53 protein-coding genes, 1 tRNA gene, 1 pseudogene and 2 riboswitches (2 of these 57 only partly in view) are annotated in these 56101 nt (G+C 70.3%); of the genes and pseudogenes, 29 read left to right on the top strand and 26 right to left on the bottom strand.

Annotated features, from left to right (window positions below; genetic code table 11):
- The 7 genes from thrC to MFF06_RS00225 all read right to left on the bottom strand — a co-directional run.
- Positions 1–865: the 5' portion of a threonine synthase gene (thrC, locus tag MFF06_RS00195; protein ID WP_238200957.1), read on the bottom strand. The gene continues 548 nt to the left of window position 1, outside the view; only the first 865 of its 1413 coding nucleotides appear in the window; it begins with the start codon at positions 863–865; its stop codon lies off the left edge, out of view.
- A gap of 74 nt (positions 866–939) precedes the next feature.
- Positions 940–1362, bottom strand: a complete 423-nt coding sequence (locus MFF06_RS00200; protein ID WP_370876728.1) for a DUF4864 domain-containing protein — start codon at positions 1360–1362, stop codon at positions 940–942.
- Positions 1363–1454: 92 nt separating this feature from the next.
- Complete coding sequence (locus MFF06_RS00205; protein ID WP_238200958.1) at positions 1455–2891, bottom strand: DUF2142 domain-containing protein; 1437 nt, start codon at positions 2889–2891, stop codon at positions 1455–1457.
- Positions 2888–3610 carry a TVP38/TMEM64 family protein gene (locus MFF06_RS00210; protein ID WP_238200959.1) on the bottom strand — a complete coding sequence of 241 codons (723 nt, stop codon included), beginning with the start codon at positions 3608–3610 and terminating at the stop codon, positions 2888–2890. Before MFF06_RS00210 ends, MFF06_RS00205 begins: the two co-directional genes overlap by 4 nt.
- Positions 3607–4374 (bottom strand): glycosyltransferase family 2 protein, encoded by a 768-nt coding sequence (locus MFF06_RS00215; protein ID WP_238200960.1) that lies wholly within the window; start codon positions 4372–4374, stop codon positions 3607–3609. Before MFF06_RS00215 ends, MFF06_RS00210 begins: the two co-directional genes overlap by 4 nt.
- A 20-nt stretch (positions 4375–4394) precedes the next feature.
- Positions 4395–5387 (bottom strand): glycosyltransferase family 2 protein, encoded by a 993-nt coding sequence (locus MFF06_RS00220; protein WP_238200961.1) that lies wholly within the window; start codon positions 5385–5387, stop codon positions 4395–4397.
- Complete coding sequence (locus tag MFF06_RS00225) at positions 5387–6325, bottom strand: glycosyltransferase family protein (RefSeq protein ID WP_238200962.1); 939 nt, start codon at positions 6323–6325, stop codon at positions 5387–5389. The genes MFF06_RS00220 and MFF06_RS00225 overlap by 1 nt, the downstream gene beginning before the upstream one ends.
- 359 nt (positions 6326–6684) lie before the next feature.
- On the opposite strand from MFF06_RS00225, the gene ggt reads away from it, so the two are divergent.
- Complete coding sequence (gene ggt, locus MFF06_RS00230) at positions 6685–8451, top strand: gamma-glutamyltransferase (RefSeq protein WP_238200963.1); 1767 nt, start codon at positions 6685–6687, stop codon at positions 8449–8451.
- Between the two features lie 44 nt (positions 8452–8495).
- On the opposite strand, the gene MFF06_RS00235 is transcribed toward ggt, so the two are convergent.
- The 3 genes from MFF06_RS00235 to MFF06_RS00245 form a co-directional block, all read right to left on the bottom strand.
- Positions 8496–8744 (bottom strand): hypothetical protein, encoded by a 249-nt coding sequence (locus tag MFF06_RS00235; RefSeq protein ID WP_238200964.1) that lies wholly within the window; start codon positions 8742–8744, stop codon positions 8496–8498.
- Between the two features lie 158 nt (positions 8745–8902).
- A complete protein-coding gene (locus MFF06_RS00240; RefSeq protein ID WP_238200965.1) occupies positions 8903–9196 on the bottom strand; it encodes a hypothetical protein in 294 nt (97 codons plus the stop codon).
- An 11-nt stretch (positions 9197–9207) separates the two neighbouring features.
- Positions 9208–9852, bottom strand: coding sequence for a L,D-transpeptidase (locus tag MFF06_RS00245; protein WP_238200966.1), 645 nt, complete (start codon positions 9850–9852; stop codon positions 9208–9210).
- Between the two features lie 253 nt (positions 9853–10105).
- Between MFF06_RS00245 and MFF06_RS00250 the strand changes: the two genes are divergently transcribed.
- Both MFF06_RS00250 and MFF06_RS22605 read left to right on the top strand, forming a co-directional pair.
- Positions 10106–10714, top strand: a complete 609-nt coding sequence (locus MFF06_RS00250; protein ID WP_238200967.1) for a glutathione S-transferase — start codon at positions 10106–10108, stop codon at positions 10712–10714.
- 577 nt (positions 10715–11291) lie between these two features.
- Positions 11292–12518, top strand: a complete 1227-nt coding sequence (locus tag MFF06_RS22605) for a family 16 glycosylhydrolase (RefSeq protein WP_283207224.1) — start codon at positions 11292–11294, stop codon at positions 12516–12518.
- 46 nt (positions 12519–12564) lie between these two features.
- Here MFF06_RS22605 and MFF06_RS00265 read toward each other — a convergent pair whose 3' ends face one another.
- Entirely contained in the window at positions 12565–13035 is a 471-nt protein-coding gene (locus MFF06_RS00265) for a DoxX family membrane protein (protein WP_238200968.1), read from the bottom strand.
- A 176-nt stretch (positions 13036–13211) separates the two neighbouring features.
- Positions 13212–13314, top strand: a riboswitch (glycine riboswitch).
- 3 nt (positions 13315–13317) lie between these two features.
- Positions 13318–13428, top strand: a riboswitch (glycine riboswitch).
- Between the two features lie 67 nt (positions 13429–13495).
- On the opposite strand from MFF06_RS00265, the gene MFF06_RS00270 reads away from it, so the two are divergent.
- The 5 genes and pseudogenes from MFF06_RS00270 (at position 13496) to MFF06_RS00290 (ending at position 19871) form a co-directional block, all read left to right on the top strand.
- On the top strand, positions 13496–14758 hold the full coding sequence (locus MFF06_RS00270) for a D-amino acid dehydrogenase (RefSeq protein ID WP_238200969.1): 1263 nt from the start codon (positions 13496–13498) through the stop codon (positions 14756–14758).
- A gap of 192 nt (positions 14759–14950) precedes the next feature.
- Positions 14951–16090: a pyridoxal-phosphate dependent enzyme gene (locus MFF06_RS00275; RefSeq protein ID WP_238200970.1), complete on the top strand. Its 1140-nt coding sequence runs from the start codon at positions 14951–14953 to the stop codon at positions 16088–16090.
- Between the two features lie 23 nt (positions 16091–16113).
- A complete protein-coding gene (locus tag MFF06_RS00280) occupies positions 16114–17235 on the top strand; it encodes a DSD1 family PLP-dependent enzyme (protein WP_238200971.1) in 1122 nt (373 codons plus the stop codon).
- An 84-nt stretch (positions 17236–17319) separates the two neighbouring features.
- Positions 17320–18075, top strand: a pseudogene (cobF, locus tag MFF06_RS00285) (precorrin-6A synthase (deacetylating)); the annotation flags it as partial.
- Positions 18076–18209: 134 nt separating this feature from the next.
- On the top strand, positions 18210–19871 hold the full coding sequence (locus tag MFF06_RS00290) for a DEAD/DEAH box helicase (protein WP_238200972.1): 1662 nt from the start codon (positions 18210–18212) through the stop codon (positions 19869–19871).
- 802 nt (positions 19872–20673) lie between these two features.
- Here the strand turns inward: MFF06_RS00290 and MFF06_RS00295 are convergent.
- Positions 20674–21150 (bottom strand): hypothetical protein, encoded by a 477-nt coding sequence (locus tag MFF06_RS00295; protein WP_238200973.1) that lies wholly within the window; start codon positions 21148–21150, stop codon positions 20674–20676.
- 292 nt (positions 21151–21442) lie between these two features.
- Complete coding sequence (locus tag MFF06_RS00300) at positions 21443–22699, bottom strand: sensor histidine kinase (protein ID WP_238200974.1); 1257 nt, start codon at positions 22697–22699, stop codon at positions 21443–21445.
- A 150-nt stretch (positions 22700–22849) separates the two neighbouring features.
- Between MFF06_RS00300 and MFF06_RS00305 the strand changes: the two genes are divergently transcribed.
- From MFF06_RS00305 to MFF06_RS00320, 4 genes are all read left to right on the top strand, one after another.
- Positions 22850–23110, top strand: a complete 261-nt coding sequence (locus MFF06_RS00305; protein ID WP_238200975.1) for a hypothetical protein — start codon at positions 22850–22852, stop codon at positions 23108–23110.
- Between the two features lie 173 nt (positions 23111–23283).
- Positions 23284–23775: a (2Fe-2S)-binding protein gene (locus tag MFF06_RS00310; RefSeq protein ID WP_238200976.1), complete on the top strand. Its 492-nt coding sequence runs from the start codon at positions 23284–23286 to the stop codon at positions 23773–23775.
- Entirely contained in the window at positions 23772–24812 is a 1041-nt protein-coding gene (locus MFF06_RS00315; RefSeq protein ID WP_238200977.1) for an FAD binding domain-containing protein, read from the top strand. Before MFF06_RS00310 ends, MFF06_RS00315 begins: the two co-directional genes overlap by 4 nt.
- A 146-nt stretch (positions 24813–24958) precedes the next feature.
- Positions 24959–27199, top strand: a complete 2241-nt coding sequence (locus MFF06_RS00320; RefSeq protein ID WP_238200978.1) for a xanthine dehydrogenase family protein molybdopterin-binding subunit — start codon at positions 24959–24961, stop codon at positions 27197–27199.
- A 160-nt stretch (positions 27200–27359) separates the two neighbouring features.
- Here the strand turns inward: MFF06_RS00320 and MFF06_RS00325 are convergent, their stop codons facing one another.
- Complete coding sequence (locus tag MFF06_RS00325) at positions 27360–28631, bottom strand: efflux RND transporter periplasmic adaptor subunit (protein WP_238200979.1); 1272 nt, start codon at positions 28629–28631, stop codon at positions 27360–27362.
- 297 nt (positions 28632–28928) lie between these two features.
- Between MFF06_RS00325 and MFF06_RS00330 the strand changes: the two genes are divergently transcribed.
- The 4 genes from MFF06_RS00330 to MFF06_RS00345 all read left to right on the top strand — a co-directional run bounded on the left by MFF06_RS00330 (position 28929) and on the right by MFF06_RS00345 (position 33740).
- Entirely contained in the window at positions 28929–30164 is a 1236-nt protein-coding gene (locus MFF06_RS00330; RefSeq protein ID WP_238200980.1) for an oxalate decarboxylase family bicupin, read from the top strand.
- Between the two features lie 71 nt (positions 30165–30235).
- Positions 30236–30574, top strand: a complete 339-nt coding sequence (locus tag MFF06_RS00335; protein ID WP_238200981.1) for a hypothetical protein — start codon at positions 30236–30238, stop codon at positions 30572–30574.
- A 141-nt stretch (positions 30575–30715) separates the two neighbouring features.
- Positions 30716–32017, top strand: a complete 1302-nt coding sequence (purD, locus tag MFF06_RS00340; RefSeq protein ID WP_238200982.1) for a phosphoribosylamine--glycine ligase — start codon at positions 30716–30718, stop codon at positions 32015–32017.
- Between the two features lie 340 nt (positions 32018–32357).
- Positions 32358–33740 carry an MDR family MFS transporter gene (locus tag MFF06_RS00345; RefSeq protein ID WP_465263229.1) on the top strand — a complete coding sequence of 461 codons (1383 nt, stop codon included), beginning with the start codon at positions 32358–32360 and terminating at the stop codon, positions 33738–33740.
- Positions 33741–33845: 105 nt separating this feature from the next.
- Here the strand turns inward: MFF06_RS00345 and MFF06_RS00350 are convergent, their stop codons facing one another.
- Complete coding sequence (locus tag MFF06_RS00350) at positions 33846–35207, bottom strand: RsmB/NOP family class I SAM-dependent RNA methyltransferase (protein ID WP_283207225.1); 1362 nt, start codon at positions 35205–35207, stop codon at positions 33846–33848.
- A 54-nt stretch (positions 35208–35261) separates the two neighbouring features.
- On the opposite strand from MFF06_RS00350, the gene MFF06_RS00355 reads away from it, so the two are divergent.
- On the top strand, positions 35262–35501 hold the full coding sequence (locus tag MFF06_RS00355) for a DUF1674 domain-containing protein (protein ID WP_238200983.1): 240 nt from the start codon (positions 35262–35264) through the stop codon (positions 35499–35501).
- Between the two features lie 67 nt (positions 35502–35568).
- Positions 35569–35877 carry a cupin domain-containing protein gene (locus MFF06_RS00360; protein ID WP_238200984.1) on the top strand — a complete coding sequence of 103 codons (309 nt, stop codon included), beginning with the start codon at positions 35569–35571 and terminating at the stop codon, positions 35875–35877.
- A gap of 113 nt (positions 35878–35990) precedes the next feature.
- Here the strand turns inward: MFF06_RS00360 and MFF06_RS00365 are convergent, their stop codons facing one another.
- Together MFF06_RS00365 and bluB are read right to left on the bottom strand one after the other, a co-directional pair.
- The gene (locus tag MFF06_RS00365; protein ID WP_238200985.1) at positions 35991–36488 is read right to left on the bottom strand and encodes a L,D-transpeptidase; all 498 of its coding nucleotides are present in this window, start codon (positions 36486–36488) and stop codon (positions 35991–35993) included.
- Between the two features lie 169 nt (positions 36489–36657).
- Positions 36658–37296, bottom strand: coding sequence for a 5,6-dimethylbenzimidazole synthase (gene bluB, locus MFF06_RS00370; RefSeq protein WP_238200986.1), 639 nt, complete (start codon positions 37294–37296; stop codon positions 36658–36660).
- 466 nt (positions 37297–37762) lie between these two features.
- On the opposite strand from bluB, the gene MFF06_RS00375 reads away from it, so the two are divergent.
- The gene (locus tag MFF06_RS00375) at positions 37763–38131 is read left to right on the top strand and encodes a DUF2794 domain-containing protein (protein WP_238200987.1); all 369 of its coding nucleotides are present in this window, start codon (positions 37763–37765) and stop codon (positions 38129–38131) included.
- A gap of 118 nt (positions 38132–38249) precedes the next feature.
- On the opposite strand, the gene MFF06_RS00380 is transcribed toward MFF06_RS00375, so the two are convergent.
- The 4 genes from MFF06_RS00380 to MFF06_RS00395 all read right to left on the bottom strand — a co-directional run bounded on the left by MFF06_RS00380 (position 38250) and on the right by MFF06_RS00395 (position 43620).
- The gene (locus MFF06_RS00380; RefSeq protein WP_238200988.1) at positions 38250–39143 is read right to left on the bottom strand and encodes a dihydrodipicolinate synthase family protein; all 894 of its coding nucleotides are present in this window, start codon (positions 39141–39143) and stop codon (positions 38250–38252) included.
- Between the two features lie 107 nt (positions 39144–39250).
- Positions 39251–40024 carry a Bax inhibitor-1/YccA family protein gene (locus MFF06_RS00385; RefSeq protein ID WP_238200989.1) on the bottom strand — a complete coding sequence of 258 codons (774 nt, stop codon included), beginning with the start codon at positions 40022–40024 and terminating at the stop codon, positions 39251–39253.
- 247 nt (positions 40025–40271) lie between these two features.
- Complete coding sequence (locus MFF06_RS00390; protein ID WP_238200990.1) at positions 40272–42839, bottom strand: ABC transporter permease; 2568 nt, start codon at positions 42837–42839, stop codon at positions 40272–40274.
- A 79-nt stretch (positions 42840–42918) separates the two neighbouring features.
- A complete protein-coding gene (locus tag MFF06_RS00395) occupies positions 42919–43620 on the bottom strand; it encodes an ABC transporter ATP-binding protein (protein ID WP_238200991.1) in 702 nt (233 codons plus the stop codon).
- A 144-nt stretch (positions 43621–43764) separates the two neighbouring features.
- Between MFF06_RS00395 and MFF06_RS00400 the strand changes: the two genes are divergently transcribed.
- Both MFF06_RS00400 and thpR read left to right on the top strand, forming a co-directional pair.
- Positions 43765–44370 (top strand): arylesterase, encoded by a 606-nt coding sequence (locus tag MFF06_RS00400; RefSeq protein WP_238200992.1) that lies wholly within the window; start codon positions 43765–43767, stop codon positions 44368–44370.
- A gap of 129 nt (positions 44371–44499) precedes the next feature.
- The gene (gene thpR, locus MFF06_RS00405; RefSeq protein WP_238200993.1) at positions 44500–45039 is read left to right on the top strand and encodes an RNA 2',3'-cyclic phosphodiesterase; all 540 of its coding nucleotides are present in this window, start codon (positions 44500–44502) and stop codon (positions 45037–45039) included.
- Between the two features lie 7 nt (positions 45040–45046).
- Here the strand turns inward: thpR and MFF06_RS00410 are convergent, their stop codons facing one another.
- Positions 45047–46507 carry a methyl-accepting chemotaxis protein gene (locus MFF06_RS00410; RefSeq protein WP_238200994.1) on the bottom strand — a complete coding sequence of 487 codons (1461 nt, stop codon included), beginning with the start codon at positions 46505–46507 and terminating at the stop codon, positions 45047–45049.
- A 332-nt stretch (positions 46508–46839) separates the two neighbouring features.
- Here MFF06_RS00410 and MFF06_RS00415 point away from each other — a divergent pair, with 332 nt between their 5' ends.
- The 3 genes from MFF06_RS00415 (at position 46840) to MFF06_RS00425 (ending at position 48450) form a co-directional block, all read left to right on the top strand.
- Positions 46840–46995, top strand: coding sequence for a hypothetical protein (locus tag MFF06_RS00415; RefSeq protein WP_238200995.1), 156 nt, complete (start codon positions 46840–46842; stop codon positions 46993–46995).
- Between the two features lie 139 nt (positions 46996–47134).
- Positions 47135–47938, top strand: coding sequence for an ABC transporter permease (locus MFF06_RS00420; RefSeq protein WP_238200996.1), 804 nt, complete (start codon positions 47135–47137; stop codon positions 47936–47938).
- Between the two features lie 131 nt (positions 47939–48069).
- A complete protein-coding gene (locus tag MFF06_RS00425) occupies positions 48070–48450 on the top strand; it encodes a phage holin family protein (RefSeq protein WP_238200997.1) in 381 nt (126 codons plus the stop codon).
- A gap of 20 nt (positions 48451–48470) precedes the next feature.
- Here MFF06_RS00425 and MFF06_RS00430 read toward each other — a convergent pair whose 3' ends face one another.
- Positions 48471–48692, bottom strand: a complete 222-nt coding sequence (locus MFF06_RS00430; protein ID WP_238200998.1) for a hypothetical protein — start codon at positions 48690–48692, stop codon at positions 48471–48473.
- A gap of 178 nt (positions 48693–48870) precedes the next feature.
- Between MFF06_RS00430 and MFF06_RS00435 the strand changes: the two genes are divergently transcribed.
- The 4 genes from MFF06_RS00435 (at position 48871) to MFF06_RS00450 (ending at position 52531) form a co-directional block, all read left to right on the top strand.
- Complete coding sequence (locus MFF06_RS00435; protein WP_238200999.1) at positions 48871–49599, top strand: SDR family NAD(P)-dependent oxidoreductase; 729 nt, start codon at positions 48871–48873, stop codon at positions 49597–49599.
- 75 nt (positions 49600–49674) lie between these two features.
- A tRNA-Gln gene (locus MFF06_RS00440) sits at positions 49675–49749 on the top strand.
- Between the two features lie 120 nt (positions 49750–49869).
- Positions 49870–51756: a DUF6538 domain-containing protein gene (locus MFF06_RS00445; RefSeq protein ID WP_306421636.1), complete on the top strand. Its 1887-nt coding sequence runs from the start codon at positions 49870–49872 to the stop codon at positions 51754–51756.
- A 451-nt stretch (positions 51757–52207) separates the two neighbouring features.
- Positions 52208–52531, top strand: coding sequence for a VOC family protein (locus MFF06_RS00450; protein WP_238201001.1), 324 nt, complete (start codon positions 52208–52210; stop codon positions 52529–52531).
- Positions 52532–52751: 220 nt separating this feature from the next.
- Here MFF06_RS00450 and MFF06_RS00455 read toward each other — a convergent pair whose 3' ends face one another.
- The 3 genes from MFF06_RS00455 to MFF06_RS00465 form a co-directional block, all read right to left on the bottom strand.
- Positions 52752–53279, bottom strand: a complete 528-nt coding sequence (locus MFF06_RS00455; RefSeq protein WP_238201002.1) for a hypothetical protein — start codon at positions 53277–53279, stop codon at positions 52752–52754.
- A 111-nt stretch (positions 53280–53390) separates the two neighbouring features.
- Positions 53391–54026, bottom strand: a complete 636-nt coding sequence (locus MFF06_RS00460) for a hypothetical protein (protein WP_238201003.1) — start codon at positions 54024–54026, stop codon at positions 53391–53393.
- A complete protein-coding gene (locus MFF06_RS00465; protein ID WP_238201004.1) occupies positions 53993–55705 on the bottom strand; it encodes a caspase family protein in 1713 nt (570 codons plus the stop codon). Before MFF06_RS00465 ends, MFF06_RS00460 begins: the two co-directional genes overlap by 34 nt.
- Before the next feature lie 145 nt (positions 55706–55850).
- Here MFF06_RS00465 and MFF06_RS00470 point away from each other — a divergent pair, with 145 nt between their 5' ends.
- On the top strand, positions 55851–56101 hold the beginning of the coding sequence (locus MFF06_RS00470) for a C1 family peptidase (RefSeq protein WP_238201005.1). The gene runs 1384 nt beyond the window's last position; 251 of the gene's 1635 nt are visible here — the first part of the coding sequence; its start codon is at positions 55851–55853; its stop codon lies beyond the right edge, outside the window.

Below are 56101 nucleotides of genomic sequence, written 5' to 3' on the forward strand. Positions count from 1 at the left end.
TGCGGACGAGGATGTCGTTGGCGTTGGTGCCGATCATCAGGCGCCGGATCGGCAGGCCCATCTTCTTGGCGACCCAGCCGGCGAGGATGTCGCCGAAATTGCCGGTCGGCACCGCGAAGGAGACCTCCCGGTGCGGGGCGCCCAGCGCCACGGCGCTGGTGAAGTAGTAGACCACCTGCGCCGCGACCCGCGCCCAGTTGATCGAATTCACGCCCGAGAGGCGGACCTCGTCGGCGAAATCCCCGTGCTGGAACAACGCCTTGACGATGTTCTGGCAATCGTCGAACGTGCCGTCAAGGGCCAGCGCGTGGACGTTGGGGGCATCGACCGAGGTCATCTGCCGCCGCTGCACCTCCGAGACCCGCCCGTGCGGGTAGAGGATGAACACGTCCACCTGATCGAGCCCCCGGAACGCCTCCACGGCGGCCGAGCCGGTATCGCCCGAGGTGGCGCCGACGATCGTCGCCCGGGTGCCGCGCTGGCGCAGGACATGGTCCATCAGCCGCCCGAGCAGCTGCATCGCCACGTCCTTGAAGGCGAGCGTCGGGCCGTGGAAGAGCTCCAGCAGGAACAGGTTGTCGTCGAGCTGGGTGAGGGGGCAGATCGCCGGGTGCCGGAAGGTGGCGTAGGCGTCGTCGATCATCCGGTCGAGGGCGGCGTCGGCGATCTCGCCGTCCACCAGGGGGCGCAGCACGCGCTTGGCGGCCTCGGCGTACGGCTTGCCGGCGAGCGCGGCGATCTCCTCGCGACCGATTCGCGGCCAGGTCTGGGGCACGTAGAGCCCGCCGTCGCGGGCGAGCCCCGCCAGAAGGGCATCCGAGAACGAGAGCGGCGCGGCCTCGCCGCGGGTCGAGACGTGGAGCACAGGGGCCTCCGTGGGAAGGCGGTCCGTCTACACGATGCGGCCGTGCGTGTCGAAGTCGGATCGGTCTGGAAACCTCACGCGCTGATCCCCGGGGCCTTGGTCAGGCGGCAGCCGGTGATGCGCCATGTGCCGTCGGCCTGCCGTTCCAGGGTGTATTCGGCGGTCCAGTCGGTGCCGCCCTCGTCCTGGATCGCCACGCTCTGGCTCACCGTGGTCTCGCCGAGGTCGCGGGCTTGGCCGAAGACGAAGCTGCGGTGGCGGTACACCGGCTGGTACTGGCTGCGCACCATCCCGAGGAACAGGTCGGCGTTGGGGAAGATCTCGCGGATCGCCGGGGCGGCCTGGGCGTAGGCGGTGGGGGCGTCGTCCCGGCCGAGCGCCTCCGTCTGCAGGACGATCACCGCCCGGGCGGCCGCCTGCTCGGGCTCCCCGGCCACCGCCGGGAAGGGGGCGGCGCCCATCGTGGCGAGGAGGGCGAGGGCGAACCTGACGCGCATCGGCAGTCACTCCATGGGAGCAACTTCCGATTGTAGGCGCCGGGCAAGGCCCGGCAAGCGCCGCAGCGCCCTTTTCCGCCGGCCGTCCCGGCTCAGCCCGGCACGCCCATCGCGAAGGCCGCCACCGGCACGGCGACGAGATCGACGGCGGCGGCGGCCACCGGCATCAGCGCGGGCCAGCGGCGCGTGGGCCCCGCCTGCGGGCGCAACCGGGCGAAGGCCAGGATCAGCATCGGCGCCAGCGGCAGGAGGTAGCGGCCCTGCGGCCCGATGATCCGGATCTCGCCGACATTCGTCCAAGTGACGTACTGCGACAGGATCACCAGCCAGAGGCAGGCGAGCGCCGCCGCCGTCAGGACCAGGCGCTCGGCCGCCGGGGGCAAGGGATTTCGGCGGTCGGCCAGGAGGATCGGGCCGACGAGGGCCACGGCCCAGAGGAGATAGAGGGGGACGGGCAGGGGCCGGTCGAGCCAGCCGAAGATGCCGATGGCGCCCTCGGCGAGGATCGTCAGGCGCTTGGCCGTGCCGAGGAAGCGCCCCGGCAGGGTCAGGAGGCGCGAGGGGTCCTCGAGGAGGACGCGGGCCTGGGCCTGCGGATCGGTGGCGGTGAAGGGGGCCGGACGCGGACCCGACCAGAGCGGACCCGCCTCGTAGGCGTGGCGCGGCACCGGCGTCGCCACGGTGGCGGTGGCGGCCACCGTCCAGATCGCGGCGGGCAGGACGGCGAGCACGGCCGCCGCGAGGCGACGCCCCATCCCGAGCCCGCCCCTTCCGCCGGGGAAGGGCACGAGCAGCATCGCCGCCAGCGCCGCGTAGGGGGGCTTGGCCAGGGCCACGAGGGCGATGCACAGGATCGCCCCCGAGAGCCGCGGGCCGGTGCCGCCCCCGGCGAAGGGCCGGGGCGAGAGCAGGGCGGCCGCGAGGGCGGCGAGGGCGACGATCAGCCCGTCCTGGTTGAACGAGGCCGCCAGCGACAGGGACATCGGCAGGGCGAGCACCGCGAACAGGGCGGGGCGCCCCCGCCGCGCCACGGCCAGCGCCAGGAGGCCGGCCACCAGGGTGGCCGTCGCGTTGGCGAGCCGCCCGAGATAGACGCAGGTCTCCGGCGGGAGCCCGAGCAGCCGCCCGGCCGCGAGGCCGGAGGCCGAAGGCAGGTACAGGAAGGGCGGATAGGTCGCGACCGTGTAGAGGGGCACGAACACCCGCCCCTGGGCGTCCGGCTCCCCCTCCACGGCATCGAGGATTCCGCCGAAGCTCTTCGGCCGCGAGCGGGTCACCTCGTCCCAGGCGGGGTCGATCCGCACGCCCGCCGCGACGTGGGTGGAGCCGTCCGCGTAGCGCAGGGTCTCCCGGTGGCCGACGAATTCACCGTTCATCAGCGCGGCGGCGCGGGCGAGGTGGGCCCCCTCGTCGGCCACCTCGCCCGGCGGCACGATCAGCGCGAGGGCGATGCAGACCGGGCCGCACAGGGCCAGGAAGGCGAGGCACCAGAAGGTCGCGCCCGTGGCGGCGGCGAGGAGGCGGGTCACGCGGGAAGGTTCCGCTCGGACAGGCCGGGCACGGCCTCCCCCGGCGCCCGGCGGGCGAGGATGCGGCGCAGGCGCAGCATCAGCAGCACCGTGGCGAGCGCCCCGGCCGCCAGCACCGCGAGCCGCAGCCCTTCGGCCCGCCCCACCCCGGCGGCGAGGTGGCCCCCGCCCTGGCCGAGCGCCCCGAGGGCGACGTAGGCGAAGAGCGCGGGCAGGGCCGCCAGGGTGCCGATGGCGTAGTCCCGCAGCGCCACGGCGCTGGCCCCCAGCGCGAGGCTCGTCGGCGCGAAGGGCATGATCGGCGAGAGGCGGATCAGGCAGACGAGGCGCCAGCCCTCCGTCGCGAGGGCGCCGTCGAGAGCGGCGAGGCGCGATCCGCCGAACCGGGCCAGCGCCCGCGCCCCGATGACCGAGCGGGCAAGGGCGAAGGAGAGGAGGGCGCCGGCCATCGTTCCCGCCGCCGCGACGGCGAAGCCCAGGACGGGACCGAGGAGGGCCCCCGCCGCGATGCCGATCGCCGAGGCCGGCAGGACGCCGGAGGCCGCCACCAGGGCCTGGATCGCCAGCAGCATCGCCGGCCCGGCCGGGCCGAGCTCCGCGACCCGGGCCGCGAGGTCCCGGGCCGCGTCGGGCGCGAGGATTCCCGCGGCGAGCGGCGCCGCGGCCAGCCCCGCGAGGAGGCCGAGGCCCGCGAGGCGGGTGAGCGGCGGGAGCGTCACGGGCGCGCTCCGAGCGGCGTCTCCTCGTCGGCGAAGAGCGGGTCCGAGCGCAGGCCCGAGAGGTGCAGGCGGTAGGCGAGGCTCGTGCGCAGCACGCCGAGCCCGTAGAGGCAGGAGCGCCGGAAGTCGATCGAGGAGGCGTCGTCGAAATACCGGGTCGGGCAGGAGATCTCGCCGATCCCGAAGCCCTGCGCGAACGCCTGCGCCAGCATCTGGTTGTCGAACACGAAGTCGTTCGAGCAGCGGTCCAGCGGCAGGGTCTCCAGCACCGCCCGGCTCCAGGCGCGGTAGCCGGAATGGTACTCGGAGAGCTTCTGGCCCATCAGGAGGTTCTGCACCAGGGTGAGCGCGCGGTTGGCAACGTACTTGTAGACCGGCATCCCGCCCTTGAGCGCCCCGTTGCCGAGGATGCGCGAGGCCAGCACCGCGTCGTACTCGCCCGAGACGATCATCGAGGCCATCGCCGTCACGAGGCGGGGAGCGTACTGGTAGTCCGGGTGGAGCATCACCACCACGTCGGCCCCGCGCTCCAGCGCCGTGCGGTAGCAGGTCTTCTGGTTGCCGCCGTAGCCGAGGTTTTGCGCGTGGCGCACCGTGTGGATGCCGAGGCGCCGGGCCACCGCCACCGTCTCGTCCCGGCTGGCGTCGTCGATGAGGATCACGTCATCGACGATGTCGAAGGGGATCTCCCGGTGGGTGCGCTCCAGGGTCGCCGCCGCGTTGTAGGCGGGCAGGACGACGGCGATGCGTTTTCCGTGAAGCATGGGCAGGTCTTCGTCGGCGCTCAGGCGCTCGCGCCGGGGCGCGGGCGCGCCGGGGCGGCGGGGGAGGGAAGGGGGTTTGACCGGAGGTCCGCGCGGATCGCCGGGAGGGCGGCGGCGAGCAGGCGGGCGGCCCGGAGCACCTCGCGCGCCTCGGCCCCGGAGCGGCGGGCCCCTGCCTGGGCGAGGCGCAGGGGGATCTGGCCGCAGAAGGCGGCCGCCGCGAGGGCGAGCGCCCAGGCCCGGCCGTGATGCTTGCCCGCGTAGAGGATCTCGCTGCGCAGGATGTAGAACAGGCGGTGCGCCTTGGCCTGCCGGGTGGTGCCCTGGCCGAGATGGCGGGCGGTGGGGCCGGCGAGGTGGCGCACGGACCGGCCCGTGTCCCAGGCCCGGCGGCACAGGTCCACGTCCTCGTAATAGACGAAGAACCGCTCGTCGAAGCCCCCGAGCGCGGCGAAGAGGTCCCGGCGGATCATCAGGAAGGCGCCCATCACCTGATCGACCTCCCGGTCGGTTCCGTGGTCGAACTCGCGCAGGAAGTGCGGCGGGACGAGGCGCAGGCGGTCGAGGGCGAAGGCCCGGCCGAGCATCGCCCCCGGCGCCGGGGCGCGGGCACAGGAGCGGGCGGTCGTCCCGTCCGCCTCCAGCAGGCGGGCACCGACGATGCCCGTGCCGGGATCGGCGAGGAGGGCGGCGAGGGCGCGGACCGGCGCGTCGGGGGCGACCTGGGCATCGGGGTTGAGGAAGAGGATCGCCGGGGCCTCGCCCCAAGCATCGCCCACGTCGAACGCACCCTGGTTGCAGGCCCGGCCGAAGCCGCGGTTCTCGCCGTTGCGGATCAGCCGGAACGGGCCGGGGAGGGCGGGCAGGCCCTCGAGGGAGCGGTCGCTGGAGGCGTTGTCGACCACCGTCACCGCGATGCGCTCCGCGCCCTCGGCACAGGCCAGCGCGGCGAGGCACTGCCGCAGCAGGTCCCCGCCGTTCCAGTTGACGATCACGACGTCGAGGTCGGCCATCAGTCGAAGCTCCTCGGCGGTCCGAGGCGGCCCAGGAGGCCGTCCCGCGCGGCGGCGGCGAGGCGGGCGAGCACGGCGGGGCGGCAGCCGGAATCGGCCCAGTACAGGGCCGCCTGGGCGGGCAGGTAGAGCCCCTGCCTCAGCTTCCATGCCAGGGGCAGGTGGGGCAGGCGCCACGCGTAGACGCTGTTCCTCAGGTAGGTCGCCATGCGGAACAGGGGCTGGCGCGGCATGGCGATGCCGAAGGCGCGGATCGTCCCTCCCCCGACCCGGTGCGGGAGGGAGACGGCCGGATCGCAATAGCAGCCGTGGCCGAGGCTCCAAGCGCGAAAACACCATTCGAGCTCGACGGCGTCGATGAAGAAATCCGTCCGAAAGAGGCCGACCCGTGCGGCGGCGGGGAGGTCGATCAGCGAGCCGGAGGTCGCCAGGAACTGCACCGGGCGAAGGGCCTCCGCCGCGTCGGCGCCGGGACGGAACGGGTAGGCGGGGACCTTGTGGCCGGGCGCCGCCGCCGGGGCCGGGCCGACCACGGCCGGGGACAGGCCCCGCGCCGCCAAGCGGTCGCGCCCCGCCAGGAGCGCCTCCGGCAGGCCGGGATCGGCCGCCGCGTCCTGATCGAGGCAGTACAACGCCTCCAGCCCCGCCTCCCGCGCCGCCGCAACGAGGCGGTTCAGGGCCTCGGCGATGCCGAGGTTGGCGCCGGGGCGGACGGGATCGGTGAGCACCGTGATGCCCGCCCGCGCCAGCGCCTCGGCCTCCGCCGGGGCGAGCGGCGAGTTGGCGAAGGCGAAGCGGCGCCCGAGCCCGGCGGGCAGGCGCTGCGGCAGGGCCGCGATCTGGGCCTCCGTCGGACGGAACAGGGTGATCCCGGCGGCGATACGGCCGAGCCCCCCGGCGGGGACGGCAACCGCCGGCTCCGGGGAAGGGGACGGCATGGAGGAACGGATCCGGCTCTCGGCTTTCGACGCTTGCGTGGTGAAGGGCGCAATGCGGTTTTCATGAGGCCGAGGGGGCGTGTGGGGGGCTTGGCCCGTGCGGAACGGGGGGGTGCCCCCCCCTCGTCGGGGGCGAAGCGAGGCGGCAGCCGACGGTGAGGGGGCGTGCCGAACGAGATACCTCCGGAAGACCCCCTCGCCGCCGCTTCCCCCCGGACACGACATGGTGTCCGGGGGGCCTCTCCCAGCAGGCGGGGAGAGGGAGAACCCGCGCCGACGGCCCCGCCCCCTTCTCCAACACCACCACCACCCCTAGAGTCCCCCGGCAATGGCGGCTCTCGCCACCGGAAGGGGCAGGGATGGCCGCTCGTCTGTGGATTGCACTCGCCGCCGTTCTGCTCGCCGGGACGGGCGCGGCCTGGGCCGCCTCCGCCCCCGCCGTCGAAGCCGAGAACGGGATGGTGGTCTCCTCGCAAGCCCTCGCCTCGCGGGTGGGGGCCGATATCCTCGCGGCGGGGGGCAACGCCGTCGATGCGGCGGTGGCCGTGGCCTTCGCGGAGGCCGTGGTGAACCCCTGCTGCGGCAACCTCGGCGGCGGCGGCTTCCTGCTGCTCCACACCGCCGACGGGCAGAGCCGCTTCGTCAATTTCCGTGAAAAGGCCCCCGAAGCGGCCTCACAGGACATGTATCTCGACGGGGCCGGCAACGTGGTGAAGGGGGCGAGCCTGCGCGGCTGGAAGGCCGCCGGCGTGCCCGGCACGGTGCTCGGCCTCACGACCGCCCTCGCCCGCTACGGCACCCTGCCGCTGGCCCGCGTCGTCGCCCCGGCGGTGGGGCTCGCCCGCGACGGTTTCGTTCTCACCCGGGGCGACACCGACATCCTCGCCACCGGCACCCGCCGCTTCGCGAGGGATCCCGCCATCGCCCGGATCTTCCTGCGGCCGGACGGGACGCCGTTCCAGCCCGGCGACCGGCTGGTGCAGGCGGACCTCGCGGGGACGCTGGAGGCCATCGCGAAGGGCGGGGCGGACGCGTTCTACAAGGGCGACATTCCCCGCGCGGTCGAGGCGGCCTCCCGCGCGGGCGGCGGCCTCCTCACGGCGGCGGACTTTTCCGCCTACACCGTCACGGAGGAGGCGCCGCTCACCTGCACCTATCGCGGGGCGACGATCCTCGCCGCGCCGCCACCCTCCTCGGGAGGGACGACCCTGTGCGAGATGCTGACGATCCTCGACGGCTACGACATCGCCGGGGCGGGGTTCAACTCGGCCCGCAGCGTCCACCTCATGGTCGAGGCGATGCGGCGCGCCTATGCCGACCGCAACGCCACGCTCGGCGACCCGGCCTTCGTGAAGAACCCGGTCGCGACGCTGATCTCGCCGGACTACGCGGCCCGGATGCGCGCCACGATCCGCCCCGACCGGGCGACGCCCTCCGCCGAGGTGCGGCCGGACCCGTCCCTGCTGCCGGAGGAGAAGCGGGAGACCACCCACATCTCCGTCCTCGACAAGGCGGGCAACGCGGTCTCGCTCACCTACACGATCAACGGGTATTTCGGCGCCGGGGTGATGGCGCCGGGCACCGGGTTCTTCCTCAACAACGAGATGGACGACTTCACCGTCAAGGTCGGCACGCCCAACCTGTTCGGGCTGGTGCAGGGCACCGCCAACGCCATCGCGCCGGGCAAGCGCCCCCTCTCGTCCATGGCCCCGACCCTGGTCCTGCGCGAGGGCAAGCCGGTGATGGTGGTCGGCTCGCCGGGGGGCTCGCGGATCATCACGATCAACGCGCAGACCATCATGAACATGCTGGATTTCGGGATGCAGCCGCAGGAAGCGGTGGACGCCCCGCGCATCCACCACCAATGGCTCCCGGACACGGTCTACGCCGAACCCTTCGCCCTCTCGGCGGACACGCTGGCGATCCTGAAGGGCATGGGCCACGCCGTCCAGGTCCAGACGCCCTGGGGCGCGCAGGAGCTGATCGCGGTGAGGGGCGCGGCGCCGACGGGGGAGGGGCCGGATTCCTCCGGCAACGATTCCTCACGCACCGAGGGGATGCGCCCCGGCCTGATCTACGGCGCGAACGACAACCGCCGCCCGGCGGGCGCGGCGATCGGGCATTAGGCGGAATGCCGGAACCGGTGCGCCCGGCGGGGGTGGGGCTGCGATCAGTTGATCACGCAGAACCCGGCGCCGGTGCCGATCTTGCGCTCGGGCGGGCAGGGGGGGCGGGCGGCGGCGGCCGTCGTGGGCCCCTCGATCGAGCCGGTGGTACCGGGCTCCAGGCCGCGCAGCCACGGCTTCGCCGGCTGCACCGGCGGCGCGCGGAAGGACTCGGCGCGGCTCGCTTGCGCCGGGGCGGCGAGCATGAGCCCAGTGGCGGACAACGTGGCAGCGAACGCAGCGAACCGCTTCATCGAATCGTCCCCTTCCCACTGCCCTCGCACCCTGGATGGGCGAGGCGCCGCGGGAAGTGTCCTCGACAGGCGTTAAGGCCGCGCGAAGAAGGGTGGTTAAAGGAATCTCGGATCGTCTCACGCCGAAACGGATGTGGCTCACCCGATCGGCCACGGCGTCAGAACCCCGGCCACGCTCCGGGGACCGTGCCGCCATAGCCCCAGCCCGTGAAGGGCGGCGCCGCGACCCGCTCCCGGGTCGCCGGGGCGAGGCGGCTCTCCGGGGGACGCCCGTCCTCCCAGGCGGGCCAGAGGGCGGACCGGTCGCGCAGCGCCATCCGGGCGAGGCCGCGCTCCGAATCGGTGGCCGTCCCGGCGTGGCGGGGATGGCGCGGGCGCGCCTCCGCCGGACAGGCGGCCGTCACGAGCAGCGCGGCCGCCAGCAGACCCGTCGCCGTCCGGGAGGCGTTCACGGCCGCCCCCCTCAGAAGCCGAGGTCGTCGCCGAAGGCGGGGCCGTAGCCGTCGATCCCGGCCGGGACGTCGTAGTAGCGGGGGCCGTAGCCGCGGGCGCCGGTGCTCCGGGCGGGGACGGCGTAGGTGACGCCGCGCATGCCCATCTGGTCGTCGTCGTAGGAGGCGGCTCCGGCGCCGCGTCGGGCGCTGCGTACCCGCTCCCGGCCCTCGGCGACGTAGGGCGAGGCGCCCTCGATCCGCACCTGCGTGCGCCCCATGCCCTGCGCCTTCACGAGGCCGAACAGGGTCGCCGCGTTGCGCACCGAGAGGCGGACGCAGCCATGGGAGGCGGGCCGCCCGAGGCTGCGGACATGGTTCGTGCCGTGGATGGCGTGGCCCTGGTTCGTGAAGAACATGGCGTAGGGCATCGGGGCGTCGTCCCACTCCTTCGAGAAGTGGGTGCGCTCCATGCGGAAGGGGCGGAAGCTGCCGGAGGGCGTGTCGTAGCTCCCGGCCCCGGTGGAGACCGGCCAGGAGTAGCGCGGCACGCCATCGACCGCGACGCTCATGCGCTGCGTGTCCTTGTCGACGGTGATCGCCACGTCGGCGCGGGCCGCCGGGGCGGCGAGGGCGAGGAGGAGGACGGACAGGAGAGTCGCGGATCGGGCACGCATCTGGGGGTCCCCCAAGGACTCGGTGGCAAGGGATTCGTGAGCGGAACGTCGAGGGCGAAGCGGGCAGGGGCTGGGCGCTCGCCCGAGTGACGGACGACCCTTCGCGAGCTACGCCGTAGGACCCCATCGGTTCCCGGTCCACCGGGTCACGATGCGGAGCCGGGCGCGGGCGGGACTCGCGTTCGCTCCGGGACTGGATTACCGCAGCACCTCCCTGCGTGGTCTGACCCCGCCCCCAACCCCGGACCGGCCGATGAAGCTGCTCTATTCCCCCGCCTCGCCCTACGCCCGCAAGGTGCTGGTGCTCGCCCACGAGACCGGTCAGGCCGACGCGATCACGGTGCAGGGCGCCACCCCGTCGCCCACCGCCGGCGCCCCGGACGTCACCGCCCACAACCCCCTCGGCAAGGTCCCGGCCCTGATCCTCGACGACGGCAGCTGCCTGTACGACAGCCGGGTGATCTGCGAATTCCTCGACGCCCGGTCGAAGGGTCCGCGCCTGTTTCCCGAGGGGGAGGCGCGCTGGGACGCCCTGGTCCGGCAGGCCCTGGCCGACGGCCTGCTCGATGCCGCCCTCATCACCCGCTACGAGCGGGTGCTCCGCCCGGAGGGCCTGCGCTGGGACGCCTGGGACGCGGGCCAGATCGGCAAGATCGAGGCCGCCCTCGACCGGATCGAGGCCGTCGTCGCCGACATGCCGGTCCTCGACATCGGCACGGTCGCGATCGCCTGCGCCCTCGGCTACCTCGACTACCGCTACCCCGACCTCGCCTGGCGCGAGGGGCGGCCCGCCACCGCCGCGTGGTACGCGGTGTTCGAGGGCCGGCCCTCGATGACGGCCACCGAGCCGCCCAAGGGGTAAGGCGAGGGCCGGGCGGGATCCGGTCCCGCCCCCCCCCGAGGGCCGTGCGGACCGCGCCGGGAAGCCGGTCGCGCCCGACGGCGCCATTGCCGAATACCGATGATGATGTCCGGTGGCGCGCACCGATGCTTCGCACGCGAGGCATCGGTGCGTCGTTCCGCCAATTCGATTGCGCGGGCATCGCACGAATTCAGATCAGAACAGTCCATCGGCGCGCCGTGGCACGCTCGATGCTTACACCCTGCCGCATCGAGGCCGTGTCGTGGCCTCGCCTCCGGTCAACCCGGCAGCAAGCCGACCGCCCGGGGCGAGGCTCGGCAGGGCGCCGATGCGCGCCACTCGACAGTATTCGAAGATCAGGATCGGTGTTCGACGCCGCGATTCCGGGGATTGCGGTCCCGTCCATGATGATTTCCACCGGATCTCGCCGGTGACGGGCATTTACTGGCCATTAAGCTGGTTGCACGTTGCTTATCACCTCACGCCGAGCTTGTGGTAGGAGTCAAGTATTCAGGCGGATGCATAAAATTTGCATCAATATTGCCGAATTTTTGTGCCGATCAGAGGATAAACGACCGTGATCGACCTGACTGGCTACAAGCTGACGTTTTCCGACGAATTCAACGCGCGCAGCATCTCGCAGACCGGCGCCGGCACGACCTGGGCGGACATCCGTTCCGAATGGCGCTACGACGCCCATTCCGACATCGGGTTCGGCAAGTCCTCCTTCGTCGATCCCGCCTCGGGCTACGATCCCTTCAAGGTCGCGGGCGGCGCCCTGGCGATCACCGCCGTCCCCGACCGGACGCCCTCGGGCTATCCGGGCAGCTGGGAATCGGGGCTGATCACCACGCAGGGCCATTTCTCGCAGACCTACGGGTATTTCGAGATCCGGGCGGATTTCTCCGACGCCAAGGGCGGATGGGACGCCTTCTGGCTCCTGCCGGACAAGCCGGCGCCGAACCCCAACCAGCGTCCGGGCTGGCAGGAACTCGACGTGGTCGAGCATTACGGCGTCAACGACAAGGGCGTCTACAGCACGATCCATACGACGGATCAGACGCCGAACATCCCATGGCAGGTGAACCGGCAGGTCTACAGCGAACTCGGCCAGGCCGGCGGGTATCACACCTACGGCATGGACTGGCAGAAGGATAAGATCAGCTTCTACGTGGACGGCCAGTTCGTCGGCGCCCAGGCGACCCCGAGCGACATGACCGGGCCGATGTACCTCCTGGCCGATCTCGCGACGCAGGACGATGCCGACCCCGCCGGCGGGCCGATCACGATGAAGATCGACTACATCCGCGCCTATTCCAAGGATCCCCACGCGGTGGCGGTCAACCTCGACACCGTCTCGCCGCCCGACGGGAAGGATCCCGGCCTCTACGGCGCCACCAGCGCCAACTCCCCCGCCCCCGTTCCGGCCGGGTCTTCCTCCCCGGCGAGCCTCGGCACCGGGCCGGACACCCTGGTCCTCAAGATCAGCCAGGACGCCTACAAGGGCGACGCCCAGTACACCGTCTCCGTCGACGGGAAGCAGGTCGGCGGCACCTACACGGCCCATGCCGCCCACGGCGCCAACCAGTTCGACACCCTGACCCTGCACGGCGACTGGGCTCCGGGCGACCACAGGGTCTCCCTGACCTTCCTCAACGACGCCTACGACGGCACCCCCGCCACCGACCGGAACCTCTACCTCGACGGCGCCACCTACAACGGGGCCGAGGTTGCCGGGAGCCACCTGACCTTCCTCAGCGCGGGAACGCAGTCCCTCGCCGTCCACGACTGGCTCCTGGCCTGACGTCCCGCGCCCGGGCGGGGGCCCGCTCCGGCCCGGGCCCGGGACCTCAGCGCGGCGCTACGGCGTAGGGATGCGACGAGGCGAGCGGGTCGGCGAAGAAGCCCTCGACCGTGGCCGCTCCGGTGCCGAAGGTGATGAGCAGGAAGCCGCCGGCCAGCGCGATGTTCTTCAAAAAATCCCAGAACAGCTCCCGGCCCCGCCCGCCGGTCCAGAAGTCGCCGGGCGCCCAGAACCGCTTCCAGAGGAGCGCCGTGACGCCGCAATAGCCGGCCATCACGAAGGCGGCGGCCCGGTCGCAGATCCCCGTCAGAATGCAGGCCGACATCCCGATCTCGACGCACAGGCCGAGCAGGATCAGGACCACGGCGGGGCCGGTGGCATGCACCGCCTGCTTCGCCTGGCCCACGGCGCCGCGGAAGTTCAGGATCTTGTCCAGGGCGCTGAAGGGCAGGAACAGCAGCACGAGGAGCAGGCGGACGAGGAAGGCGATTCCGACGCCGAGGCTGAGGCTGGTCATCCGGGCTGTCGTCTCCGATCCGGCCGGGGCAGGCTGCCGACGAAAGCCGCGAGGACGCCGAAGGTTTCTCGCCGCCGTCCCGTGACAGGGGCGGCGGATTGATAGGAAACCCCGCCGAAGGCCCCCCGGACGCGCTTTCGAGCGGAGCCGTTCGGGACTAGTCTGCCTCCGCCCATCACGACGATGCGGGAGAGACCGGGACCGTCCGCGTAGAGACGGCCCGGCGCCGACGGAGCAACCGCCCCGGAAACTCTCAGGCACCAGAACCGTGTCGTCTGGGCGATCTGGAGAGCGGTGCGGCGGTCATCCCGCTGGCACCCGCCGAAGGGGACGTCCGGCCACACCGCCCCGCCAAGGCGGCGCCGGATCAAGCTCTCAGGCACCGGGACAGATGGGGCGCAACCGGCCGGCTTCACACGACGCCGGCGCTCTGCGTCCTCTGGTTCGGAGTGCCACTCCCATGACCCATCTCGCCGTGATCGGCGCCGGCATCACCGGCGTGACCACCGCCCACGCCCTCAACGCCCGGGGCTACCGAGTCACCGTCCTCGACCGCAACCGCTACGCCGCGATGGAGACCTCCTTCGCCAATGGCGGCCAGCTCTCGGCCTGCAACGCGGAGGTCTGGAACAAGGTCTCGACCGTCATCCAGGGCCTGCGCTGGATGACGCGGCGGGACGCGCCGCTGCTGATGAACCCCACCCCCTCCTGGCACAAGCTGTCGTGGATGGCCGAGTTCGTCCGCGAGATCGCCCATTACCGCGAGAACACCCTGGAGACGGTGCGCCTCGCGATCCGCGCCCGGGAGACGCTGTTCGCCATGGCCCGGGAGGAGGGGATCGACTTCGACCTCAAGACCCGCGGGATCCTGCACTTCTACCGGGACGAGGCGGCCTTCCGGAAGGCGCACGGCGTCAACGCCCTGCTGACCCAGGGCGGGCTCGACCGCTACGCCGTCACGCCGGAGGAGATCCGGGCCATCGAGCCGACCCTCTCGGGCTCGTATTTCGGCGGGTTCTTCACCCCCTCCGACGCCACGGGCGACATCCACAAGTTCACCCGCGGGCTGGCCGCCGCCTGCGCCCGCAAGGGCGTTCGCTTCGTGCAGGATGCCGCCGTCGAGGCGATCCTGCCGGAGGAGGGCGGGCACGTGGTGCGCTGGCGCCCGGCCGGGCGGGGGGAGGCCGCGCCGCAGGCCGAGCGCTTCGACGCGGTGGTGATCTGCGCCGGCACGGCGAGCCGCGAGTTCGCGGCGATGCTCGGCGACCGGGTGAACGTCTACCCCGTGAAGGGCTACTCGATCACCGTGAACCTCCACAGCCCGCGGGCGCAGGCCGCCGCGCCCCAGGTCAGCATCCTCGACGAGGCGACGAAGATCGTCACGAGCCGCCTCGGGGACGACCGCTTCCGGGTGGCCGGCACCGCCGAGTTCAACGGCTTCAACCGCGACATCCGCCACGACCGGATCCAGCCCCTGGTGGACTGGACCCGCGAGCAGTTCCCCGGCATCGACACCGATCGGGTGGTGGCCTGGAGCGGCCTGCGGCCGATGCTGCCGTCCATGCTGCCGAAGGTCGGGCGCGGGCGCCGGCCGGGGGTGTTCTACAACACCGGCCACGGCCATCTCGGCTGGACCCTCTCGGGCGCCACCGCCGGCCTCGTCGCGGAGGCCGTGGGGGCGGAGCTGGCGCCGGAGGCGGCGGGGGTGAGGCTCGCGGCGTAGGGGAGGGAGTCTCTTCTCTGGGTCACGGCGTCATCGCGAGCAAAGCGAAGCGACCCAGGCACGCGCCGGCATCGCAAGCGGCCCGCTACCGTGCGTTGCTTTGCTGCGCTCGCGCTGACGCCAAGGGCCCGAAGCACACTCGCAATTTTGAATAATGAATGCGCGGCGCTACGATCGCCGCCGGAAGGCGCGATGATGACCGAACCCGCCTACATCGACCCCGTCGACGGATCGACCTACCCGATCGACACGCCGCGCTGGCGCTCGGAGGCCGGGCGGCCCCTGATGGTCACCGACCTGCCGGGCATCGGGCGGGAGGGGATCGACACGGGCTCGCGCTCCCTCTGGCGCTACGCCGGGGCCTTCCCCGTGGCGGTCTCCGACCCGATCACCCTGGGCGAGGGCTGCACGCCCCTCGTGCGGCGCCCCTGGGACGGCGGCCACGCCCATTTCAAGCTCGAATGGTTCTCGCCCTCCGGCAGCTTCAAGGACCGGGGCGCCGCGGTGATGCTCTCGATCCTGCGGCAGCAGGGAATCGGGGCGGTGCTGGAGGATTCCTCCGGCAACGGCGGGGCGGCGGTGGCGACCTACGCGGCGGCCGCCGGGATGCGCGCCAAGATCCTCGTGCCCGCCTCGACCTCGCCCGCCAAGACCGTGCAGATGCGGGCCGCCGGCGCCGAGATCGAGCTCGTCCCCGGCACCCGCCAGGACACCGCCGACGCCGCCGTGGCGCAGGCCGAGTCGATCTTCTACGCCAGCCACAACTGGCAGGCGCATTTCCTCCAGGGCACCAAGACGCTCGCCTACGAATTGTGGGAGGATCTGGGCTTCCGCGCGCCGGATGCGGTGATCATCCCCTGCGGCGCGGGCAGCAACGTCCTCGGCTGCGACATCGGCTTCCGCGAGTTGCTCGCCCGGGGCGAGATCGCCCGGCTGCCGCGCCTCTACGCCGTCCAGCCGGCCCATTGCGCGCCCCTCCATGCCGGCTTCGCGGCGGGGGCGGAGGCGGCCCTGCCGATCACGCCCCGGCCGACGCTGGCCGAGGGGGCGTCCATCGCCCAGCCGGTGCGCGGGCGGGAGGTGCTGGCGGCGCTGCGCCGCTCCGGCGGCGGCACCGTCGCGGTGTCGGAGGAGGCCATCGAGGCGGCCCTCCACCGGCTCGCGCGCTCGGGCCTCTACGTCGAGCCGACCTGCGCCATGGCGGCGGCGGCCCTCACCGACCTGACCGGGCGCGGGGCGATCCGCGCCGGGGAGACGAGCGTCGCGGTCCTCACCGGAACCGGCATCAAGTCCACGCCGCGCATCGCCGACCTGCTCGACGCCCGAGCCTGACCCCCACACCCAGGAGGAACGCCATGGCCCACACGAGCCCCGCCACCGTCGGCATGCCGGTCGAGGAGATCGACACCCCCTGCCTCGTGGTCGATCTCGACGCCTTCGAGCGCAACGTCGACAAGCTCGGCCGCTACATGAGGGATCACGGCCTGCGCCACCGCGCCCACGCCAAGACGCACAAATCCGCCGACATCGCCAAGGTGCAGATCGAGCGGGGAGGGGCCTGCGGCGTCTGCTGCCAGAAGGTCGGCGAGGCCGAGGCCCTGGTGGAGGCCGGCCTCCGCGACGTGCTGGTGTCGAACCAAGTGGTGGCCCCCAAGAAGATCGCGCGGCTCGCGGCGCTGGCCACCCGCGCCAGGGTGCTGGTCTGCGTGGACGACCTCGGCAATGTCGACGACCTCTCGGCCGCGGCGGTGGAGGCGGGGTCCACCCTCGAGTGCCTCGTGGAGATCGATGTCGGCGCGGGCCGCTGCGGCGTCGCGCCGGGCGAGGCGGCAGTCGCCCTCGCCCGGCGCATCGCCGACCGGCCGGGGCTCGCCTTCGCCGGGCTCCAGGCCTACCAGGGCCGGGCGCAGCATGTCCGCGACCACGGGGAGCGCCGGGCGCTGATCCAGACGGCCATCGACGAGACGAAGCGCACCGTGGCGCTTCTCGAGGCCGAGGGGCTCCCCTGCGCCATCGTCGCGGGGGCCGGTACCGGCAGTTTCGAGATGGAAGGCGCGAGCGGCGTCTACAACGAGCTGCAGTGCGGCTCGTACGTGTTCATGGACGCGGACTACCAGCGGGTGCGCGATTCGGGCGACCGGCCGATCTCGGAGTTCGAGAACAGCCTGTTCATCCTCACGGCGGTGATGAGCAAGGCCAAGCCCGACATCGCGATCTGCGATGCCGGCCTGAAGGCCCAGAGCGTCGACAGCGGGATGCCGCTGGTCTTCGGCCGGAGCGACGTCGAATACCTCAAGGCCTCCGACGAGCACGGGGTCATCGCCGATCCGGGCAACGTGCTCCGGCTCAACGACCGGCTGAGGCTGATCCCCGGCCATTGCGACCCGACGGTGAACGTCCACGACTGGCTGGTGGGCGTGCGCGACGGACGCGTCGAGGCCCTGTGGCCGGTGACGGCGCGGGGGGCCTTGTTGTAGGAGGCCGCCCGACGGCGGGGGAGTTCCCCGCCCTCGCGAGCGGCCGTGCAGGAAGGGTCCGTTTGCGCTACGAGCGCCGGTGACATGACCGAGACCCCGATCCCCAAAGACATCCGCGTCGTCGGCATCGGCACCGGCGATCCCGAACACCTGACCCTGCAGGCGGTCCGCGCCCTCGGGCAGGTCGATGTCGTGTTCGTCCTCGACAAGCGCGCCGAGACGGCGGACCTCGTGGAGGTCCGGCGGCGCGTCTGCGCGGCGCACATCGCCCGGCCCTATCGCCTCGTCACCGTGGAGGACCCGCCCCGGGAGCGGCGGCCGGCCGATTACGGCGCCACCGTCGAGGCGTGGCACGCCGCCCGGGCCGAGCGGCTGGAGGCGGCCTTCGCGGACCATCTCGGGGCAGGGGAGGTGGGCGCCCTCCTCGTCTGGGGCGACCCCGCCCTGTACGACAGCACCCTGCGCATCCTCGACCGGATCGCGGCGAGGGGGCGCCTCGCCCTCGCCTGCCAGGTGATTCCCGGCCTCTCCAGCGTGCAGGTGCTCTGCGCCCGGCACGCGGTGCCGCTCAATGCCATCGGCGGGGCGGTCTGCATCACCACCGGCCGCAGGCTCGCGGAAGGCTGGCCGGCCGGCGCCGAGAGCGTCGTGGTGATGCTCGACGGCGACCCGAGCTTCGCCGGCCTCGACCCGGACCTGACGATCCACTGGGGCGCCTATCTCGGCGCGCCGGAGGAGATCCTGGTGGCGGGCCGCCTCGGCGACGTCGCGGACGAGATCCGCCGCGTCCGCGCCGAGGCCCGCGCCCGCCACGGCTGGATCATGGACATCTACCTGTTGTCGCTGGGAAAACCGGGGATCCCCAAGGACAAGTCCCTGGGTGGGGTCCAAAGTGGCGCCCCTGGGCAGAGCCCCTGGGAGACGCAGGGCTCCGCCCCGCACCCGCCAAAGGGCTCGCCCTTTGGGAACCCGTGATGCTGCGGCTGCGGGACTATCAGCGGGCGAGCCTCGATGCGCTGGACGCCGCCTGGGGGCGGGGAGGGGAGACGGGGCTCCTCGTCGTGCTGCCCACCGGGGCGGGCAAGGCCCTCGTCATCGCGGCCCTGGCGCGGGAGACCCTGGCGCAAAACCCCCTCGCCCGCGTGGCCATCGTCACCCATAGCCGGGAACTCGTGGCCCAGAACCACGCGGAGCTGCTGCGCCACTGGCCGGAGGCCCCGGCCGGGATCTTCTCCGCCGGACTCGGGCGGCGGGAGGCGGGGGCACAGGTGCTCACCTGCTCCATCCAGTCCGTCGCCGACCGCCTCGATGCGGTCGGCCCCCGGGACCTCGTGATCGTGGATGAAGCCCACCTGATCCCCCGCGCGGCCGAGACCCGCTACGGGCGCTTCCTGGCGGGGCTCTCCGCCCTCACCCCGGCGATGCGGGTGGCGGGCTTCACCGCGACCCCCTACCGCCTCGATTCCGGGCGCCTCGACGAGGGCGAGGGCCGCCTCTTCACCCGCATCGCCTACGAGGCCGGGACCGGCGACCTGATCCGCCGGGGCTACCTCGCGCCGCTCATGTCCAAGGCGACCCTGACCCAGCTCGACGTGACGGGCGTCGGCCGCCGGGGCGGCGACTACATTCCGAGCGAGCTGGAGGCGGCGGTCAACCGCGACTGGATCACCAGGGCCGCCGTGGCCGAGATGGTGGAGTACGGGCGCGACCGCCGCTCCTGGCTCGCCTTCTGCGCCGGCCTCGCCCATGCCGCGGCCGTGCGCGACGCGGTACGGGCGGAGGGCTTCTCCTGCGAGACCATCGAGGGCGGGACGCCCAAGCGAGAGCGCGACCGCCTCGTCGCCGCCTTCCGGGAGGGCCGGATCCGCTGCCTCACCTCGGTGGGCGTGCTGGGGACGGGCTTCAACGCCCCCGGCGTCGATCTCGTGGCCCTGCTGCGGCCGACCCGGAGCACCGGGCTCTACGTGCAGCAGGTCGGGCGGGCCTTGCGCTGCGCGCCGGGCAAGGACGACGCGCTCATCCTCGACTATGCCGGGCTGGTGCGGATGCACGGGCCGGTCGATGCCGTCACCATCCGCACCGCCATCGCCGTACGGGCCGGGGCAGGGGGCGTGCGCGCCAAGCCCTGCCCCGGCTGCGGCGCCCTAATCGCCCTCAACGCCTCCACCTGCGAGGCGTGCTGGACCGAGCCGGAGACCGAGCGCGAGCCCGGCCACGACGCCGCCGCCGAGGACGAGTTGCCGATCCTGTCCGAGGCGGCCCGCCGTCCGGAGGGCCCTGCCCCCGACGGAGCGTGGCACCCGCTCACCGCCTGGCACCTGGAGGCGGCGCCGGACGGGCTCGACGTGGTGCTCGCCTGGACCGAACCCGCCGCGGGCGAGCAATCCTGGCGGGTCCGCCTGCGCCCGGAGGGCAGGGGCTACGAACGGGAGAAGGCGGTGCTGTGGTGGCGGGGCCTCGGCGGCGGCCGGGACGCCCCGATGGACGCGATGGAGTTCCTCCGCGCCGCCGACGACCTGCCGGGCTTGGGCGCCGTCCGGGTGACGGCCAAGGCCCTGTCGCGGGAACTCGCCTGCCGGGCCGCCGACGGCCGGATCCTCGGCGACGTCCACCGCCTCGCCGACCGCGCGGCCTGATCCGGCGGGGCAGGGGATGGGAAATGGGGGATGGGGGATGGGGGCCGGTGGACGGGCGGCGGGCGCCTTCGGTGCAACGGGCTGCACCACCTCAGGACCGCCCTCGCCCCCGGTCTCAGCCCCTCGACGTCATGGCGCGCGAAGCGAAGCCATCCAGGGCTGCGCCGCGGCGGGAAGCGGCCCGCCCACCAAAACCCACGCCCACGATGACGAGGGGCCGGGGCAGGGGCCTCGGACCGCCCTCACCCGAGCGCCGCGTCCCGACGCGCGGACGGGGTCATCCAGGGCTGCACCGCAGTCTGAAGCGTCCCGCGTCCCTGGACGGCTCCGCTCATTGAGACGGGGGGATGGCGCCGCCACCTAAGACCTTAACCATGGGAGGGGTACCAGCGCCCGACGAGACACCGAAGCCCCCTTCCCCCAGCCCGCCCATCTCGCGAAGTTCCATAATATATCTTATGCGAATTGCGGATGAGCGTTGGGGTACCCTGCGGTTCAGGGATCCTACCCTTACCGGACAGGGTTTCCGGGTCCGGCCGAAGAGGTCGTGGCGGATGAGAACGCCCTCCGCATCCTTGCGAGCGGAGCGGGGCCATCCAGGGCAGCGGGGCATTTCCAGGCGCGGCGCGTCCCTGGATGGCGTCGAGACGGCGGGAATCGTGACCTGTCCGGTCGGGCTCCCGGCAGGACGAGGAGGGGGATCGAGCACCCGGTCGGGGCAGGAGGTTCGTGGTCTCCGGGACCCCCTCCCCGCGCCCCCGGCCGCGGGGTGCTCCGGATCGGACCAGCCAGCCGCCGCGCGCTACCGCACCAGCATCTTGACGGCGACCTCGTAGCCGGAGCCGTCGGCGTTGATCACGAGCATCCGGAACGCGTCCGTTCCCTCGAATTTCTCGTCGGACTCGAAGGTCACGCGCTTGCCCGGCACCTTGCGGGCGTTGCAGGCGGCGAGCGGTGAGGCAGGTTCGTAGCGCGGGAAGGAATTCTCGTCCTCGACGGTGACCCGCCCGTGCTTCGGCTGGCTCAAGAGGCGGATGACGACGGGGCCCTGGCTCGAGCAATCCGGGAAGAGAGAGGTGAGGAAAGCGATCGCCCTCGCCTCGCCCTTCGGGACGATGCGGGTGAGCGGGAAGGCGATGGGCGTCTCGCTTTCAAGGACCGGCGCGGGCTGGGCAGGGGCGGGCTGGGCAGGGGCGGGCTCGGCCGCAGGCGCGGGCGCCGCCGAGACCGGGCCGGCCGTCAGTGCGAGGGCGAGGATCGCGGCGGCAAGGAAGGACAAGGCTGACATCCCCGTGACGAGCTCGCCCGCGACGCTCGCCGGGGCCCGACCTTCGGGCCTGCGGGGCAGGGCGGGGGTGACGATAGGGATCGTTCCGCTCGATCTCCGTCGTCGCCGCGCCACATCCTGTCGAAATCCGAACGAAGGCGGCACTTCGTCGATCGAATATACAATTACATCGAGATATTACTATGCAGATACAACCGAGGATTTGATCGGCTCCCGCACGGGACGATCCGGCGCGAATCACCTCGCCCGGTGCATCCGGCCGTCCCAACGGGGGCGAGGGCGCTCAAGCCCCCCTGCCCCGCTCCAGGGGCATGTCGAGGCGGAACACCGCCCCCTGCCCCGCCGCCGGAAGGCTCAGCGTGCCGCCGAGCTGGCGGGAGAGGCTGCCGACCACGCGCATGCCGAGGCTCTTCGAGGCCCGGCCGATCTCGAACCCCGCCGGCAGGCCGATACCGTCATCGGCCACCTCGACCCGCAGCCCGTCCCCGTGGAGGGTCGCCCGGATGCGGATCTCGCCGCCGTCGGGGAAGCGCGCGGCCGGATAGGCGTATTTCAGGGCGTTGGTCACGAACTCGTTCACGAGCAGGCCGATCGGGATGGCGAGGTCGGCCGACAGGCGCAGGGCGTCCGCGCGGCAGGTCAGGCGATGGGGCGGAGCGCCGCTCGCGAGGTTGCCGACGAGCTTGTCGAGGAAGGGCGCGAGGTCGATCTCGCCGGGGGGCGCCTCCCCTGCCCCGTCCACGCCCGCCTGATGGCCCTCGCGCCAGAGCTGGTCGTGCACGGTGGCGATGGCTTCCACGCGGCTGCGGGCATCCTGGAGGGCGGCGAGAACGGCGGGCTCGCCCTCGTGCGACCGGGCCTGGAGGGTCAGGAGGCTCGCCACGATGGCGAGGCTGTTCTTGACCCGGTGGCTCATCTCCCGGGCGAGCAGATCCTGCCGGGCCAGGGCGGCGCGCAGCAGGCCCTCCGTCCGCTGGCGCTCGATGGCGCTGCCCAGCAGGTTGGCGAAGCCCTGCATGAAGGCGATGTCGGCCTCCTCGAACATGCCCTCGCGGCTGTCGTCCACCTCCAGCACGCCGAAGGCGCCGTCCCGGTTCTCGATCAGGACGTTGATCGCCCGGCGGATGCCGTGGTCGGCCATGAGCTGCGGCGTGCGGAACCGGGTCTCGTCGGCGAGGTGGTTCGAGATCACGGGGCGGCCGGTCTTCAGGGCGAAACCCGCCGGGGAGGCGAGGTCGGCGCCGACCCGGGCATGGCCGATCACGTGCGGCTTCCAGCCGACGCCGGCCCGCACGAGCAGCGTGTCCTCGCCGCGCAGGTATTCCAGGGCCTTGCAGTACTCGGCGTCCATCCCCTCGGCGCAGAGTTCCGTCGCGCGCTGGAGCAGGGGATCGAGGTCGGTGGCGCGCAGCGCCTCCACCCCGAATTCCGACAGGATCGCCTGCTGGCGCAGGCGGCGCCCGGACGCGTCGCGGGTGTCGGGGGCCGAGTCCTGCTCGGGGCTCGGCTCGATGCGGGGGTCGTCGGGACGGGTCGGCATAGCGGGGCGAAACTTATCAGCGCGATGGGTTGGGCGCGAGGGTGTTGCGCGGCAGTGAACGACCCCGCGCGGCGTTTCGTCCCCGGCGGGACCCGGACGCCGTGCCGTCGCGTTGCGCCGCTACCCTCCCGAAACCCACAGGATCCGACGATGGCCGACGTCAAGGGACTCTCCGACCATGCCCTCTCGATCCTGGCCTTCGCCGCCTATCACCGGCTGGTAAGCGGCGAGCGCGTCACCTCCGTCGTGCGCAAGGACGGCGCGGGTCACGAGGCCGATCCGAAGGGCGTCGAGGAACTGACCGAACGCGGCCTCGCCACGGCGGGCGAGACGGAGATCGCGCTCGGAGACGAGGCGCAGGAGACCGTCGAGACCCTCGTCGCGGCCCTGCGCGGGGCCGTGGGGCGCTGACGCTCCCGCGGCCGGCGCAACGGGCCCGCCGGGGGCGCTCCGTCGCCTCCCCCCAGCCGTCGCGGCAGCGGCCGTCGGTGACGTAGCGCACATTTCTCGGACCAATGGGCTCGCCGCTCCGGTCCCCTCGTCTACTTGTAACCGTTCCAGCCTCACGCTGCGGAAGTGCGAGCATGACGATACCCATCAGGCTTACCCTGAACGGGAAGCCTCACGCCATCGATCTGGACGATCCCCGCATCACCCTCCTCGATCTGCTGCGGGAGCGCCTCGGCCTCACCGGCGCCAAGAAGGGCTGCGACCGGGGCCAGTGCGGCGCCTGCACGGTGCTGGTGGACGGTCGGCGGATCAACGCCTGCCTGCAACTCGCCGTCAGCCTCGACGGGGCCGAGGTGCTGACCATCGAGGGCCTGTCCGAGGGCGACGCCCTCCATCCGGTCCAGGCCGCCTTCATCGCCCATGACGGGTTCCAGTGCGGCTTCTGCACGCCGGGCCAGATCATGAGCGCCGTGGGCCTCATCCGCGAGGGCCGGGCGGGCACCGATCCCGAGCGCATCCGCGAGGGAATGAGCGGCAACCTCTGCCGCTGCGGCGCCTATGCCGGGATCCTGGAGGCGGTGAAGGACGCGAGCGCCCGCATGGAACCTCGGGAGGACGCGGCGTGATCCTGTTCGACTATTCCCGCGCATCGAGCGTCGCCGACGCCATCGCGGCGGCCCGGCAGCCGGGCAGCGCCTTCCTCGCCGCCGGCACCAACCTCGTCGATCTGATGAAGGGCGGGGTCACCAACCCGGAACGGGTCATCGACATCACCCGCCTCCCCGGCCTGTCGGGGATCGAGGCGAGGGCCGACGGGTCGCTCCGCATCGGCGCGCTCGCCCGCAACAGCGACGTGGCCGACGACCCGCATGTGGCCAGGACCTACCCGATGGTGGCCGAGGCGCTGCTGGCCGGCGCCTCTGCGCAGCTGCGCAACGCCGCCACCGTGGGCGGCAACCTGATGCAGCGGACCCGCTGTCAGTACTTCACGGACGCGGTCTCCCCCTGCAACAAGCGCCAGCCGGGCTCGGGCTGCGCGGCGCTGGGCCATGCGACGCGCATCCACGCGGTCCAGGGCTGGAGCGAGCACTGCATCGCCACCCACCCCTCGGACTTCTGCGTCCCGCTCGCCGCCCTCGACGCGTCCGTCGAGATCGAGGGGCAGGGGGGCAAACGGAGCGTCAAGCTCACGGAGTTCCACCTGCTGCCGGGCGACCATCCGGAGCGGGAGACCGTGCTGGAGCCGGGCGAGTTGGTGACCGCCCTCACCCTCCCCGCCGAGGCCGCGCAGTTTGCCGGCAACGCACGCTACCTCAAGGTCCGCGACCGGACCTCCTACGCCTTCGCCGTGGTTTCGGCCGCCGCCGCCCTGACTCTCGACGGCGGCCGGATCGGACAGGCCCGCCTCGCCTTCGGCGGCCTCGCCCTGAAGCCCTGGCGGGTGCCGGAGGCGGAAGGGTCGCTCGCCGGCAAAGCGCCCTCCCCCGAGGCCTTCGCGGAGGCCGCCCGGATCGCGCTCGACAGCGCCAAGCCCACGGGCGAGGCCAACGCCTTCAAGGTCGAACTCGCCCGGCGGGTGGCGGTCCGGGCCCTCACCTCGGCCGCCGCCGGAACGCCCGCGCGCATCCCGGCGCTGCCCGCCTCCCCCTTCGGACTCGTCTGAGGCGGCGCCGTCATCGCGAACGAGAGCGAAGCGACCTGAGGCTCGGCGGGCCGCTTCGGAACTCAGCCTGTCCCCGGATTGCTTCGCTCCGCTCGCACCGACGGGGTCGGCGAGCCGTCCATCGTCTTTCCGATGAGGATCATCCCATGACCTCGACCATCGAACCCACCCGCCACGGCTCCAGCATCGGCCAGCCCCTCACCCGTCGGGACGGCCCCCTCAAGGTGAAGGGCCAAGCGCGCTTCGCCGCCGACAACCTGCCGCCGGGCACCCTGCACGCGGCCCTCTGCGTGGCGAAGATCGCCCGCGGCCGGGTGAAAAGCCTCGACGTCGCGGCGGCCGAGGCCCATCCCGGCGTCGTCAAGGTGATGACGCCGGAGAACGCCCCGAAGCTCGCCAAGGACCCGGACCTGAAGGACGTGCCCTTCACCTTCCGGATCGACGTCCTGCAGAACGATCACGTCCGCTACGCCAACCAGCCCATCGCCGTGGTGATCGCGCAGACCCTGGAGGCCGCCACCGAGGGCGCGCGCCTGCTGGCGCCGACCTACGAGGAGGAGACCCCGCGCATCGGGCTCGATTCCGGCGAGGTCTTCACCCCGGATTCCGTCGGCGTCGGCGCCCCGGCCGAGCAGGTCGACGGCGACGTGGAGGCGGGCCTGGCTGCGGCGGCCAAGACGTTCACCGGCACCTACGAGACCCCCGCCCAGTACCACAACGCCATGGAGCCGCACGCGGCGGTGGCGAGCTGGGACGGCGACAAACTCTCCCTGTTCATGCCGACGCAGGGTCTCGCCATCGCGCAGGGGCGTCTCGGCGCCCTCTTCGGCATCAAGCCCACCGACATCCACATCGAGAGCCCCTATCTCGGGGGCGGATTCGGCTCGAAGGGCGTGCCCGCCGGGCCGCAGGTGCTGGCCTGCATGGCGGCCAAGCTCGTGGGCAAGCCGGTGAAGCTGGTCCCGACCCGCTCGCAGATGTACGGGCCGATGGGCCACCGCGGCCCGACCCGGCAGACCCTGCGGCTCGGCGCCGACGGGGCCGGAAAGCTCACGGCGCTCGATCACCACATCCTCACCGCCTCGTCGAGCTTCGACGACTTCTTCGAGCCGGCGGGCCGGGTGACCACGACCCTCTACGCCAGCCAAGCCACCGCCATCCGCCACGAGGCGGTGCGGCTCGATACCGGCACGCCGCTGTTCATGCGCGCGCCCGGCGAGGCCTCGGGCAGCGTCGCCATCGAGAGCGCGCTGGACGAACTCGCCTTCGACCTGAACATGGACCCGCTGGAGTTCCGGCTGGCCAACTACGCCGAGGTCGAGCCCTTCTCCGGCAAGCCCTTCTCCTCGAAGGCGCTGCGCGAGTGCTACGCCCGCGGCGCGCAGGCCTTCGGCTGGGCCGGGCGCCCCCTGAAGCCCCGGCAGACCCGCGACAAGGACGGCTTCCTCGTCGGCACGGGCATGGGCACCGCGACCTTCCCGGCGCTGATCTTCGAAGGGATGGCGCGGGCCGAGATCCGGGCGGACGGCTCCGGCACGGTGGAGATCGGCGCCCTCGACATGGGCCAGGGCGCCTGGACGGCGCTCGCCCAGATCGCCGCCGACGGCCTCGGCCTCGGCATGGAGGCGCTGACCTTCCGCATGGGCTCCTCCGACCTGCCGAACGCGGGCATCGCGGGCGGCTCGGGCCACACCGCCACCGCCGGCAACGCGATCCACGCGGCGGCCAAGGACGTGATCGACCAGTTGACGGCGCTCGCCGTGAACGACCAAGCCTCACCGCTCTTCGGCGCGGGCAATGCGGGCGTCACCGCCGCGGGCGGGCGCCTCACCCGTCGGGACGACCCGAGCCGCAGCGAATCCTTCGCCGACATCCTCACCCGGGCGGGCAAGGCGGCGGTCGAGGGCAAGGGCAAGGCGGGCGCCGACCCGGCCGCCCAGAACTCCTACGCGATGCACGCCCACGGGGCGGTCTTCGCGGAGGTCAAGGTCGATCCCGACCTCGGACAGGTGCGGGTGAGCCGTCTGGTCGGCGCCTTCGCGGCGGGGCGGATCATCAACCCGCACCTCGTGAGGAGCCAGTACTACGGCGGCATGATCTGGGGCCTCTCCTTCGCCCTCCACGAGCGGGCGGAGATGGACCCGCGCACCGGCCGGTTCCTCAACGACAACCTGGCCGAGTACCATGTGCCCGTGAACGCCGACATCCCGCCGATGGAGGCGATCCTCGTCGCCGAGGAGGATTCGGTGGTGAACGCGCTCGGCGTGAAGGGCGTGGGCGAGATCGGCATCACCGGCACGGCGGGTGCCATCGCCAACGCCGTGTGGCACGCCACCGGCGTGCGAGTGCGCGACATCCCGATCACGCTGGACAAGCTGCTGGGCTGAGACGGTCCGGGCGAGGGGGCTTCCCCCTCGTCCCCTCTCGCACGTCATCGCGAACGCAGTGAAGCAATCCAGGGCGGCGGGCCGTTTCCGAACGCGGCGCATCCCTGGATTGCTTCACTGCGCTCGCAATGACGGGGGGTGCTCGACGGCCGAGCCGACCTCACGTCCCCGCCTTGGGCTGCTGGCGCGGTACCGCCGCGTCGCCGTCGCGCAGGGAGGCCGGCGGGGCGACGACCACCTGCTCGCCGCCCGCGAGGCCCGCCCGCAGGTCGAGGGTGGTGTCGAGCTGGCGCTCAATCGCCACCGGGCGCATCCGCACCACGAACCCCTGCCCCACCCCGGACGGCTCCAGCACCGCCACGCGGGTGCCGGTCTGGTCGAAGATCAGCGCCTCGTTGGGCACGCTCACCACCGGCGCGGGGCGCGGGATCGACAGGGTCACGGTGATGTAGAAGCCCGGCTGCAACTCGCGGGTCGGGTTCGGGATGTCGACCTGCGTCACCAGGGTCCGGGAGGCGTAGAGCAGGGCCGCCGAGGAGCGCGAGACCGTGCCGGGAAAGACCTTGCCGGGGATCTGCGCCACCGTGATCCGCGCGGGCAGCCCGTCGCGGACCCCGTCGGCGGCGTAAAGGGGCACGTTCACCGCCATGCGCAGCACGTCGTCCCGCACCAGGGTGGCGAGCGGCGTTCCGGAATTCGTGTCCGCCGTCACGGCGTCGCCCTGATCGACGCTGCGGGCGGTGACCACGCCGTCGAAGGGCGCGCGGATCTCCTCGAAGCCGGTGAGCACCTTGAGGCGCCCGACCTGGGCCTCCTGCGCGGCGACGTTGGCCTCGGCGACCTTCACCATCGCCTTGGCGGCGGCGAGGTTGGCGGCCTGGGTCAGAACGCCGGCCTGGGCCGTGTCGGCGTTCTGCGCGGTGGTGGCGCCCGTGGTGACGAGCGTCGAGGTGCGCTTGTTGTTGACGTCGGCGAGGTGGCGGTTCGCCTCGGCCTGATCGACCATCGCCTTGGCCTGGGCGAGCGCCGCCTGGAGCTGCACGACCTGCGATTGCGCCTGGGCGAGCTGCTGGTCGAGGTCGGGGGCACTGATGCGGAAGAGGAGGTCCCCCTTCCTCACCCGCGAGCCGATGTCGATCCGCCGCTCCGCGATGTAGCCGGTGGCGCGGGGAAAGAGGTTGGCCGTGTCGAAGGCCTGGGTCGTCCCGGTCTGCGTCAGGTCCAGCGTGTCGGCGAGGCGGCGGGCGGTCGCCACGCGCACGGAGACGGGGCCGCTCCCGGCCGGACCCGCCTGCGCGCGCGGGGGCACCGCCGCCCGCGACGGCTCGGACCATGTGCGGTAGCCGAGGAAGCCCACACCGGCGAGGGCGAGCAGCATCAGCCACGACACGCCGCGCAAGCCCGCCCGTCCGGATTCGCCCTCGTCCGCCATCCGTCTGCCGTCCGCGACTGAAAGGAGACGCCGCCGGGCGAGCCCCGTCGGCGCCGCAGCACTCTCCGTGACATGTGTTTCCGGGCCGTGTCCGTCCGGACCGCGGGGACCCTTTAGCCGGAACCGGCGGACAGGGCGCCGATGCGGAGAACGCACGAACCGCGTCCGGCGGCCCATCCGGCGGCGCGACGAATGTGCTCCCCGCTCGAACCGCCACGCCCCCTCGCCCGTTAGCGGCCGCCCATCGACCTCTCGCCTCGACCTTGGCCTTGGCGACGCCACCGGAGGATCCTCCCGATGACCGACTTCTCCCGACGCGGACTGATCGCCGCCGCGGCCGGCGGCGCGCTCGCGGCCTCTCCCGCCGTCGCGCAAAGCCCCTCCCCCGCCCAGGGCGCGGCGCCCGTGCCGGAGCGGGGCCCCAAGGGCGCGGACATCCTCGGGCCGAAGAACCCGCAGCGGGAGGCGCAGGATCCCTACACCGTCGCCCCGCCCGCCACCGACCACGGCACCATGCCGAACCTGAAATGGTCCTTCGCCGACAGCCACATGCGGCTGGAGGACGGCGGCTGGGCCCGGCAGACCACGATCCGCGAATTGCCGGTCTCGAAGGCGATGGCCGGAGTGAACATGCGCCTCAAGGCCAACGCGGTGCGAGAGATGCACTGGCACAAGGAGGCGGAGTGGGCCTACATGATCAAGGGCCGCGCCCGGATCACCGCCATCGACCAGGACGGCCGGACCTTCGCCGACGACGTGGGCGAGGGCGACCTCTGGTACTTCCCCTCGGGCATCCCCCATTCGATCCAGGGGCTCGACGGGCCGGCGGACGGCTGCGAGTTCCTGCTCGTCTTCGACGACGGCGGCTTCTCGGAGGATTCGACCTTCCTCCTCACCGACTGGCTGGCGCATACGCCCCGCGACGTGCTCGCCAAGAATTTCGGTCTGCCGGAGAGCGCCTTCGCCGCCGTTCCGCAGAAGGAACTCTACATCTTCCCGGGGCCCGCGCCCGGCCCGCTCGCCGCCGACAGGACCGGCGGCGCGGGGCCGATCCCGAAGAGCTTCAGCCACCGCATGCTCGCCCAGGAGCCGGTCCGCACCAAGGGCGGCACGGTGCGGATCACCGATTCCTCAATCTTCCCGGCCTCGGCCACCATCGCCGCCGCCCTCGTGGAGGTCGAGCCCGGCGGGATGCGGGAGCTGCACTGGCACCCGAACGGCGACGAGTGGCAGTACTACCTCTCCGGCAAGGGCCGGATGACGGTGTTCGGTTCGGAATCGAAGGCCCGCACCTTCGACTATCAGGCCGGCGACGTCGGCTACGTGCCCTTCGCCATGGGCCATTACATCGAGAACACCGGCACCGAGACCCTGACCTTCCTGGAGATGTTCAAGAGCCCGCGCTACGCCGACATCTCCCTCACCCAGTGGCTGGCGCTGACCCCCCACGCCCTCGTCCAGGCGCATACCAAGATGGCGATGGCGCAGGTCGACGGCCTGCCGACGGGGAAGCACCCGGTCGTGCCCGGTTGACGCGCCCCGGAACCCGCGACAGGGCCGAAGCGTCGGCCTACACTCGCCGCACGGTCTTCCGGGAGACATCCATGCGCCCCTTCCACGCCCCAGGCGCCCTCGCGTTCGTCCTCACTCTCACCCTCGCGGCGGCCTCCCCCGCCGCCGCGCAGGTCCAGCTCGGCAATCCGAACGCCGCCAACTCGTCCTTCGCCCTACAGAGCCAGTTCCGCAGCCAGCAGTTGCAGAGCACCTCCGAGTTCAACACCCTCAACATGCAGGCGCAGCGCAACGTGCAGTTCGCGCCCTCGACCCAGGGCTTCCCCGGCGCCTACGGGATCGTCGGGCGGTCGCGCCATCGGGCGGTGGGCCGGGTCACGCGGGGGACCGGCCATCGCGGCTTCGACATGGGGATCTGCACCGGCTGCTGAGGGTCCCGCCCCGGCGGGATCGGTACGGCCCGGCACGGCGTGCCGCTGAATCAACCGGGGGACCGGCACGGGACAAGTCGAGAATAGGCCTTTTCTCGCCCCGGCCGAGGGTCCAAAACCGGGGACGATGATGGTCCAGGCATGAAAATCCTCCTGATCGGTTCCGGCGGACGCGAGCACGCCCTCGCGTGGCGCCTGTCGCAGAGCCCCCTCTGCACCCAGCTCTTCACCGCCCCCGGCAACCCCGGCACCGCGCGCCACGGGACCAACCGGCCCGACCTGAGCGTCGCGGACCATGCCGCCGTGGCTGCCTTCTGCCGGGCCGAGCGGATCGGCCTCGTCGTGGTGGGCCCGGAGGCGCCCCTCGTGGCCGGCCTCGTGGACGACCTCAAAGCCGCCGGCATCCGCGCCTTCGGCCCGACCCGCGACGCCGCCCGGCTCGAAGGCTCGAAGGGGTTCACGAAGGACCTGTGCGCCGAGTACGGCATTCCCACCGCCGCCTTCGCCCGCTTCACCGGCCTCGCGGAGGCCCGCGCCTACGTGAAGGCGCAGGGCGCGCCCATCGTCGTGAAGGCGGACGGCCTCGCCGCCGGCAAGGGCGTCACCGTGGCGGAGAGCGTGGAACAGGCCGAGGACGCCCTGGAGGCCCTCTTCGCCGATCCGGGCGCGGAGGTGGTGATCGAGGAGTGCCTGTTCGGCGAGGAGGCGAGCTTCTTCGCCCTGTGCGATGGCACCCGCGCCATCCCCATCGGCACCGCCCAGGACCACAAGCGCGTCTACGACGGCGACCGGGGGCCGAACACCGGCGGCATGGGGGCCTACGCGCCTGCCGCCGTCGTCACCCCGGAGATCGAGGCGCGGGTGATGGCCGAGATCATCGCGCCGACCCTCGCCGGCATGCGCGACCGGGGCTGCCCCTTCACCGGCATCCTCTATGCCGGGCTGATGCTGACCGCCGACGGGCCGAAGCTCATCGAGTACAACACCCGCTTTGGCGATCCCGAGGCGCAGGTGCTGATGCCGCGCCTGTCGTCCGACCTCGTGCCGGCCCTGCTCTCCGCCTGCGACGGCGACCTCACCGGCGTCACCCTCGAATCCGATCCCGCCCGCGCCGCCCTCACCGTCGTGATGGCGGCGGCCGGCTATCCCGGCGCCGTGGTCCGGGGCTCGGTGATCCGCGGGATCGAGGCCGCCGAGGGCACCGGCGTCCACGTCTTCCAGGCGGGCACCCGCGCGGAGGGTGACAGGCTGCTGGCCGATGGCGGGCGCGTGCTGGCCGTCACCGCCCTGGGCGACAGCGTGACCGAGGCCCAGGGCCGCGCCTACGCGGCCGTCGCCCGGATCGACTGGCCGGAGGGCTTCTGCCGCCGGGACATCGGCTATCGGGCCGTCGCCCGCGAGGCGGAGGGGGATGCCTCGGACGCCGCCCCGGCGCACGCATAGCTCCCCCGTGAGCCTCGCCGGGGAAGGAACTGGTCGCGGCCCCGTGCCGCGCTAGAACCTTCGTCTCCCGGACCGCCCTCCGCGACGCCCCGCGCCGCGCTTCCTCGCGGGCGGCCTCCCTTCCCGCCGCGATCCCCGCCCCCGTCGGCGGGTGCCCGGCGTTCAGGACAAGGCAGGACGCGTGCCCCTCACCGACCAGCGCGACGGCGCCCTCGCCGCGGCGGCGAGCGCCGACCCGTCTCCCGGCGCCACCTCCCCTCCTCCCGCCGCCGGAGCCGTTCCGCCCCCCGCGCGGACCCGCCTCGCGGCCCACGAGATCCGGGCGATCGTCGCGGGCCTGATGGCGGCGATGCTGCTCGCCGCCCTCGACCAGACCATCGTCGCCACCGCGATGCCGACGATCGGCCTCGATCTCGGGGACGCCGCCCACCTCCCCTGGATCGTCACCGCCTACCTCCTGGCCTCCACCGCCGTGACGCCGCTCTACGGCAAGCTCAGCGACATCCACGGGCGGCGGGTGATGCTGCTCATCGCCATCGCGGTCTTCAGCCTCGGCTCGCTGGCCTGCGCCCTGGCGCCGACGATGATCGCCCTGGCCTTCGCCCGGGCCATCCAGGGGATCGGCGGCGGCGGGCTCATCGCCCTCTCGCAGACGATCCTCGCCGACATCATGACGCCCCGGGAGCGGGCGGGGTATCAGGTCTACATCGCGGGCGTGTTCGCCACCGCCTCGGTGGCGGGGCCTCTCCTGGGCGGCGTGCTGTCCCAGCACCTGCACTGGTCGCTGATCTTCTGGATCAACCTGCCGATCGGATTCCTGGCCTTCTGGCTCACCAACGACAAGCTGAAGCTCCTCCCCCGCCACGGGCGGCGCCACCGGCTCGACTACGCGGGTGCGCTCCTCCTCGTCGTCAGCTCCACCACCCTGCTCCTCGCCCTGAGCCGGGGCGGGGTGCAGGACCCGTGGCTCTCCGCGCCGGTCCTCGGCCTCCTCGGGGCGGCGCTCGTCTTCGGCGGAGCCTTCGTCGCCCGGCTCCTCACGGCCCGGGAGCCCTTGATCCCCACCGCCGTCCTGGCGAACCGGATCGTAGCCTGCGCCACGCTCGCCGCCTGCTTCGCCATGGGCACCTTCATCGGGCTCACGATCTACGTGCCGATCTTCCTCGAGGGGGTGGTCGGGCTGTCGGCGAGCCAGTCCGGCCTCGCCCTGGTGCCGCTGATGATCGGCACCGTCACGGGGGCGACCCTGTCGGGCCGCTCGATGCTGTATTTCCGGCACTACAAGCGCGTGCCGCTCGCGATGATGGTCGGCAGCCTCGTCGCCTGCCTGACGCTCGCGGTCTACGGCCGGGACCTGCCCTTCTGGCTGATGGAGGTGGCGCTGGCCTTCCTGTCGATCGGCTTAGGGACGATCCTGCCGCTCTCGACGATCACCATCCAGAATGCCGTCGCCCCGGACCAGCTCGGCATCGCCACGGCGGCGATGAACTTCTTCCGCTCCCTGGGCGGCGCGCTGATCGTCGCCCTGTTCGGCACCCTCGTCCTCGGGGCGGCGGCGGGCCAGACCGGGGCGGACATCGCGGGCCTCCTGCGCGGCGCCGACCCGGCGCTGCTGGCCGGAGCCTTCCGCGCGGTCTTCGTGGCGGCCTGCCTGTGCCTCCTCATGGCCCTCGCCTTCCTGGCGCTCCTGGAAGAACGCCCCCTGGGCGAGCGCCCGAAGTAAGGGGTTCCCCAAGGGCGAGCCCTTGGGCGGGTGCAGGGCAGCGCCCTGCGAAGACCCAGGGGCTTTGCCCCTGGAGCCCACCAAAGGACCCGGTCCTTTGGGATCCTAGGGCTCGCTGCGGTGCAGGCGGGCGGCGAAGAAGCCGTCGAGGCCGTGGCTCGGGAGCGTGCGCAGGTCGCCGTTGGCGTCGATCAGCTCCGTTCGGCCGCCGACCTCTTCCGGCCGCACGGGCACCCGCGTGAAGCGGGAATCGCGGGCCAGGAAGGCGCGGATCTGGTCCTCGCCCTCCTCCGGCTCCAGGGAGCAGGTGCAGTAGACCATCCGCCCTCCCGGCCGCACGAGGTCGGCGGCCCGGTCGAGGAGCGCCGTCTGGAGATCCGCGAGGCGGCCGATGTCGGCCTCGGCCTTCGTCCAGGCCACGTCGGGGTGGCGGCGGATCGTGCCGGTGGCCGAGCAGGGGGCGTCGAGGAGCACGGCGTCGAAGGGCTCCGCCGCGTAGGTCGTGGCGTCGGCCACCGCGACCTCGGCGGAGAGGCCGAGGCGGGCGAGGTTCTCCCGCAGCCGCCCCAGGCGCGGGGCGGACCGGTCGAGGGCCGTCACGGTGGCGCCCCGGCTCGCGAGCTGCATGGTCTTGCCCCCCGGCGCGGCGCAGAGGTCGAGGACCCGCTCCCCCTCCCCCACGGCCAGCAGCCGGGCGGGGATCGCGGCGGCGGCGTCCTGCACCCACCACGCGCCCTCGGAGAAGCCCGGCAGCTCGGGGATCGGCGCCCCGTCCGCAGGCAGGCGCAGGGAGCCCGTGGGCAGCGCCTCGGCGCCGAGGCGTTCCTCCCACACCTCCCGGGCCCCCTCGTCCCGCAGGGTCAGGTCGATGGCGGCGCCGGCGAGGTGGGCCCGCGCGATGGCCTCGGCCGTCTCCGCGCCGCGGGCGGCGGTCCAGCGGCGGGCGAGCCAGTCCGGCGTGTTGCCGGACAGCGGGTCGGCCCCCGCGAGAATCGCCTCGCGCTCCCGCGCCACCCGGCGCAGCACCGCGTTGACCATGCCCGCGAGACCGGCGGTCCGCCCGTCGGCCTTGGCGAGGCGCACGGCCAGATCGACGGCGGCGTGGTCCGGCACCGACAGGTCGAGGATCTGGGCGCAGGCGGTCGTGAGGATGGCGACGAGGCGCGGCTTGCCCGAGGGCAGCCCCCGGTCGAGCCGCGCGGCGAGCGCCCCACGGATCTGGCCGAGGCGGCGGAAGGTCGCGACCGCGATGGCCCGCGCCAGGGCGGCGTCCCCCGGCTCCAGCCGCTCGGCCCTGAGCGCCGTGGCCAAGGCCTCGTCCAGGGCGGGGGGACGCTCCTGGCCGATCAGCTCCGCCACCGCCCGCACCGCGACCCGGCGGGCACCGAGCCCCGCCGCGTCCCGATCCTGATCGCCCTGCGCTTGATCGTCGCCCGCCGCGTTGCGGACCCTGCCTCGAGATGCCACGTTTGGTGCCTGATCTTTGCCGCCAGGCAACGCCCTCCCATCCGAGACCGCCCGATGCAAGACCGAGACACGCCCCACGCCGAGGATGCGACGCCCGGCGGCGACGACTCCGCCCCGCGCCGCCCCCTCAGCCCCGCCGCCGAGCGCGCCCTCGCCGAGGCGGCGGAACGCCGCGCCGCCATCGATGCCCGCGCCGCCGCGATCCGGGCCAAGCCCGAGCGCCAGGGCCGGGGCGGCCTGGAGCCGGTGCGCTACGAGGATTGGGAAGTGAAGGGCCTGGCGGTCGACTTTTAGCAGGGCATCCGCCCGGAACGGCCGCCGCCTGCACCCGTTGCCCTGCCATTCGATCGGGAGAACGACGATGGCGACGAAGGTTTCGGCCAAGCAGGCGGTCGAGGGGCCGCACGGGGAGATCGGCCTCGCCGCAGGCGAACGCGTGGCGATGCGGCTGTGGCGCAACGAGGAGCCGAACGCCGACAAGCCGGCCACCCGCTCCGAGCACGAGACGGTGGGCTACGTGGTGAGCGGCCGGGCGGAACTAATCCTCGGCGGCGAGACGGTGAGCCTCGCGCCGGGCGATTCCTACCTCGTGCCGGCGGGTACGGAGCACACCTACCGCATCCTCGAGACCTTCACCGCCGTCGAGGCGACTTCGCCCCCGGCGAAGTAGGACACGACCCGGACGTCGGCGGACTGCAACAGACCGTCTTCGCACCGTCGCGGGCGTGGACGAACGGTCGATCGGCTGTCGAGGAGTGGGCGCGGCCCCTCCCCGGCAGCCCGTCAGTGCATCATCGTGACCGAGGTGCCGACATCCACCCGCTGGTACAGATCGACCACGTCCTGATTGTACATGCGGATGCAACCATAGGACGCCCAGGTGCCAATCGAGCTGGGGCGGTTGGTGCCGTGGATCGCGTACTGACCCCCGGCCAGCGTCATGGCGGCGGCGCCCATCGGGTTGTGGGGCGAACCGCCCGCGATGAGGTTGGGCAGGCGCGGGTTGTCGCGCTTCACGTCCGACGGCGGGGACCAAGCCGGCGCGACGTACTTGCCGTCGATCCGCACCGTGCCGAACCATTGCTTGCCGGGCTTGCCCACCGCGACGGGATAGCGGATCGCCGTGCCGTCGCCGTTGACCAAGTAAAGTTTGCGCTGGGACACGCTGATCACGATCGACCCGGCCGAGGCCGCATCGAAGGGGACGACCTCCCGGGCCGAGGCCGACCCCGCCGCGAGCAGCGCGGCCACAGCGAACACAACCGACCCCCGACGAGACATCCCGGCAACTCCGCAAGCGTGAGCGTATGGGCCATCAATTCACGGCTGCGCTTGCGCGTTCCAGAAAAAGCTATGGTTTATGGAGTCCTAGCCCCCGGAACTCTTGGGTTGGGTAAAGAAGTGAAGTGAATCGAGCGGACGATTGCTGAGAACTACTGAGAGCGAAGCCTCACCGCTCATACAGCTCGGCGCCGCTCGGATCCTCCGCCTGCCAGCCATGGCGCTCCAGTTCGGGATCCGGATGCTCCTCCTGCGGCAGGCCGAGGCAGAGATAGGCGACGAGCCGCCAGCCCGGCGGCACCGCCAGGATCGCCGTGACGGCGCAGGGATCGAGGATCGACACCCAGCCGAGGCCGAGACCCCGGGCCCGGGCGGCGAGCCACAGGACCTGCACCGCGCCGACCACGGAATAGTCGAGGGTCTCCGGCATGGTGTGGCGGCCGAGGCCGAGGCCGGCGGCGGTCCCGCCGTCGCAGAAGACCGCGAGGTGGACGGGCGCCTCCCGCAGGCCCGCGAGCTTGAGGGCGCGGTAGCGCGCCGCGCGCTCGCCCGCGTAGCCCTCGGCCGCGGCGGCGTTGCAGGCGGAAAAGCTCGCCGTCACCGCCTCGCGGCGGGCGGGATCGGAGACGCGGACGAAGCGCCAGGGGCGGCTGTTGCCCACGGAGGGCGCCCGGTGGGCGGCGGCGAGGCAGGCCCGGAGCATGTCCTCGTCGATCGGATCGGGGCGGAACCGGCGCACGTCCCGGCGCCACGCGAGGAGCGTGTCGAGCCGGTGCACGAAGGCGGCGTCGAATTCGGGCGGGGCCATGGTGCGACAGGCCATATCCGGTCCCGGGGTCATCCTGCAAAAGCAAAAAAAGACCGCCCGGGTGGGGCGGCCTTTGAAGTCGCTTGGGTCTCGAAACCTCGGAGTGCCGGTTCGACCGGGATGGACGGCGGCCGGAGCTGGGGGGCACGGTGTCGGCCGACGGCCGGGCTGAGCCGGCGAGGTTCGATCTTTGTTGTACGCGCGCAACATGGCTCGAAAAAGGAGCAAATTCGGCAAAACGGTGAAGTTTGTCGCTTGATCGTGTCGCGTGTAACACGCGGACCCGCACTCGCCCAGACCCCTCACCGCCCCCTCGCCGCCCCCTCGCCGCCCCTTGGGCAGCCCCCTTTGGCGGCGCCCCGGCCGCCCCCTTGCGGGCCGCGGCGGCGGGGACCATCATCCCGGCTAAGGGTTTACCAACGGCCTCGGCCGGGGCTGACCCTTGCTGCGAGTACCAGGAGCGATGATGAGCGAAGGGACCAGCGCTGGGTCGCGGCCGGACGAGGCGGGCCACGTCATTCCCTTTCCGTCCCCTGGCGCGCCGCCCCAGGTGGCCTTCCAGCGGGACGAGTTGCGGGTGATCTTCAACCTGTACGGGCGCCGTGTCGCCGAGGGCGAGTGGCGCGACTACGCCCTCGATTTCCGGCGGGACAAGGCGGTGTTCTCGATCTACCGCCGCACCTCCGAGATGCCGCTCTACCGGATCGAGAAGGATCCGAAGCTCGCCCGCCGCCAGGGGGCCTATTCGGTCATCGCGGCGAGCGGCCAGATCCTGAAGCGTGGATCGGACCTCGCCCGGGTCATCGCCGTGCTGGACGGCCCCCGGGCGGTGTGAGTCCCGGACGTTTGGGAGCACGACCGCACGGGCCGCACATACCTGCGTCATCGCTTCGCCGTCGCTCGCCATGACGATGGGGGTTCAGGGGATCGCCGGGGTCGTTCCCGCCCCGCGTTCAGGCGAGCCCCATCGCCCGCACCGTCGCCAGCGCCTGCGCCCGCACCGCCTCCGGCAGGGGCTGGAGGGGGCGCGGCAGCACGGGGCGGCCGAGGCCGAGCGGCTCGGCGAGGCCATGGACGATCCGCAGGCTTGAATGGGCCTTGAACAGGTCCCACAGGGGCGTCATCGCCGCGTCGAGGTCACGGGCGCGGTCCGTCTCGCCGGCCTGCACGGCGCGGACGATCTCTTGGCAGGGGCGGGGAAACAGGCCGGCGGCCACGGAGTACCACGCCACCCCGCCGGCGATCATCGCCTCCGTCGCGTGCCAGTCGCCGCTGAAGCCGAGGGGAAACCCTCCGGGCACGGTCCCGCGCAACTCCGCCACGGTCCGGGCCACGGCCTCGGGTGACGGGCCGGGGCACTTGACGGCGGCCACCCCCGGCAACCGGGCGAGGCGGCCGATCAGCGCCGGGGTGAAGCGGAAATGGGTGGTCGCCGGATTGTCGTAGATCACGAGGGGCAGGCCGCCCTCCCCCGCCACGGCGGCGAAGTGGTCGAAGACCTCCTTCTCGGTCAGCGGCGTGTACGAGACCGGCGCCAGCAGCCCCGCCGAGGCCCCCGCCTCCCGCGCGTCGCGGGCCAACCGCACGGCCTCGTCGGTGCGCAGCGCCCCGATGCCGACGAGGAGCGGCACCCGGCCCGCCACCGCCTCGGCGGCGACCGCAACGGCGCGGCACCGCGTCTCGCGGGTGAGGTAGGCATAGGTGCCGGTGCTACCCAGCACCCCGATCGAGTCGACCCCGGCCTCGACCAGGGGCGCGAGCAGGCGGCGCAGCCCCTCTTCGTCGAGCCGCCCGGCGGCGTCGCAGGGCGTGATCGGGAAGGCGGAAAGGCCGGTGAACGCGCTCATGGATCGGCTCTGGTCGAGGATCCCAAAGGACTCGTCCTTTGGGATCCCGCAACAAAAAAGCCCCGGCGGTGTCCCGCCGGGGCTTTCTTTCGTCCAGTCCGTCTCGTTTAGCGGCGGTCGCCGACCAGCGAGAGGAGGAACTGGAACATGTTGATGAAGTCGAGGTAGAGCGTCAGCGCGCCGTTCACCGACATCTTGGCCGCCATCTCACCGTCGAAGCCGCCGTAGAGATACATCTCCTTGAGCTTCTGGGTGTCGTAGGCGGTGAGCCCCGCGAAGATCAGCACGCCGAGCACCGAGATCGCGAACTGCATCGCCGACGAGGCGAGGAAGATGTTCACCAGCGAGGCGATGACGATGCCGATCAGGCCCATCATCAGGAACGAGCCCATGCCCGAGAGGCTCCGGCGCGTGGTGTAGCCCCACAGGCTGAGGCCCGCGAAGGCCGCCGCCGTGATGAAGAACACCTGGACCACGCTCGCCCCCGTGAAGACGAGGAGGAGGGTGGACATGGAGGCGCCCATCACCGCCGCGAAGGCGAAGAACATCGTCCGCGCCGAGGAGGCCGACATGCGGTCCATGCGGAACGAGAAGACGAAGATGAAGGCCAGCGGCGCGAGCATCAGCAGCCACTTGAGGGGGCTTGTGTAGAGCGTGGCGCCGAAGGGCGTCAGCACCGGCCGCGTGCCCTGGTAGGCCGCGACCGACGCCATGTTGAGGCCGAGCGCTACGAGGCCGGAGATCCCGAGCCCCACGATCATGTTGTTGTAGACGCCGAGCATGAAGGTGCGCAGGCCCTGGTCGACCTCGACCTGGGTCCCGGCATAGCCGGCCGGCTGCTGCTGCTGGCCGTAGCGGAAGGGGCTGTTCTCGAAGGCCATGGGAGTGTCCTTGCGGAGGCTCTCTACAGCGTGGTGTTTCGGGCGAGGCCCACGCAGGACCTCTGGCGCCGGGTGGCGCCTCGGCCAGGAATATGTTGCGGGACGAGGCCCGGCACAAGGCCCGGCCGAGGTTCGGCGCGCGGTTTTCGACGCTCCGAGCATGTAAATTTGTTCATGTATTCCGGGATTAAACCCGAACCTTGCCCGGACGACCCGACTTTCACTGGTCGAAGGACTCACGGAATCCTTACAACTCCCGAAGGTATGGCGCCGGCTTCTGGCCGAGGATCCGCGCCGTGCCCGCGAGCCCAAGCAGCACCGCCAGCGCCACCGCCGCGCCCGCCGCGAGCAGCGCCCCCGAGAGATCGAGCCGGAACTCGAGGTGCATCACCTTGGCGACGATCACCCACCCCGCGAGGCTCCCGGCGAGGAGTCCGAAGACGGCGGTGGCGAGGCCCAGCGCCGCGTATTCGAGGGCGTAGGCCGTGAGCAGCCGGGAGCGGCTCGCGCCCAGCACCTTCAGCACCACGGCGTCGTAGAGCCGCGCCCGGTGGCCCGCCGCCACCGCCCCGCCGAGGACGAGGAGGCTCGCCAGGATCGCCACGCCGCTCGCGCCCCTGATCGCCAGGACGAGGCGCGAGACGAGGTCGCCCACCGCGTCGAGGGCGTCCTTCACCCGCACGGAGGTGACCGAGGGGAAATCCTTGGCGACGCCGCGCAGGATGCGGTTCTCGGTGGCGGCATCGGGTCCGCCCGGCAGGCTCAGGGTCGCGAGGTCCGAGTGGGGGGCGCCCTTGAAGGTGCCGGGCGAGAAGACCATCACGAAGTTGATGCCGAGGTTGCGCCACTCGACCTTGCGCAGGTTGAAGATCGTCGCGGTCACGTCGCGGCCCAGCACGTTGACGGTGACGGTGTCGCCGACCTTGAGGCCGAGCAGCTTGGCGAGGTCGGCCTCGAAGGAGACGAGGTGGCCGGCCCCCTCCCCCGCATCCCACCAGCGGCCGTCCACCACGCGGGTCCCCTCCGGCGCCGCCTCGGCGTAGGTTACGCCCCGGTCGCCGTCGAGGACCCAGGCGGCGTCCTCCGGCGGGCGGATCTGGCGCACGGGCACGCCGTTGAGCGCCACGATGCGCCCGCGCATCATCGGCACGTCCTCGATCTTGGCCGCAGGGGCCTGCGCCCGCAGGGATTCCCGGAACCGGTCGGCGTCCCGGGAGGGGATGTCGAGGAAGAACAGGTTCGGGGCCTTGGCCGGCAGGGTCGCGCTGATGGTGCGGCGGACGTTGGCGTCGATCAGGCTCAGGGTCACGAGGAGCGTCACGCCGAGGCCCAGGGAGAGGACGATGGTCGGCGTGAGCGCACCCGGCCGGTGGAGGTTGGCGAGCGCCATCCGCGGCGCCGCCCGCGCCGGATGCGGCAGGCGCCTGGCCGCCGCCATGAGCCCGAGCGCCACGCCGTGCAGCAGGGCGAAGGCGATCCCCGCCGCCGCGATGAAGATCATCGCCACCCGCCGGTCGAAGGCGGTCGCCACCGAGAGGCCGACGAGGAGCGCCAGCGCGAGGGCCAGCGCGATCCGGTATCGCCGCCGGGGCGCCACCCGCGCGGGATCCACCGTATCGCGGAACAACCCGGAGACCGGCACGTCGTGGGCGCGCCCGAGGGGCGTGATCGCGAAGGCGAAGGCCGTGATCAGGCCGTAGGCGGCGGCGAGCGCCAGCTCCCCCGGCGCGAGGGAGGGGTTGAGCGGCAGGGGCAGGCTTTCGGAGAACAGCGCCTCCACGAGAAAGGGCAGGCTCGCCCCGACGGCGAGGCCGACCAGCGTGCCGAGTCCGGCGATCAGCATCACCTGCGTCAGGTAGAGGGCGACGACGGTGGAGCCCGGCGCGCCAATGCTCTTCAGGGTCGCGATGGAACCGCGCTTGCGCTCCACGAAGGCGTGGACGGCGTTCGCCACCCCGACGCCGCCGACGATCAGCGCCGTGAGCCCGACGAGCGTCAGGAACTGCGTGAACCGCTCGATGCTCTGGGCGAAACGCGGGTCGGCGTTGGACCGGCTGCGGATCGACCATCCGGCCTCCGGCGAGGCTTGCGCGATCCGCGCCTCCACCGGCTCCAGGGCGGTGCCGGGGGGGAGCTGCACCCGGTAGCTCCAGCGGCTGAGGCTCCCGGGCTGGACGAGGCCGGTGCCGCGCAGGGCCTCCTGCGAGACGATCAGGCGCGGCCCGAAGCCGATGCCGCCCGCGATCTTGTCGGGTTCGGAGAGGATCGTGCCGCGCAGGGTGACCGGATGCCCGGCGAGCGTGATCCGGTCGCCGGGCTTGAGGTCGAGGCGGGTGAGGAGGGCGGGGTCCGCCAGCGCGCCGGGCACGCCGTCCGTCCCGGCGAGGAGGTCCGCGAGGGGGGCCTGCGGTTCGGTCACGAGGTCGCCCGCCGCCGGGTAGGTCGCGGGATCGACGGCCTTCAGTTCCACCAGCGCCGCGTCGCCGACGGGCGCCACCGCCATGGCCCGGAGCGACGCGACGACGTCGAGGCGCCCCTCCCGGGCGAGCACGGCCCGCTCCTCCGGCGTCGCCTCACGGTTGACGAGGCTGTAGCTGAGGTCGCCGCCGATGATCCGCCGCCCCTCCCGCCCGAGCCCGTCGGACAGGGAGCGCGACACCGAGGCGATCCCGGCGATGGCCGCGACGCCGAGCGCGATGCAGGCGAGGAACACGCCGAAGCCGGAGAGCCCGCCGCGCAGCTCGCGCAGCGCGAGGCGCAGGACCAGCGGGTTGCGGCGGGGAGCCGGATCGGGCCGGGTCAGGGTGCCGTGCATAGGGTGCCGTGCATGATGTCTACCGTGTCCCTCATCGTGCACATCCCCCTCGCCCGTGGAAGGGAGGGCGGATCAGCTCTCACGCCGCGACCGCCTCCTCGACCACGCCCGAGCGCAGCCGCACCGTCCGGTCGCACAGCCGGGCGAGGCCGTTGTCGTGGGTCACGAGGACGAGCGTCGCGCCCCGGTCGCGCTTGAGGCGGAACAGGAGGTCCACGATCTGGCGGCCGGTCGTCTCGTCGAGGTTGCCGGTGGGCTCGTCCGCCACCAGGATCGCCGGATCGGGGGCGACGGCGCGGGCGATGGCGACGCGCTGCTGCTCGCCGCCCGAGAGCTGGGCGGGATAGTGGTGCAGCCGGTGCCCGAGGCCGACCGCCTCCAGCTCGGCCCGCGCGCGCGCGTGGGCGCCGGGCCGGTCGGCGAGTTCGAGCGGCAGGGCGACGTTCTCCAGCGCCGTCATGGTCGGGACGAGGTGGAAGGACTGGAACACGATGCCGATCCGCCGCCCCCGGAAGCGGGCGAGCGCGTCCTCGTCGAGGCCGACGAGATCGGTCTCCTCAACCACGACACGCCCGGCATCGGGCCGCTCCAGCCCGGCCATCACCATCAGGAGCGTCGACTTGCCGGAGCCCGAGGGGCCGACGAGGCCCACCGCCTCGCCGCGCGCCACCGCCAGCGAGATCCCGCGCAGGACGTGGACCCGCGCGGCGCCGCGCCCGAGGCTGAGATCGATGCCCTCCAGGCGGATCGCCGTCGCCGGGGACGCCTTGCCGTCGCTCATGGTCTGTCCGATCTGTGGGCGATGAAGAACACGAGACGCACGGCTTCGCGCCGGTTGAACCTTCGCCGCGATATGGGTGATGCAATGCGGCTGCGCCATGACAGGCGCCGCCGTTTCCCGTATCCCGCCGTGATTGCCGCACTCATGAGCCTGATCTTCTCCGCCGCCGCGGCGACCGCCGCGCCGCGCCCCGTCAGGCTCGTGGCCTTCGGCGACAGCCTCACCGCCGGCTTCCGCCTGCCAGCCGACGCCGCCTTCCCCGCCGTGCTGGAGCGGATGCTGAAGGCCAAGGGCCGGGACGTGACCATCGCCAATGCCGGCGTCTCCGGCGACACCACCACCGGTGGCCTCGACCGGCTGGACTGGTCGGTGCCGGAGGGCACGGACGGAGTGATCATCGAACTCGGCGCCAACGACATGCTGCGCGGCACCGACCCGGCGGTGGCCCGGCGGAACCTTACCGCCATGCTCGACCGGATGAAGGCCCGGCACATCCCCGTCCTGCTCGCCGGGATGCAGGCGGCGCCCAATCTCGGGCCGGACTACCGGGCGAAGTTCGACGCGATCTATCCCGATCTCGCGAAACAGTACGGCGTGATCCTCTACCCGTTCTTCCTCGACGGGATCATCGGCGATGCCGGGCAGCACCTCGACGACGGGCTGCACCCGAACGTGAAGGGCGTCGAGACGATGGCGAGCCGCATGCTCCCCACGGTCGAGCGCTTCCTCGACACCCTCCCCGCCCGGTAGAATCCGGGATCCCAAAGGACTCGGTCCTTTGGCGGGTGCAGGGCGGAGCCCTGCGCGACCCCAGGGGCCTTGCCCCTGGACCCCACCAAAGGACTTGTCCTTTGGAAACGCTGAGTCGACCGTGAGACGATGCCGCGCCTGTTCACCGCCCTCGCCGTGCCGCCGGAGATCGCCGCCGGGCTCGCGCCCTTCCAGGGCGGGCTGCCCGGCGCCCGATGGATCGAGCGGGAGGATTTCCACCTGACCCTGCGCTTCCTGGGCGACGTCGAGCGCACGGTCGCCGAGGATTTCCTCGACCTGCTCGGCGAGATCCGTCCGCGGGGGCCGCTCGGCGTCACGCTGGAGGGCTTGAGCGTCTTCGGCGGGGGCAAGCCGCGGGCGATCCTGGCCGCGGCCGACCCCTCCCCCGATCTCCTCGACCTCCAGGCCGAACAGGAGCGCCTCGCCCGGCGGGCGGGGCTCGCGCCGGAGTCCCGCCGCTTCACGCCCCACGTCACCCTCGCCCGGCTCCGCCGGGAGGCGAGCCCCGAGGCGGTGGCGATGTACCTGTCTCAAGCGCCCGTCTTCACGCCGCTGACCTTCACCACCGACCGGGTGACGGTGTACTCGGCCCGCGAATCGACCGGCGGCGGCCCCTACGTCGCGGAGGCCGAGATCCCCTTCGCCTGACGGGACCTCAGCCGGCCTTCAGGAAGGTCTCCATGGTGGCGCCGAGGCCGCCCGAATGCGCGGCGAGGCGCTCGGAGATCTCCCGGACGGTCTCGGCCAGGGCGCCCGTCGCCCCGGCGGCGGAGGACACCCCGGCGATGTTGACCGTCATCTCCTGCGTCGAGGCCGCCTGCTCCTCGACCGCCCCGGCGATGGCCAGGGTGAGCTGGGACAACTCGGCCACGGCCGAGGTGATCGTGCCGATGGCCGAGACCGCCTCGCCCGTGGCGTTCTGGATGGCGTGGATCTGCTGGGTGATGTCGTCGGTCGCCCGCGCGGTCTGGCCCGCGAGCTCCTTGACCTCGGCCGCGACCACCGCGAACCCCCGTCCCGCCTCCCCGGCCCGCGCCGCCTCGATGGTGGCGTTGAGGGCGAGGAGGTTGGTCTGGTCGGCGATCGACTTGATCATCGCCACGACGGAATCGACTTGGCCGGTCTTCTGCGCCAGCGCCCGGACGGTCATGTCCGTGGTGCCGGCTTGGTCGGCGATCTCGGTCGCGCGCTCGGAGACCCGGCCGACCTGGCCGGAGATCTCCTTGATGGTGCTCGCCATCTCCTCCGATCCGGCGGCAACCGAGGACGCGCGCCCGCTCGCCTCGTCGGCGGACCGGTTCAGGCCCTCGGCGGAGCGGCGCATCTCCTCGATGGCGTTGCCCAGCGCCTCGGCGATCTTCGACACCTCCGCCGCCATGGCGACCTGCGCCGTCACGACCTTCCAGGTCAGCATCGGGCCGATGTAGTTGCCCGTCGGATCCTTGATCGCCGAAACCTGGAGATCGAGGGTCTCGGGCCCGACCCTGATCTTCGTCCGGTGGGGCAGGCGGCTCTCGTCGGCCAGCATCGAGCGCTGGTGATGCGGGTTCTTGTGGAAGATGTCGAAGGACTGGCCGAGCATGTCCGCGACCTTGATCGGCAGGTGATGCTCGATCGTCCCCAAAGTCGTGGTCGAGGTCCTGTTGAGGTAGTTGATCCGGAACTCGTTCTTCGGATCGGCCGTCATCACCGCGACGGGCATGTCGTCGATCATGGTGAGGAGGCGGCTGACCTCGTTCTTCTTGGTGGTGATGTCGGCGGCGAACTTGACCACCTTCACCGGTTGGCCGCCGGGCCCCACGACCGGGTTGTAGGTCGCCTCCAGCCAGACGTGGCGCTTGTGCTTGTCCAGACGCATGAACTCGCCGGAGACGAACCGCCCCTCCCGCAGCGTCGTCCAGAACTCCTCGTAGGCGGCATCGCGCGCGGTCTGCTCCTCGACGAAGATGCGATGGTGGCGGCCCCGGATCTCGGCGAGATCGTAGCCGATCACCCTCAGGAAATTCTCGTTCGCCGTCAGGATCGTCCCGTCCATGTCGAACTCGATGATGGCGAGCGACCGGTGAAGCGCCTCGATCATCGACTGCGCTTCGCTGTATTTCGGCCGCCCAAACATCGTCCTGACCCCCTCGGCATTTACAGCCTGTTGGTCGCACAAACGTTTTAGCGAACCATGACTCCATAGGGTGAGGCCGGCGCGATCGGTGACGTGAATTCAATCAATCTCCGCCCGCAGGGCCGAGCGCCGTCCCGGCCCGGCGCGGATCCTCCGTCGGCCCGCCCGAATCGTGCGGCATCGCACAATCCACAGGCCGGGTACGGCCGGATTGATGCAGCGCACGCAGATCCGGTCTGATGCCGCCGCGCTAACGGTTTGGCGAGGCTCGGCGCATATTGCTGCGACGCAATACGCCGGATCGTTCTATCCGGCCGCTCCGGAACCGACCCATGACCATGCTCGCCCAGGCCCTCGTGCGTGAGATCTCCACCACGGCCCCGCGCCTCGTGACCCGCCTCGGCCGGGCGCTCAGCCGCTGCGGCGCCGCCCAGTACGCCGAGCAGCGCGCGCAGATCGAGCGCACCGGCTTCGGCGGGATGCTCTGAGGCCGGCGACCGGTCGCCGGCCGCGGCGGGACGACCCCGCCGCGACGTAGTTTCGTCGCTTTCCCCCCCCATCAGATCGTCTCCGGCCGCGCGGTGAACGGCGAAGGCCGACGGCCGGAACGGCGGGAAGACGACATCCATGGCGGCAGAGCTGACGACAACCGCGCGGGGCGGCAACCCGTACAGCCCGCTCGAATCCTACCTCCACGTCGTCCACGCGCTGATGCTGCGCGACATGCGCACCCGCTTCGGCGGCACGCTGTGGGGCTACGCCGTCGTGGTCCTGTGGCCCTGCATTCACATCTTCGCGCTCATCGGCATCTACACGTTCCAGCACATCCCCGCCCCGGTGGGAACGAGTTCGGCCCTGTTCTTCGCCACGGGCGCCGTGCCGGTGCTGATCTTCCAGTACATCTCGCGGGAGGTGATGAAGGCGGTCCTGGTGAACCGCCCCCTCACCTATTACCCCCAGGTCAAGCTGTTCGACCTGATCCTGGCCCGGGTGCTCGTGGAGATCGTGACGGGATTCATCGGCCTCCTGCTCATCGTCTCCGTGCTGGTCGCCCTCGGCATCGATCCGCGGCCCACGGACAGCTTCGTGGCGGTGACGGGCTATCTGGCGGCGATCCTGCTGGGCATCGGGGTCGGCGTGGTCAACGTGGCCATCGTGGGCTTCTTTCCCGGCTGGCTCATCGGCTACGCCCTGTTCAACATCGTGATGTACGTGGCCAGCGGCATCATCTTCATGCCGAGCTTCCTGCCGGAGAAGATCTACGTCTGGATGAAGTACAATCCGGCGCTGCAGCTCACCGAGTGGGTGCGGTCGGCCTACTACCCCTCGGTGGGGCTCCGGGTGGACTACCTCTACGTCGTCATGTTCGCCCTCACGAGCCTGTCGGTCGGCTTGCTGCTGGTGAAGCACGTCGTCAGCAAGCGGACCTGACGAGGCCGGGCGGAACGGAACGCCCCGGCTGCCGTTGGCGGCGGGGGCGAGGAGGGTCGGCCATCCCCGCGGCTCGCCCGTCCTGAGACCCGCCCTCCGGCCCGTCTGCCGACCCGTCCGGGAACCATCGAGTGCGCGAGACCGTCCCGCTCCACACCCTGCTGATCGCGGCCCTGCGCGACGGCTCGGGCCATGTCGGCCGGATGCTGACGCTCGCGCGGATGGAGACGGATGCGAATCTCCGCGCCTGGATCCGCCTCGCCGCGATTCTCGGGGCGATCCCCGTCCTGGCGATCGTCACCTTCTTCCTGGGCCTCGATGCCCTGGTGAAGATGATCGCCGCGCTGACGGGCGCCCCCCTGGTCTCGGCCTTCGTCGTGGCCCTGCCCTTCATCGCGGTGGCGGTGACGCTCGCGGTCCTGGGCCTCCGGCGCCTCGCGCTCTCGAACCTGGAGCCGTGGCGCAGCTGGGCCCGGACCGGCCGCCCCGGCGGTTCGCCGCCCGCGCCGTAGGGATCGGCAGGGCTTGCGCGTCAGGCGGCCGGATCGTCCCGGCCGCCGCGGGGCACGACATGCAGGAAGCTGCGGTCGCCGGTGGCGGCTTCCGCCACGTGCTCGATGGCATCGAGCAGGTCGCCCACCGGCCGGGGGGCACAGGGCCGGAAGCGGGCGATTCCGGCGACCCGGCGCGGTGCCATACGGCCGGCGGCCAGTTGCGCCTCGCTCAGCGCATCGAATGTCCTGCGTCGCGGCATGGCCCCGGCTCCTTCCCCGGCAGGGTGGGCAGACAGGGTTGACGAAAGGTTAACGCAACTTGCCCGTTCCCCGCGCGTCGTCCCGCCGGGGCTGTGGGCACGGCCTGCCGGGGGCTTGGAAAGAGCCTGCCGGGGGCTTGGAAAGAGCCTGCCGGAAGCGGGAACCGGACGGGGGACGATGGGCAAGACGGTGGTGATCGGGGCGTCCGGCGGGATCGGCCGCGCCCTCGTGGCGCGGCTCTGCGAGGGGCGGGCGGACGACCCGGCGGCCGGGCCCGTCGTCGCGCTGTCGCGCGGCCCATGCCCCCTCCCCGCCCCCGCGACGGGCGGGCGGATCGACCTGACGGACGAGGCCACGATCCGCGAGGCCGCCGCCCGGGTGGCCGGGGACGGGATCCCCGTCGCCCGGGTCATCGTGGCGAGCGGCGTGCTGCACGGGCCGGGAATCACCCCGGAGAAGGCTTTGAAGGCCCTGGATCCCGATGCCCTCGCCTTCCTGTTCGCGGTGAATGCGACCGGCCCGGCCCTCGTCGCCAAGCACTTCGTGCCGCTCCTCCCCCGGACGGGACGATGCGTCTTCGCCGCCCTCTCCGCCCGGGTGGGCTCGATCGGCGACAACCGGCTCGGCGGCTGGTACGGCTACCGGGCCTCGAAGGCCGCGTTGAACCAGATCCTCCGCACCCTGGCGATCGAGGTGGCGCGGACGCGGCCGGAGGCCGTCGTGGCGGGGCTCCACCCCGGGACGGTGACCACGGACCTCTCCGGCCCCTTCCATCCCGATCCGGACCAGCCGGGCGTCTTCACCCCCGCCGAGGCGGCGGCGAACCTCCTCGCGGTGCTCGACGGCCTGACGCCGGCCGAGACGGGCCAAGTCATCGCCTGGGACGGCCGCCCCGTCCCACCCTGACGCGCGATCCCTCCGTTCACCCCGCAGAACGAGGCTTGCCAGACCGAAGTGGCCCGTCTAGGACACCACCACCCTTGGGGCGTCGCCAAGTGGTAAGGCAGCGGTTTTTGGTACCGCCATTCCCAGGTTCGAATCCTGGCGCCCCAGCCAAAGGCTCAAGATTCTCAGTCGGCCGTTGATTCTCCGGCTGTTTTCGGACCCGCCCGGGCCGACCACTCCGTCCAGGTCCACTCGGGAGGTCCACTCGTCTGGACGGCAGGGATTCCTGCCTTGCCTAGCACCCACCTCCGCCGCCGCCGACAAACGGTCTTTTTTCGCCGTATCATCCCCCATGACCTGCGCCAGCGGTTTGGCCAGCGCGAGATCCTGCGCTCGCTTGGGCAGGCCACGCCGGGGGAGGCTCGACGGATGGCGCAACAGCTGTGGGATGAGACGGAGAAGATATTCACGATCGTCCGTTTCGATCGGTCGCTCACACGCGCCGACATTGCCCGGCTCGCGGAGCAGTACCTAGACTCCGCGTCCATCAAGCACGAAGGCCTCATTACGTACATCGGGCGCTACCCCAAGAGCGAGAATCTTCCTGGCGTCGACAACGCGACACCTGAAGACGGAATAATCGAGGGCATCGATTTCGTCGGAGATGGTCCGAAGGGCACCCTCAATGATCCGGCCGAATGGGTGCTTCTCTATGAGGGCCGATTGGAAGTCCTGAAGCGTGACCGCTCACTCAACAATCTCGCATCCTATCGCAGCGCGGCAGGGGAGCTCGCTTTCCGCAACGAGATCGACCTCGACTCGACCGCTCATGAAGACGCGCTTTGCCGCGCGCTGCTCGACGCCGAAATCAAGGTTGCCGAGGACATGTTGACCTACCTGCGCGACGTCGTCCTGCCTCATCATCCCCTTCATGCGGCCGCTCATCGTTCGATCGTCTCAAATCCGCCGTCGCGGTCTGACACGCCGGCGAAAGATAAGGCACGTCAAACTCGAAGGTTGTTTAGCGACGTCTGGGTGGCCTATACCGGTGACCGCGTCAGACATAACGAATGGAAAGAGTCTATTGCCCGCCAAGCTCAGTCGACAGGGCGTCTATTCACCGAGATTTGTGGCGACAAACCACTCGTAGACTATGGTCCGGCCGATGCCGCGGAATTTAGGCGTGCTCTGCTCAGCCTACCTGGTAACTACGACAAGTGCATCGAGTGGCGCGACATTCAGCGACGAGCCGGCATTTGCGGCCTGATCGAGCATTGCAACGGTAAGACCGGCATCGATCGGCTGAAGCCGCAAACCTTCAACCGGCACCTCGCGGCTTTGTCGGGTATCTGGCCGTGGGCTCAGGTCAACGAAGTCGTCGCCAAGGGTGCGCCATCGATCTTCGAGGGTCTGCACATCAACGTGAACCGCGCCCGAGGTCGGCATCACAGGACACGGGATGAGCGTCCAGCCTGGAATCAAGCCGAACTCGAAGCCGTACTAAATGCAGATTTGTTCTTTGGAATTCGTAGTCGCCGCAGTTGGAAGAAGGCGGGCTTACAGGTCCTGCGCGATGAGCGCTACTGGGGGATCCTGATCGGCGCTCACAGTGGCATGCGGCGCGGTGAGATTTTCCAACTCCGGGTACGACACGTCGTGAAAGATGCAGAGACCGGGATCTGGCACTTCAATCTTGTGGATCCGGCCCTGGAGCTGAAAGCTGAAGGGAGCGCTCGGTGGATCCCTCTTCATCAGAATCTGTTGAGCCTCGGCGTGATCGAGGCTTTGGTGGAGGGGAGAGGCGAGAATGAAATGCTCTTGTGCGAGGGTGAGGCGGGCGCCGAGAAGAAGGATGTTCTTAAGGACGGAGAGAGTACGTCATTCGGTAGCTCTTTCGGGAAATGGTTTCAGCGCTTTAAGTCGCATCACGGCGTACGCGACGAGGTCGTGTTTCATTCTTTTCGACATTCTGCGACAACGCTTCTTTGTAACGTCGGCGTTCAGCGTGCTTTCGTAGAGGAGCTTATCGGACACGAGAGTTCGGTGAGACGATCCGAAATGGATCGTTACAATAAAGGCCAGACCCTGCAGACGCTCAAGGATGTAGTCGATCGTCTTGTTCTGCCAATTGACGTCCCGAGGATGATCGATGCAGCGCGAAATCGAAAGCCCGTCTAAAAAACAGCGACCAAGACATATATCGGCAGTTCATGGTGTCCGCGATCAGACATCGCAGGCGTAGGTGGAACCCGACGAGGGGCAGTTGATCCTAAAACCGGAGCGATGCCCAAAAGCAGAAGCTTTGCAATTTGTCTTCAGTCGATTACTCCCTTCTCGGATCTGTGTGCTCGGAAGCTACCGTAGTTGATGGAGTGCCGGCGACCGACCTGAGTGGATTTCCGTCCATCTGGTTTCGAGCAGCGCCAGCATCGAAGCGGACATAGCCGAAGGACCGGTCACCATCCGTTGCGGACGAATGGGCGTTTGCCGCTAGACCATCCCTGATTAAGAAACAGACAGGCATCCACGTACGGCGCGCCGATCATGTCGGCTTCGCTGTCGCTTCCCTCGACGAGGCGCCTCGTTTCTGGATCGATGGGCTCGGCGCACGGCTTGTGCGGACGGGGGGATGGGGGGAGAGTTCCTCGGTCAGGTGACCGGGACACCTGGGGCGAAGGTGCGCATGGCAATTGTTTCGCTGGTGGACCAGACGATTGAACTCCTGGAGTATCATGGCTGGGAGCGACCAAGCGCGCCAGCCAAGCCGTTCGACCCTGGCTTCGCGCATCTGACCCTTGTCGTCGATGACAGCGACGCGCTCCTGGTGCGGATCGCCGACTACGGCTGGAAGGCGCAAGGCATTCCGCAGTCAATAGCAAGCGGCGCGCGGGCTGGAACGCGGGTGATCTATGCCGTTGGCCCCGACGGCGCGACGATCAAGTTTAAGCAGTAAGGCTGGGTGGTGAGGTCAGTGCAATCACTCCGACCGAAATCCACTTTCACCACCTGACGCACTACACGAAGCCAGGGCAATCCGCGGGCGTACCGATCTAGATGTTCGGTCGACGATCTCTCGCGCGACAGTGTTTACAGATTAAATATCAAGATATGATACGTACAATTTTTGAATAAGCAAATAAAAATACAAAACAGCAAAATGCAGATATAATCAATCAATCAAACATGCAATATATATTGCCGGCAAATTTCTCGTTACGCGCCCATGCTAACGCAGACCGATTTAGGTTGGTAGTTTTGTTATAAGCATCGATAATCGTACACTTATTACCTTCTACTCTAAATTTTATATAGTTTTCATAAACCCCCTTGCCGACAGCAAATTCTCCAGTAAAACCACCAATAAACGTATAAATATTTCCTCTTTGACGTGCTTCCAAAAAGAATACTGCCGGAACTCCGTCTTTAATTTCTGAAACAGATACTCTTCCGGCATTTAATTTGGCGGAAATATTTTGTTTGTCGGATGTAAATCGGTCGCCATCTAAACAAAAATTGCTAGAGTCAATCGTTGTAGTTGATGTAAATCGTTCTTTCTTACTCGAATTATTCATCATTATTTCTGCGGTTTGCACAGAAGATTTGTACTTAGCACGTAGACACGCTGCTGATGCAGATCCCGGATAGAATATCGACCCGCCTACCAACACCAAGCAGGGCAAACTAAAGAAGAGCGTTTGCATATTAGATGCTCCAATTCGAGAGATAAGCTGCAAAAAATATTATTTTAATCAGAGATGCTATAGTCGGGAATTTTAAGATATGACGCCTTGCTGTTTCTCAAAAAAGTCGCTTTAATCGAATTGGCATTCTATATTGCTTAAAAAATTCTCGTTTCTGGCAACACCTAGACCGCTACGATTCAAACTAGTGTTGTAGGCATGACCGGCAATGATTTTGCACTGACTTCCTTTTACACTAAACTTGACATAGACGTCCAAGACGCCCTTACCGGTCATACCAAATTCACCAGTGAATCCGCTGTGAAAAGTATATATATTTCCAGATCTAGTTCCCTCAAGAAAAAACGTAACTGGAACTCCATCTCTAACTTGTGACAGAGTCGCCTTCCCCCCATTCAGCTCGGCTGACAGATTGTCTAAGTCAGCAGTAACCCTGCTTCCACTCAAACAATACTTGAGTTCATTATGTGACTCTGTAACAATTGCTTGAGTTTTTTTATCAATACCAACAAAATTGGCTACAAACGCCTTTGTTACTGACGCTTTATATTTACTCCTGAGGCACTCCGCTGATGCAACCTCTGAGTGGATTAATAAGCAAGCAGGTGCTAGCAAGCAAGTAAAGACTCTATACTTTGTTTTCATGGCTGCAGGATATCTTACAAGCTTCATTGCCATATTGCCCCAATTCACAGAACCTGTGACGTTTATATTTAGCAGGCACTTATGCCATTGAAATACTGACATCCGCCTATCTTACGAGGAGTAAGGTCGTCTCCGAATAATCTACGGCCGCTCGGTTTAATTTTGTTATTAGCTAGACGATAATTATTTGATTTCCTTCTTGTCTCAGTAGGACGATTGTTATTCACTTTATTATTCGAGATTTCTTCTTGAATTTTTCTAGTAGGGCGTTCAATTTTAGCGCATAGGCCCATCGAGTCTTGTCGAAATCCAAATTTGCAGGTGATTGGAACACATTTATCGCTGACAATATGCTCTCCCCGACTGCAGACCAGCGGGCAGATACGTTCAGAATGCCCTCGTACGGCCTCCAGCGCTTCTATTGTCGGCTTTGCTGTCTCGAAGCTGACGTGAGTAAAGCGGTTGTAATTTATCATCGCCCTTGTGGACGCGGGTCCCCATGTCCCATCAACAGAGACTGGGTCACATCCGACGCGCTTCAGTTCGGTTTGGAGGACGCGACCAAGGTCGACTTGGGGAACCACGATCGGAGTCGGCGGGGATGGTACCGGTACATTAACAGGTTGCTCCGGCGCACGCTTTGTCTCCGAGGCGCTGCCGAGCGTCGCGATGTGCGCTCGGAGGTCGGCAGCAAAGCGTCCAGCGGGGTAAAGGAGCAGATAGGCGCGCGAGAGGTCCGCTTGATCTGAGTTGAGCGCCCTCTGCACCATGCGCTGCTCCTGCACGGCTTGGAGCTGACGCACGAACCGCGCTTCACTGGGGAACTGCGTGACGGCCGACGTGCAGGCCTCCAGGCCGGCTTCCAAGTCGGCTTTGAGCACAGAGGTCGCACTCGCATCGGCGTCTACGAGGCGGTCGCAGCTGTTCTGGGTCGGCACCTCGGTCTCCTGCGACTTCGGCCGGAAATAGAACTCGCCGAGCAGCTGATCGTAGTAGCTCGGGATCTGGCTACGGCCGTTGCCTGAGAGCGCGGCCTCACGAACCTCGGCCCGCAGACGCTGCACCATCGGCCGGATCTCAAGGCCCTCCTGGCCGATCAGGGGCAGGAGTTTTCGGGTGAACAGACCGTTCGGATTGGTGTCCTGCGACCCAAGGTTGTCGATCGCCTGCTCGCCGACGCCCGCGGAGAAGATCACGAAGGTACCGCGGGGCGGGTCGACCCGCCCCAGGCCCCGTGTCGCACCGAGCGATCGCGTCGTGGCGCCGCCATTCGCCTCGCGGAAAGGATTGTCGCGGCAGGCGTCCAGGATGACGAGGGTGACCCGGGGGGATCGACCTTCCAGGTCGAGCAAAAGGTCCGTGAGGTTCGCCCCTTCGGTCCGGAGCATCCTCTCCTGATCCGGTGAGAGGGCCGGGATGTCGACGGGCAGCAGGTAGTTCGATCCGTTCAGCTCGACGCCGTGGCCGGAGTAGTAGACGAGCACCTCGCTGCCTGGCTCGATGCGGGCGAGGAAGCTCGTGATCGTCTCGTTCATGCTGCGCCGGTCGAGGTCAGTCGCGTGCACGACCTCATAGCCGAGTCCCCGCAGCTTGACGGCCATCGCCGCCGCATCGCTCTTGGTGTTCCTGAGGCCGGGCACGTTGCGGTAGGCGCTGTTGCCGATCACCAATGCGAAGCGTTTCGTCGAGGGAATTGCTTCGCTTAGTTTGACGGGTGTCGCTCGTATAGCCTCCTGAGCGAAGGCGGTCGCGCTATGATCAAATATCTGAGCGACGACCACAAACGCTATCAGAGTTGCTATACGAATAGCACTATTAAAAGTACTTAGACTGCCTGCCATCTCTCGATCCGCCGTTGCAGGCCCAGTGAGTCCCGCTTATGACTCAAAGCTCGGCCGTTGAAAAGCTGATTACGAGATGGTTCACATGTTGCGCGGCCTTGCGAGTTCGGTTTTAGCGATCGCGTGCATCGTGAGCGCCACCGCTACCTGCGCGGTCGGCCAACCTGTCGAGGCCGAGGAGCAGCAGGGTACAGGCTCGCAGCCGCTCTCTCCTGAGGAATTCGCGAAGCTCCCGAAAACTCCGGAATACCGAGCATTCCTGCCTGGGAAGACTGACTTAGCTTCTCACTTTCCGAGGCCTGGAAGCCAAGGTAACCAGGGCTCATGTGTTGGCTG

The sequence above is a fragment of the Methylobacterium aerolatum genome (assembly GCF_022179085.1).
GTDB classification, from domain to species: domain Bacteria; phylum Pseudomonadota; class Alphaproteobacteria; order Rhizobiales; family Beijerinckiaceae; genus Methylobacterium; species Methylobacterium aerolatum.

Coding starts and splice junctions, on each gene's coding strand:
- MFF06_RS00200 (WP_370876728.1), bottom strand. CDS start 1,362: ATGCGCGTCAGGTTCGCCCTCGCCCTCCTCGCCACGATGGGCGCCGCC.
- MFF06_RS00215 (WP_238200960.1), bottom strand. CDS start 4,374: ATGCTTCACGGAAAACGCATCGCCGTCGTCCTGCCCGCCTACAACGCG.
- MFF06_RS00220 (WP_238200961.1), bottom strand. CDS start 5,387: ATGGCCGACCTCGACGTCGTGATCGTCAACTGGAACGGCGGGGACCTG.
- MFF06_RS00225 (WP_238200962.1), bottom strand. CDS start 6,325: ATGCCGTCCCCTTCCCCGGAGCCGGCGGTTGCCGTCCCCGCCGGGGGG.
- ggt (WP_238200963.1), top strand. CDS start 6,685: ATGGCCGCTCGTCTGTGGATTGCACTCGCCGCCGTTCTGCTCGCCGGG.
- MFF06_RS00235 (WP_238200964.1), bottom strand. CDS start 8,744: ATGAAGCGGTTCGCTGCGTTCGCTGCCACGTTGTCCGCCACTGGGCTC.
- MFF06_RS00245 (WP_238200966.1), bottom strand. CDS start 9,852: ATGCGTGCCCGATCCGCGACTCTCCTGTCCGTCCTCCTCCTCGCCCTC.
- MFF06_RS00250 (WP_238200967.1), top strand. CDS start 10,106: ATGAAGCTGCTCTATTCCCCCGCCTCGCCCTACGCCCGCAAGGTGCTG.
- MFF06_RS00265 (WP_238200968.1), bottom strand. CDS start 13,035: ATGACCAGCCTCAGCCTCGGCGTCGGAATCGCCTTCCTCGTCCGCCTG.
- MFF06_RS00270 (WP_238200969.1), top strand. CDS start 13,496: ATGACCCATCTCGCCGTGATCGGCGCCGGCATCACCGGCGTGACCACC.
- MFF06_RS00275 (WP_238200970.1), top strand. CDS start 14,951: ATGATGACCGAACCCGCCTACATCGACCCCGTCGACGGATCGACCTAC.
- MFF06_RS00280 (WP_238200971.1), top strand. CDS start 16,114: ATGGCCCACACGAGCCCCGCCACCGTCGGCATGCCGGTCGAGGAGATC.
- MFF06_RS00290 (WP_238200972.1), top strand. CDS start 18,210: ATGCTGCGGCTGCGGGACTATCAGCGGGCGAGCCTCGATGCGCTGGAC.
- MFF06_RS00300 (WP_238200974.1), bottom strand. CDS start 22,699: ATGCCGACCCGTCCCGACGACCCCCGCATCGAGCCGAGCCCCGAGCAG.
- MFF06_RS00305 (WP_238200975.1), top strand. CDS start 22,850: ATGGCCGACGTCAAGGGACTCTCCGACCATGCCCTCTCGATCCTGGCC.
- MFF06_RS00310 (WP_238200976.1), top strand. CDS start 23,284: ATGACGATACCCATCAGGCTTACCCTGAACGGGAAGCCTCACGCCATC.
- MFF06_RS00320 (WP_238200978.1), top strand. CDS start 24,959: ATGACCTCGACCATCGAACCCACCCGCCACGGCTCCAGCATCGGCCAG.
- MFF06_RS00325 (WP_238200979.1), bottom strand. CDS start 28,631: ATGGCGGACGAGGGCGAATCCGGACGGGCGGGCTTGCGCGGCGTGTCG.
- MFF06_RS00330 (WP_238200980.1), top strand. CDS start 28,929: ATGACCGACTTCTCCCGACGCGGACTGATCGCCGCCGCGGCCGGCGGC.
- MFF06_RS00335 (WP_238200981.1), top strand. CDS start 30,236: ATGCGCCCCTTCCACGCCCCAGGCGCCCTCGCGTTCGTCCTCACTCTC.
- purD (WP_238200982.1), top strand. CDS start 30,716: ATGAAAATCCTCCTGATCGGTTCCGGCGGACGCGAGCACGCCCTCGCG.
- MFF06_RS00345 (WP_465263229.1), top strand. CDS start 32,358: ATGGCGGCGATGCTGCTCGCCGCCCTCGACCAGACCATCGTCGCCACC.
- MFF06_RS00355 (WP_238200983.1), top strand. CDS start 35,262: ATGCAAGACCGAGACACGCCCCACGCCGAGGATGCGACGCCCGGCGGC.
- MFF06_RS00360 (WP_238200984.1), top strand. CDS start 35,569: ATGGCGACGAAGGTTTCGGCCAAGCAGGCGGTCGAGGGGCCGCACGGG.
- MFF06_RS00365 (WP_238200985.1), bottom strand. CDS start 36,488: ATGTCTCGTCGGGGGTCGGTTGTGTTCGCTGTGGCCGCGCTGCTCGCG.
- bluB (WP_238200986.1), bottom strand. CDS start 37,296: ATGGCCCCGCCCGAATTCGACGCCGCCTTCGTGCACCGGCTCGACACG.
- MFF06_RS00375 (WP_238200987.1), top strand. CDS start 37,763: ATGAGCGAAGGGACCAGCGCTGGGTCGCGGCCGGACGAGGCGGGCCAC.
- MFF06_RS00380 (WP_238200988.1), bottom strand. CDS start 39,143: ATGAGCGCGTTCACCGGCCTTTCCGCCTTCCCGATCACGCCCTGCGAC.
- MFF06_RS00385 (WP_238200989.1), bottom strand. CDS start 40,024: ATGGCCTTCGAGAACAGCCCCTTCCGCTACGGCCAGCAGCAGCAGCCG.
- MFF06_RS00390 (WP_238200990.1), bottom strand. CDS start 42,839: ATGCACGGCACCCTGACCCGGCCCGATCCGGCTCCCCGCCGCAACCCG.
- MFF06_RS00395 (WP_238200991.1), bottom strand. CDS start 43,620: ATGAGCGACGGCAAGGCGTCCCCGGCGACGGCGATCCGCCTGGAGGGC.
- MFF06_RS00400 (WP_238200992.1), top strand. CDS start 43,765: ATGAGCCTGATCTTCTCCGCCGCCGCGGCGACCGCCGCGCCGCGCCCC.
- thpR (WP_238200993.1), top strand. CDS start 44,500: ATGCCGCGCCTGTTCACCGCCCTCGCCGTGCCGCCGGAGATCGCCGCC.
- MFF06_RS00410 (WP_238200994.1), bottom strand. CDS start 46,507: ATGTTTGGGCGGCCGAAATACAGCGAAGCGCAGTCGATGATCGAGGCG.
- MFF06_RS00415 (WP_238200995.1), top strand. CDS start 46,840: ATGACCATGCTCGCCCAGGCCCTCGTGCGTGAGATCTCCACCACGGCC.
- MFF06_RS00420 (WP_238200996.1), top strand. CDS start 47,135: ATGGCGGCAGAGCTGACGACAACCGCGCGGGGCGGCAACCCGTACAGC.
- MFF06_RS00430 (WP_238200998.1), bottom strand. CDS start 48,692: ATGCCGCGACGCAGGACATTCGATGCGCTGAGCGAGGCGCAACTGGCC.
- MFF06_RS00435 (WP_238200999.1), top strand. CDS start 48,871: ATGGGCAAGACGGTGGTGATCGGGGCGTCCGGCGGGATCGGCCGCGCC.
- MFF06_RS00450 (WP_238201001.1), top strand. CDS start 52,208: ATGGGGGGAGAGTTCCTCGGTCAGGTGACCGGGACACCTGGGGCGAAG.
- MFF06_RS00455 (WP_238201002.1), bottom strand. CDS start 53,279: ATGCAAACGCTCTTCTTTAGTTTGCCCTGCTTGGTGTTGGTAGGCGGG.
- MFF06_RS00460 (WP_238201003.1), bottom strand. CDS start 54,026: ATGTCAGTATTTCAATGGCATAAGTGCCTGCTAAATATAAACGTCACA.